Genomic DNA, 45,213 nt, shown 5'->3' on the forward strand with positions numbered 1-45,213 from the left:
AACTGTTTATTTGTTGTAGGTTTTTATTGTTGGTGGTTCATATGTATTAAATTTATCAATTAAGTCTTTAGGATTTGAATTTAATAAAGCTAATGAGCGATATTTCTCCTGCAAAAATTGTTGCTCTACCATATGGTCAAGTAGGTCAACAAGAGGATTGTAGTATCCATTAATATTAAGAAGCCCAAAAGGTTTTTGGTGTAATCCAATTTGCGCCCATGTATATATTTCAAAAAACTCTTCTAAAGTTCCCGGACCGCCGGGTAATGCAATAAATCCATCCGCTAATTCTGCCATTTTCGCTTTTCTTTCGTGCATGGTATCTACGGTATATAATTCAGTTAAATTTTGATGAGATATTTCACGCTCTTCAAGAAGTCTTGGTATAACACCTATGACATTCCCACCTTCTTCTAAGACAGTATCAGCTACCGCCCCCATAGTTCCCACACTTGCACCACCATACACTAATGTAATATTACGCCTGACTAATTCTTTTCCTAATTGAATGGCACCTTCTTTATAAATATCAGACGCTCCATTACTTGAACCACAAAAAACCGCTATACATTCCAAATTAATAACCTCCGATAAACTATAAATATATTGATTTTCCTTCTCATTATATAGTTTTTTCTGATAGGCTAAAAGGGGACTATTAAAGGAGGGGGAAATCTTGAATGTTATTGAGTTTCAGGAATGGGTTAAAGCGTATTATGAACAACGAGGATGGTCTGAATTAGACATTTTTATTCGAATTGGTTTTTTAGCTGAGGAAACAGGGGAAGTTGCAAGAGCTATAAGAGAGCTTGAAATTGGTAGAGACAGACCAGATGAAAGTACGGGAACATTAGAACAACAAAAACAAGAATTAACAGAAGAACTTGGGGATGTTCTAGGAAACCTTATTGTGATTGCCAACAACTATGATATTTCTCTCGAAGATATTTTTCAGTCTCATCGTGACAAACTAGATAAGCGATATACACCATCAAATTAAATTTTTAGAGGTTGTTTCAACCTCTAAAAATTACTTTCTACTTCCACTATCGAGACACGTTACTTTAAGATCAACACTTCCAAATATCACCAATGTTCATATTTAAATCATACCAGAAAATACCGAACGGTTAATCATTTTTTCCAAATTTACGGAAATTATTGCTGCACAGTATAGGTACGACAAAACGATCACCCTAAAAAGTGATCGTCTTTAATGAATTGTATATAGTTACTAGTATGCAAATCGCTTTATATTAGTAGTTGTTCTTGTTCGACATAAGTTGTTAAAGAAAAATTTTACTTATCTTTGTTTTTCAAAAGTTTTATAATATTCGATCCCTAAGATAATTAGACCCAAAAGTGTAACTACCACTCCTAATATGAATGGGAATCCTAAGAATAATGACTGTACAGCTTCATCCCCATATTGTTTCGCACCAAAGATTGCATGCCATAACTTTGACTTGCCAGACCATTCCGTAATATGTGGAGCATATATAGTTCCAGACAAAATAATTGTTAAGGTGGTTAATAAACCACCTAACATTATAAATCCTCCAATTATAGTTCGTTTCATATTTATTCCCCTTATTTTAATAGTTATTATTGAACTTTACTGCTCATTACTTCAACAAGGAAAGGTACGGTGATCGGTATCTATCTGTATTTTACAGACGCACCCGTGACAATAATTTGTTTTCGTACCTTTACTGTTGTTCAGACTTGTAATTTTTCAAGTACTTGTTTGAATTCATTTATGTTACTTAACATTTCGTCTGGTTGAACAGCGAACGCTAATGTTTGATAATTTGGCAACCAATTTACTCCGATCGTATGTACGTGAGCTTGTTTTCCGGCCGAAATGTCAGCGTCACTATCTCCTAAAAAAATAGCATCCGTGTTTTTTATGTTAAGCTGTGCTAATGCCTTGTTCAATCCTTCTGGGTGAGGTTTTGGTATAGTAACATCATCACCAGTGATTATCACATCAAATAAGTCATTCATATTAAGGCAATGTAAAGAGATAAGCAAACTTCTCCTAGCTTTTCCTGTTACAATTCCTAATTTATAACCTTCTCTTTTTAAAGACAGCAGTAAATCATTAATCTCCTCATTCTCAAGAACAAGTTCATTGTGCTTTTCACTATATTTTTCATAGTATAATTCAATAGCTTTATCATGATTGGAATCGATCAGATTTTCTCTAATAATTCCAGTCTCAGAGGGACCAAACATTGCCTTGATTTCATCTGGAGTAACCTCTTTGTTGTCAAAGTCCCTAAATACAGCCTGAAATGAATAAAAACAAACGGGCAAAGTATCCGCAAGTGTACCATCAAAATCAAAAATAACCGCTTTAATAACTATCACACCCTATATCAAAATAATGTATCTTTGAATTACAAACTTCAAATAAGTAATGATCTGTTTTGGTATATATTAAATCTTCTACTCCTAGGAGAAGGTAAATGCTATTTTGAGCAATACTTCTTACCTCGTATTTCTTTTAGATCAGTGGTTTATAGTTTATTTTAGCATAAAATTCCAATTATGCTTGAATTTGTTCAAAAGAAAAGGACCGCCAATAGGATATGACGATCCACTTGTTGCACTAAAGTAAAAGTTAGTGGAATAACTGATAAGGCTTAATTATTCTTTAAATCTTTCTTTAAGTAATAATGTTTAAAATCTCTACCTACGTTATCTAAACTTCCGAATACTTGATAACCATTCTTTTTATAGAAATCTAATGCTTGAAAACTCAAAGTATCTACTTTTATGAAATCACATTCTTTTTCCAAAGCTATTTTTTCAAGTTCTGATAATAATTTTGTTCCATACCCTGATTTTCTTATGTCCTCATCTATCATTAAAGTATGAATTTCCAACCAATTCCAACATATCTCAGAAAGGATTCCACCACGAACAGTACCGTTATCATCCTTAAGAAATAAACAGATTTCTTCATATCTACCTCCCAAATCTTTTGGAAAGTACTGTAAGTTAAATCTGTAAAGTTCATCATTAATATGCTGTTTATCCTTATTATTTAATTCTTTACTAATATAAAGTGTCATTTTACATTTCTCCTATTTCAACATTTATCATAATTCTGGCAATAAGTTTTTAACATCTTCTGCTTTCTAATAAAAACTCCTCTACCCAAATTTATGAACAGTTACACCAGTCGGAAATTTTCCGACTCAAGTCTATTTAACCAGTTATGGACTAATGTATTAAATACATTGGTTTGTTCGATTTGTAGGTTGTGACCAGCCATATCAAGCACTGCAAATGTTGCCCTTGGGTAATCTTCAATTAGTCGCCATGCATCGCGGTATCCAACTACATTGTCCTGACGCCCTGTGATAATTAGCGTGGGGTACTCAAGTTTAGCCGAAATATCAAAGGAAAAGCCATATCCGTTTTGACGAATGTTGTTTAAGAATTCATAATTTGATTGTTTAGAAGGATGTAAAATTTCATTTCGAAACCTCTCCCATTCAGTTTGACCTTGTACTACCCCCATGGAGCAAAATTCTTCAGCATCCTCTGGTGACAAATGTGATATCAAGTTGCCATCTCTTTTTAAAACGGTCTGCTGTGGTACTATCCTTTCATCGAATTCAGGTATAGTCATTGGTGCCATCAGCAGTAATCCACGAACTGTGCCTTGCCTTGAACGGACTATGCCTCTGGCAATGTAAGCGCCATATGAATTACCACAAATAATAAACGGTTGACCAGGGATAATCTCGTCCAAAAGACGCAATATAGCTTCTAAAATATCATCAGAATTCTGAATAGATGGTAGTGACTCGGAATGCCCCATACCTGGTAAGTCTATGTATATTCTCTTCCAACCGCTTCGTTTCTGGAATAACGGTTCCATTGCATGCAACATCACTTGATGGTCAAGTGTCCAACCATGCAACATAACGATGGGATATCCTTCTCCAATAACTTTATGATAAATTGACATGTATTTGTTTCCCCTTTCTCTGTAAACCCGATGTGTCGACATGGACATTTAATCCTCCTATACATATATTACAATTCCAGCAAACTTTCTTGTTCAACTAAACCACCTCGTCAGTTTAAGTGCAACCGTTCACAATCCTATTTTTATTTTATCATAAGTATTGAGATTACCTAGTAAAAATAACCATTTTTGAATTTGAAATTAAATTAATGTAAGACAATTTGCATACGAATTTTTAGTGTAGATATTCCTGGCTATTGTTACCTGGAAAATTGGGTGCAAATTAAACTAGATTTTCAATGTGTAGTATAAGAATACACTATTACACCAACAAAAAATGACCATCAAATTTACATACAAATGGATGGTCATTTTATATTTATGACAGGTAACAGACTTCTTCAAACATTCCCTTTTTTAAACATGCCCTAAAAAAAGTCACCCCATCTAAACACCAATTAGCCGACATGGAACGATTATAGATTTGAAACCTAAATAAAAGGAGGAAAACATATGAAATGTTGCACGATGACTGTGAAGGAAACGGCTGCTTATATGGGGGTTCATACAGATACGATTTATGAATTGGTCCGGAAAAATGCAATGCCACATTTTCGTATGGGACGAAAAATCTTGTTTACTAAAGAAAAGATAGAGGCGTGGGTTAAGGAGCAGGAAAATACAGTGAGCTAGCTTACTTTTGGGCAAGTTGAATAGAAAATAGTTGTTCTCATGGGGTGAAAATTGTGGTAATGCGTCAATTTAGTGGGCGAATGCGTCAGTCTAGTTTGCTTATACGCCAGTTAACCTAGCGTATGCGTCGGTCTGCTAACGAAATGCGTCACTTTTCCTAAGTTATGCGTCCAAACATGACCAAACCTAATTCCATCCCAAACAATCACATGAAAATCAATAGAAAGGACGAAACAACATGAACTATATTAAAGAATTAAGAGGCTTTAAAGATTGGTTGCTACTCAATGATATGTCGTCTCATGCGATTTTGCTGTGGCACACGTTAATGGTGTTGAATAATTCGGCGGGGTGGAAGGTGTGTTTTAATGCTCCGAATCGTGTTGTGGAGCAGTTATCTGGCTTATCGAAACAGGGGGTTGCCGCTGCGCGTTTGGAGCTCGTGAAGCGTGGATTAATTGAGTATGAACAAGGGGTAAAAGGGAGGTCGCCTGTATATCAGGTTATTTCATTGGTTAATGGATATTTTCAGGATGAGGTACAAGTAGATAGTAGTTTACTTGACCAAGCCGGAGACGAATCACTCGATAGATCAGTAGACCAATCTACTGACCAATTCCATGACCAATCTCAAGACCAATGCCAGGACGAATCCCTAGACCAATTCCATGACCAATCTCAAGACCAATGTCCGGACCAATCTCAAGACCAATGTCCGGACCAATCTCAAGACCGATGCCAAGACCTATCCCAGGACCAATCCCATGATCAAAGCCCGACCATACTTAAACATAAACATAAACAAGAAAGAAGAAGAGGAGGAGAAGGGGCAGCAGGGAGGAATCCATTTCAGCTCTATGAATCTAATTTTGGGATACTAAAGCCGATTTTGAGGGAGTCGTTTCTTGCTTGGTGTGAGGATCTTGGGGATGAGGTGGTGATGATGGGGATTGATCTAGCAGTGAGAAAAGGGGGGCGAACATTCAGCTATCTGGAATCGATTTTTAAAGAGTGGGCGGCAGCCAATTTACGAACAGTGGAGCAGGTTACTGTTTATGAAAACCAGAAGCGGAAGAGCAAAACCATTCCTTTTCGAAAACAAGTGCCTACTAAACAAGCCCTGTTTGAGGAGCTACGAAAGGAAGGACAGGCATGACACATGACGAAGCGGTGGATGTGTTGGAAACAATTGCGGAGGTTTATCCAAGATATGAATTGACGAAAAAGAAGGCGGCTATTTTGTTGCCGCAGTTAAAGCAAATGGATTATCAGCTTGTGCTTGCAAAATTATCTGCGTATGTAGCGGATCATCCCTTTGCCCCGACGATTGCTGAAATTGCAGCCTATCCGGCCAAACAGAACGAGCATATCCGATTAATCAATCAATGGAAACAAGAGGCAGAAAATGTCCCACAGGAGACGAAGCAGGCATTCCAACTACAGATGAAAAGGCTGGTGGATGATCATGGCTAGTGGTGTGAATTACGAAGCGGAGGCATCGGTATTGGGGTCTGTCATTCTGGAAGGGGATCTGTTTCATGGATTGGAGGTAGAAGAAGCTCACTTTTTCTATGACAATCATAGGAAAATTTTTCGGGCGATGAGAGAGCTAGCTGATCAAGGAGCGAGCATTGATCTCGTTTCGATTACGACGAATCTGTCGGAGAGGATTAAACAGGTTGGAGGCACTGTCTATTTGGTTGAGTTGGCAGAGTCAGTTGCTAGTACGGCGAGTATCGAGCATCATCAACGCTTGATCATGGAAGCGTATCAAACGAGAAAAACGAAGGAAATAGCGCTGCAATATGTGCAAAATCCAAGCGGGGCAAAGTTAGAGCAGACGATTGCCCAATTATCCTCTTTTCGTGATATTGGTTCGAATGAACAGGAGAAGACAACCTTTGATCATTTGGTTGAGATTAGCGATAGCATGTGTACCTCCAGCCCAGAAGTAGCCGGGTATCCTACTTGCTTTTATAACCTAAATAGTATGACAGGTGGCTTGCAGCGCGGGGAGTTAATCATTGTTGCAGCCAGGCCATCTGTAGGTAAAACAGCCTTTGCTTTAAATTTAGCCGCAGGCCATTGTCAGAACAAAGGCTCCACTTCGATTTTCAGCCTTGAGATGGGTAATAAGCAGCTGCTGCAACGAATGATTTCAGCTGAGGCAAAAATTTATAGCCAGAAATGGAAGAGCTTTGCTTTTAATGAGCGAGATTATAGCCGGGCGATAGACACGATTGGCGGGCTATCGAAGTGGAAGCTGTACCTGCACGATAACAAATATACGGTGAGTGATATGAGAGCCGCACTAAGAAAAATCGTACGAGCAGATCCAGATGGAAAACATATCGCGATAATTGATTATTTGCAGCTGATTTTACCGACAACGAAGCAGGAGCGTCGTGATTTAGATGTCGGGCAAATGACAAGAGAACTGAAGCTACTTGCCATGGAGTTGAACATTCCAATTGTGCTCCTTTCCCAGCTATCACGTGGCGTGGAACAACGCCAGGATAAGCGTCCATTCATGTCGGACCTAAGAGAGTCTGGAAACATCGAACAGGATGCCGATGTGATTGCCTTCCTATACCGCGATGACTACTATCGCAAGGATTCTGAGCAACCGAACAGAATAGAAATAATTCTAGCAAAACAAAGAAACGGACCTACAGGAACGATTGACTTACTTTTTCAGAAGGAGTATGGGAGGTTTATTAATCTAGAGGGAAACTAGGAGTCTGATTAACTTTAAAATTTATAGAATAAAGGGGAAATTTATACGTGGATAAAGATCAATCTCCTTCCAATCTAGTAAATGTAGAACAAGCGACAGTTACAAGAGTTTTGGATGCAGATACAATAGAAGTAGAAATGAATGGAGACATCTTAGACGTGCGCCTTTTATTAGTAGATACACCAGAGACGGTTCACCCAAACATTGCACCAGAGCCGTTTGGAGTAGAAGCATCTCTTTATGCAAAAAGAATCCTCCCGCGAGGTAAGCGCGTTCAGTTAGAATTTGATGGTCCGCTATGTGATATGTATGGTCGGATTCTAGCTTACATGTGGGTGGATGGACAGCTGTTTAATGAGATGTTATTAGAGGAGGGGATGGCGCATATTGCGTATGTGTTTGATCCGCCTTATACGTATTATGAACAGTTTGTAAGTGCGCAAGGGAGGGCGAGAAGGGGGAGGAAAGGGATTTGGGGTGTGGGGTATAGGAGGTATGAGTGAAATGAGTGAAGGACTGGATAGATAAGGGGGTTCGTTTCCATCTTTTATATAATTTATAAAGAGATATTCTGACTCTGTCTTTAAAACTATACTAATATCAGATTATATATTTAATATAATATACTGAGATAAAATGGAAAAAATGAGTAGATTTAGGTGGAATTTGTTGAAAATAAATAAAACAAACAAAGAGGGCTTGGTAAGTTATTCTTTATCCGTTTTATTTATATTCAGACAGTATTTTTGTTAAAAAGAGTTTTAGGAGAAATTATAAATCAATAATATCGGAATTGTCCTTATTATTATTTGATTCAAGAATAAATAGTTTACAAGCGACTTTTCCAATTGTATTTGTAGAAGCAGCATCTACAGTTCCACCTATCACACCACCTGCTAGAGGGACCATTTTACCCAGGTTTACGATTCCTTTCTCTCCAAACTTCGTGAGTAATCGAAACCCTACAGCTTGATTTATTTTTTTTATAAGTTCAAAAGGTATTCTTTTAATCCCAGTAACTGCAAGCTTTTTTCCAATTTGGATACCAGCATTTTAAGTATATCTTTAGCACCATTTCCTGCTAAGCATGCATAAACAAATGATTTAACCTGGTCATCCTTTACATCATATCCTCCCATATGAGCAATAGCAGCTACCATTCTCATTTGAACAAAAATGACGCTAGTGATATTTGCAGGGAGGGACACAGGTAATGTAATAATTCCACCTAATCCTGATAGGAAACCACTAGTTGCACTTTTAGTGTTTTGCCAACGTATAAGACTTTTTACTTTTTCTTCAAGTGTACCTGTTTTATTTGAATAGTTCTCAGCTAGTTCTATAGCAGTATCAGTCCCAGGTATTCCACCATTTATTGCTTTGTCATATGACCAGTCTAAAGCTTTCATTATAGCATCGTGTGTAATAGATTTTGATCTAGGCAATTGGATACACCTACTTTCTGAAATATCATACTATTATATTATAAACTGTAACAGAGTAGTGACAATATTTATTTAGCTAATCTAATGGTAGTAGATGGGAAACTTAGAAGAAGGTTTGTCCAGTATGGCCTACATCTTAATCAACCTAATAGGTATTACGAACAGTAAGTAGTAAGGTTCAAGGGAATCAGCCCCTGTCGAAAGATAAATTGGTAGGTATTGTCCATAATAGATGAACAATACCTAAACGTTCATTAGATGTCATGTCTAATTAACCCTTTACACTAAAAGAAAAGTAAAAGAATTCCCACCCTACTTCCGCCTGGGAAAATGTGATTCCGAATTTTCGTATGGGATGAAAAATCTAGTTTACTAAAGAAAAGGTAAATGCGAGGGTTTAAAGGGCAAAAAAATGCAGTAGGCTAGTTTTCTAGGTGAAGTTGATTAGAAAATGGTGGATCTCATGGAGTGAAAGTTGTGGTAATGCGTCAATTTAGTGGAGTTATCCGTCAGTCTAGGTCGTATATGCGCCAATTAATTTAGCAAATGCGTCGGTCTAGTTCGCATATGCGCCAGTTAACTTGGGAAATGCGTCGGTCAGCTTACGAAATGCGTCACTTTTCCTAAGTTATGCGTCCTAGCCAACTCACCCCAATCCAATCCACCCAATCCCAAACTAAATAATAAATACAACATAAACAAAGCCCCCTTGATTGAAGGGGGCTTTGAAAATCTATTAAAATTCTACATTATTACTTTCTGAAACATGGTCGACATTGTACCATTTATGACCGACATTGGAATAACGAGTATTTGTCATCGTAATTTCACTAGTGTTGCTATCCGTTCGGAAGATAGCCTCATCCATGTTTGTGATGACACTACCTTCAATATGAATGCTCGTTTTGAAAGTAGTACCTCCATTTTGACGAATCATTTTTCCTGCATCATTTGCAGTGAAATTAATAATTTCAAAGGTAGAAGGGGCATTTACCTGGAACATCTTATCACTTGCATGCTGTGCGGAACCGCCTCGGATGATGACGTGGCCTTCCTTCTTAATGGTAAGCGCATCTTCCCCGATATCTTCCCAGACTACATTTTGCACCGTTACATCGCCATAAGTATGAACACCATCAGCAGCAGGGTCGCCAATGACTACATTTTTAAGCGTAGCACCATCTTCTAATTGAAAAACAGCGTCTTGGTCCTCCCCTTGGCTACCGTCACCAACTGTATTGGGATTGGCTACATATCTTTTGCCTTGTCCATCGAAAGTCTCACCCTCGGCAACTACAATCGTTTCATCTACGGTAATTGTTTCAGAAGGATTAACCTCGACGATTTGCCATTGCTGACTTTCTCCGCCCCAGTCATTCCACTGTACGACATTCGCTCCATTGTCTGTAGACCAATCGTACACCTCTAAGGCCTTCCCACTAAAACGGTTAATAATCTTAACGTATCCATTGTTCAAGTCAACGATTTGCCATTGTTGGCTTTCTCCATTCCAATCTGTCCACTGCGCTACATTCGCGCCATCTTCTGTAGACCAATTATTTACTTCCATTGCTTTAGTACTAAAAGCGTTTTGGAATTTATAGTAACCTTCGCCGACGTTTATAATGCGCCATTGTTGATTTAATCCGCCTATGTCATCATATTGAACAATATTACCCCCATCCTCAGTGGACCAATCGTACACCTCTAAAGCCTTTCCACTATATCGGTTGATAATCTTATACGTATTACTGCTGTCAAAGCTCGCTGCTTGTACAGGGATCGCTGCAAAAACTAGTGTAAAGAGAAAGCTAATTGTAATTAGAGAGTATATCAATTTTTTCATAAAACTAATTCCTTTCTATTATTAGATTTTTCTACGTACTATTGCTTTGCAAATGATTCTATTGGCCAATAGATGTCAGTACCAATTGTACATGACCTGATAGGAAAGTATATATCCTATTCGGAAAATGAGTAAATAATACGGCTAAGCTGTACCAAAAATTAGTACTTAATAACCGTATTTTGGATAAAAAGGGGCAAAGATAGATATATTTAGAGTGCTTATTCGGACAACCTAAAAAAATGACAAAGGCACATTACACTAAATGCGCCTTTGTCATTATTATTTATATTTATCCCCATGAAAATTTTCGTTAATAACGTGGCCAACCGTTCGAATCCCAATATAGGTCATTTATTAATAGGCGTGGCGCTCCATTATTTTCTGCATCATAGGCATGTCGAACAATAATATTGTTATTATATACATCTTGGTGTCCAGGTCCAATCCATCGATCATTTCCTGCATCTAGAATGGTCCCACCACCATTTAGCATATTCACTCCGTTTTTATCGTAATAAGGTCCTGTGATGTTTTTAGACCTTCCATAGGCAATTTTATAATCACTATTTACACCCTGACAGCAGTGATCAAAGGAAACAAATAAGTAGTAGTAGCCATCTTTATAGGTGATATTAGGAGCCTCGATTGCATGATCTGAAACATTAGGTCTTGCTGCAATAGAGTAGATTTGTCCTGTCGGTTTCATTGTATTTCGATCAAGTTTAGTTAATTTGATCCCACTCCAGTAAGAACCAAAGGATAGCCAAGGATCTCCATTCTTATCAATTACCAGATCACCATCGATTGCATTGAAGTTATCTGAGGTGGTTGAACGTATAACTAAGCCATCATCTCTCCAGTTACCAGAGGCAATGCTATTTGTTGAAGTAAGTCCAATTAAAGAATTGTTTGAACCAAATGAGGAAACAGAGTAGTAAACCCAATAGCGCCCATTATAATAGTTTACATCCGGAGCCCATTGATTAGTTTCATGATTTGGAACATAATTTCTCCACCATGAAAGTGGTTGTGGAAAAATGACAGGTGTTGCAGACCAATTGGAACCATTATCCGATCTTAAAACTCGGATACCATTCTTATTTGTTTCACCTGTTCCAAATGCCCACCAAGTATTTCCTTCCTTTGTAATAGACGGGTCATGCAACATCGTATCCCCTGACACATTCCAAAAGTTAGCAGAAACAACTGGTACAAGCGTTAAAACTAAGAATGCAGTTAAGAATGACGTTTTCCAGAAAACACTCCTTTTTTTCTTCACAATACAAATTCCTCCTTTATTTTATAAATTTATATTACTCATATAACTTATCAATAAAATGTAAGCGTTGTCAATATAATTTGTACTTATATTTTTCGTTCATTACGACATATTTCGGAAGGTTGAACGGTTAAGTGGTTGAAAGGGTAGTGAAAGAGTTATTTAGTTAAGCATGATAGTTTGCTGGGTTACGAAGGAAAGTCTTTCAACAACATATACCAATAAGCTTTTACTTTGCCTGAGATCACATGAATAGAAAGTGGAATGATGTCATTTTATGTTAGAATGTAGGATAGGAAAGCAAAAAAAATAGGGTTATAAAGATTAACTTCAGCAATGTAAATGCTCTTTATGTTATTAATCGATTGTTAAAATCAACTATGCAAAAGTAAAAGCATCAGTGCGAGCAAACTATATAAAAGGAACACTATCAAATAGGATTACTTCTATTAAGAGGAGGTTATGATATGACAAACAAATTGGGTGAATTATCAGAGCAAGAAATGGATGAAGTACTAGAACGACTAACTGGGATGCGAAAAAGTCAGTTAGAGAAGTTGGCTAAGAGGCTTTGGAGTGACATGGAAGTTCCTTTCACGCTAGAGGAAGGATTGCGCTCCTACACAAAATCAGAATTAGACGATATTAGGAAATATCTAAGGCTAACTGGAGTTAGTAGCTTGAAAAAAGCTGACTTACTTGATGTACTTAGGGAAGCAATACCAAATAAAATAGAAGAAATTTGTGAAAAATGGGATGATGAACGGCTATCATGGCTTTTGAAAATAGCGGACAACGGTGGAAAGATAACTGTTCCTTCATCGATAGGTCTTGGCCAAGCGAGGTATTTACGGGCAACTGGTTTTGTTTTCACGGGAACCTATCAAGGTAAGAAAATACTAGCCGTTCCGAGTAAACTCGTTGATCCAATCAAAGCTTTAAAAAATAATTTTACTGTCAGGTCTAAAGTAAAGAGGAATACGGAATGGTTAACCCTTTTACGTGGCCTTTTATATTATTATGGAACGTTAAATGGCACTCAGTTAATAAAGCTGACAAATTCCTACACAAGTGAACCAGTCGATGTGATGGCGTATTTCCAAGTGATCGATGATGCAAATGCATTCATGGAGGATTACCAATATGATAGATATGGATTTTCTGATCAAGGTGTAGAGAATCCAGATTCAGTTGTTGCAGAACATAGAATGAGAAAGGATTTATCTTTTTACCCATTCAGCAAGCAGCAAGTGCTGACAGCTGGACAACCTGGGTTTATCGAAAGAAACAAAAGCTATGTTCAGCTAGTTAAATACCTTACAGATTCATTTGAAATTGACAAAGAAGAAGTCGATGAAATTGTCGATGAGTGTGTGTTTGAAATTCAAAATGATGCAACGTTCAATGATGTTTTTCAATATTTTAGTAATCTATTTGAATTTGAGGATATAAATGAGGTCCAAGCATTAATGGACCACGTCACCAATCTTATGAACAACACCCGACTGTGGGTATTGAAGGGCTATACGCCAACCGAATTAGCAGAGCAAGAAAGAAAACATTTACAACCACTACCAACCAAACCGTATAAAACACATGAACCGAAAGAAGTGGTAAAGGTAGGAAGAAATGAACCTTGTCGATGTGGAAGTGGGAAGAAGTATAAGAAGTGCTGCGGAGGATAAGGGCTGCATTCCCATTTCTAGTAAGTCTACGGGGATTTTGATTTGTGAAAATAAAAAGTGTATGAGCAGATGTTAATCTAGTGTGTTATACTGTAAATACCTTTGAAGCTTTAAATTTTTTTATATTACCTGTACCATTTCCCTACTCGAACGTTGAGTGGGGTTTTTTTATAGGAATTATTGGGAAGAACATAAAAAAACAGGCCCATATCATGAGCCTGTTTGTATAAACTATTTAAAAATTAAGCACCTTTTTGAACGTTAGCTGCTTGTGGTCCGCGGTTACCTTCTTCGATATCGAAAGTTACGCTTTGACCTTCTTCAAGTGATTTAAAGCCTTCACCTTGGATAGCAGAGAAGTGTACGAATACATCGTCTTGTCCTTCTACTTCGATAAATCCAAAACCTTTGTCTGCGTTAAACCATTTTACTGTACCTTTTTCCATGTTTGTTGCCTCCTAGTGTGTAACCACACATTGTATTACTATTCCTGCCCAAAAGTATCATCAAGATGATGAAAAAACCATAATTCATACAATTCTTTCCACCGAACAAAAATAATTCTTCTTTAGAATAACAGTAAAAGGAGGGAATTGCAAATCTGTGGAAGTTAAAAGTCTCAAAAAGGAGCAGAATCCATTGCCAAATAGTACATTCGTATAGTGAGATATACACGACATTTGGGTGCAGACCCTGTTGGTCATAAGCAAATTACTTCTTTACATCCCCATGCTTCCAAGTCACCATCATATATGAGATACTCTAGGTAAAATAGGATAATAGGAAGGTGTCTTTCACGTGGAATTGCATCAAGAATTAACTGAAAATGGTTATCCTGCGCTTGCTGAACTAGTAGTAAATCTACCCGAAAGTAACCATTTTCTTGAGGATCTATCTTTGATTATAAAAAAATATGTTTCTTCAGTAGATAATCTTCCTGACGATATTGATATCTTATGTACGCAGTTAGTGCACGTAACTAGCTTTCAGGAGAAATACAAATCTATATTATTACGTGATTTAGAATTGATATTATCCGAAATGATGAACCCCACAAATGACCCGGCGGAAATCTATATCGATGAAGAGGAAGAAGAAGAGGTTATTGCCCTGTATGTAAAAGCCTTAGAAGGTGACTCGGATTCCCAGCTCGAACTTGGTCATTTTTATAAATCGATTCAGCGTGATGAATGGGCCTTTGACTGGTTGAAAGCAGCAGCCGATGGAGGTAGTGTGGATGCGCTCTACTTACTAGGTAATGATTACTTTGTTGGAAAAGTTGTGGAGCATGATTTGGAAAAAACTTATTTCTATTATAAAGAAGCTGCGGAAAAAGGACATGCGGATGCCTTAAACAATTATGCCGATATGTATTTACGCGGAGAGTATGTGGAGAAAAATGAAGAAAGAGCGCTTGAACTTTTCAAGAAGGCTGCGGATAAAGGCGTACCAGAATCAATGTATACGCTAGGTTATATGTATGAAAATGGCGTTGGGACAGAAGTAGACATGGTAGAATCCAAACGATGGTTTACAGAGTCCGCCCTTCATGGTGATCTGTTTGCAGCAAATCGCCTAGGACATGAGGCAGTCGAAAGTGGCCTGGGGGATGAAGCGATATCCTGGTACAAACTGGCTGCTGATCAGGGTGACCCTTATGGGGATTATAATCTTGGTATGTGTTATGAGAATGGGATCGGAACTCAGGTTAATATGAAAAAGGCAAAATATTGGTATCAAAAGGCTGCTTTAAAAGGTGATGAACAGGCAAAGCAGAGGCTGAAAGAGTTATAGGGGGTAAAGCCTTTGTGTGGGCAGGTGTCCAAGTAAGGACATAACCTTACCTCACTAATAATTTATTAAATCAAAAGATATTTTATCAAGACGAACACTTCAAATATGACCTCTAAAAGTTATAAGTTTTACATATGACCTCTAAAGGTCATATTGTAATTTCTTCAAAAATTAAACTAAAAAAACTTTTACTCCCAATTATCTTTTAAGTGCTGGTTTATAGCTTCCTTACACCTTTCTATTTCATAAAAGAAAGCGCTAATTTCATTAAATCCTTTTAGAGATAATCTGTTTTTAATAGTATCTAATTAGATGTTGGAAATGGTTGAACATAGTATGGAAAACTTACTTTTACAAAAAAGAAGCTGCGGAAAAAGGACATGCGGATGCCCTAAACAATTATGCGGATATGTATTTGCGCGGGGAGTATGTGGAGAAAAATGAAGAAAGAGCACTTGAACTTTTCAAGAAAGCTGCTGATAAAGGCGTACCAGAATCAATGTATACGCTAGGCTATATGTATGAAAATGGCGTTGGGACAGAAGTAGACATGGTAGAATCCAAAGTATACCGAGTCCGCCCTTCATATCCTGATTTAGGTGATATGGTTATCCTTAAAGAGGACAAGTTAGACAGATTGCCTCAATTACTAACAATAAACAAAAGAAAAGTAAACGGGGGAGTATAATGAAGATAGAAAATCAGCCTTTACATGCAAAACCTGAACAGAAAAAAAATCAAATCCTCTCTGTTGCTATAGCTTTCTTTGTAATTAGTTTATTCATAACGATAGTTAACCTACAGTCATTCTCCATAGTACCTTTATGGCTAAATATATCCTTTGTTATCCTACTAATCGGTTCTATTGGACATTTTGGTTATGGATTATTTATTTCAAAGAAGTTGGGGAATTGGAATAAAATAGGATATTTTATTCTTGTTTACCTTATGCTTATAAGTATTCAACTGCTCTTAACATCAAATACAATGTACATCGTTGGGGTTGAGGACGGGCAAATCAATGAAGAGGTAAACTATTTAACATTGACGTTACTTCTGTATATCGCTGTTTTTATTATTTTATGCTTTTGTTCCTTTATTATTTCTTCACCACAATGGAGACAGGTGAGCAGTGGGAAAGCATATGTAATGGGTTCGATTATAGCTATCGGAATAATTGTTCTTATAATGACAGGCTTAGTTCTGTACAGAGAGTCAGCCTTTATCAATCCAGATTCTGTTAAGAGTGCCTATCAGTTCTTCTTAGGGGCAGTTTTAGCTCTCTTTCCAGCTACAGAATTAGGTGTCAGTATGACGCGTGCTAAACTAGGAGGTTCTAAGCGATGAAACAATACTTACCAATAAAGAATTATGATATATGGAAGGCAACAAAAGGAATTAAAATCAGATAAGGTTTGGGACTACATTGCATGCTTGTATCCTGAAAGAAATCTAAGTGAGGAATATATGTATTTATTTAATCATGACCAAATTGAGAAGGTCTATTTTATAGGCTTCCAAGATGATGGAGAAATAATGTTTGTGGAGGATACACTTAAGTTAAAGATGTCATAAGGAATTGAAAACAACATTCGACATTTGGATCAGACCCCATGACAAAAAGCACATAAGTTCACGAATAAGTGATTTCAGTTTCTGCGAAAAATGGAGAGGAATTACTATGACAGATTACAACATTCTTGAAGATGATGCGATTATTTACTATGTATATAATTTAAACTGGTTACTTCCGGAAGAAGTGCAAGAGGAATCCATTAGGGTTCTTTCAGAAATATCACCAGATAAGGTGGATTTATTAATTCCTAAGTATGGGAAAGAATGTTGGGCAAATGGGGTGTATATCCTAAATAAAATAGGATATCCCAAGAATAAAAAAGCACTTACAAAATTAGCACAATTATTACAAGATCGAAATTGGCCAGGGGCATTAGAAACTATCGAATTGTTTAGGGGTCTAGGTAAGGAAATAAGTACTCCGTATATTGAAATAGAATGTGAAAAGGCACTGCAATGCAATGATGCTGATTGGCTAGAACACCTTTATTTTGCATGTGATAGTTTGAATTTGACTCAGGAGAATTTTTGTAATAAAGACATCTATATTAAAATGAAACAATTAGCAGATGAACTAGATTAGATTAATAATTTATACTAGGAACAAGGGATCATACCATGTCGAAAGACAAATCGGTAGCTATTGTCTATGATACATGGACACTAGCTAAAGGCTGTTGCCACGGTTGTTTGGATTGCTACTTATATGTACCTACTAGATGGTAATCAGCTTGCTAAAACGAGGCTTTAGGCAACTAGGAAGTTTATACCATTTAGTAATTGGGCTTTCTCATAGTATAATAAAATAAACTTATTGATAAGGTGTTGTTCATTATGAGAAAAAATATGCAAGCTATTATTTGGTTGGTTATAGCAATAGTTTTAGTTGCTATTTGGTTTTTTACAACTAGATGATAATTTGTTCTTCATGATCAAGGGGTCAGATCCTGTTAAAAGATAATATTCGTATTCGTTATCATGGCTAATTTCATTAAATCCTTATAGAGATATCTGTTCTTACTATTATCTAAATAGATGTTGGAAATTGTTGAACAAGTATGGGTAGAAGAAAGAAGTGAAAATTCCTTCAATCAAACCTTAATTGATTATATCGATGAATCTGAGATAGAAAGTTTTAAATAACAAAAAACCTTTGAGAGGATTATTTACTCTCAAAGGTTTTTCTTCTTTAATGTACCATCTCAATTTACTTCTTCTGTTATTGTATCATCTTCATTTATGCTTACAGTGATTATTTCACTAGCGTCAGTTTCCTTAAACATAAAAAATGCTCGTTCCACCTTATCTCCGTTCCATATTATACTCATATCAATACCTAATTCATTCTTCTCTAATCGATCAATATCCTTAGCATTATAATCATATGTGTTGGTCGTTCCAGGCTTTTCAAAATAATTATAGATCCAAATTTCTGTTTTAGCTGTAGAGGTATTTTGGTTATAATAGATGACACCTTCACCAAAAAGTTCTCTTACTTGTTCTTTTGTCATTCCGACTTTCAGGTTCTGTTTGATGGTTTCCACTTTATCCATCACCGCATTTCGATCTATAGCAAATGCTTCTTCTGTGGATGTATGATTGTTTATTACACCCATTTCATTTAAGGTGAAAAGAGATAAGCAGATGGCAAGTGAGAAGATTACCAAGTAACCTACTGCGGCAGTAAACGGCTTTTTACGATTTTCATTTAATCCTCTTTGTTGGAATAGTATATATTCGTTACCCTTTAATAAGGGTTTATCCCCAATAGCTGAATGAACAGCCTGCTTTATTTGTTTATCTGTAGCCATTCCACATCACCCCCAATGTTATTTTCTAATAATTTTCTCGCTCTATTAAGCCTGGTCCGAACGGTTGATGAGTTTAACTTTAAAACTTCACTAATTTCCGTTACCTTTAAATCTTTGTAATAATATAAAATAATGACTTCTCGATATTTAACAGGTAGGGATAAGATCACTTCTCCTAGGTATTTGCTTGTTTCCTTTGACAAAGTAATATCTTCCATGGATTTATTACCGACCATTTGTTTAAAAGAATCAGATATTTGTACACGACGAAAATACCAACTTCTTAGGTAATCTTTACTTTTATTAACCGTAATCCGAAATAACCACGTCTTAAAGGAGGATTGTAGTTTAAATTGACTTACTTTTAAATAAACAGTTACCAATACATCTTGAAAGATATCATCTGTGATGCTGAAGTCTTTTACATAGGTAAATATGAGTCTTTTCATCTCCTCACCATAAAAATGAATAAGATCTTGAATAAGTTGGTCTTTGTCACTAGTTTGAAGCCAGTTATCACTTATGTCTTTTTCTTCTTTCATGCATTCACCTTCTTTATTCTTTAGTGATTAGACGTATCTGATTATCTAAACGTCCCAAAATATAAAAACATATGAAAATTCCTGTATTAACAAGAAAAGATGACTTTCGTTTTTTTTACAATTTTACTATACCAACAATTTGAAAATTAGGTTTGGTGCAGATAGATAATATAAGGGTTTGACCCCCCATGAAAAAAATGCTGGTCATTAGAAAAGTAGAGGCATGGTAATAAAGGATAGATACGTGTAATTCGTATCTATCCTTTTTGTTTTTTCTATTATTTAATGTGGTAAAATTATACTATTATCAAGTTAGAAAAGGAGACGTTCTCACATGCCTGTTTTCAACAAATTAGTCCGAGACCGAATTCCTGAAATAATAGATCAAACAGGGAAAACATATAAAACAAGAAAGCTAGCGCATGAAGAATACATAACAGCGTTACAAAGTAAGCTACAAGAGGAAGCACTGGAATACCTAGAAGCAGATAATGATGTTGAAAGTTTAGAAGAATTAGCAGATATATTGGAAATTTTACATGCATTAGCTAAGACACATGATGCTTCGATAGAAAAAGTGGAAGAAATCCGTAAGCAGAAAGCGGCCGAGCGTGGAGGCTTTGATGAGAAGGTGTTTCTTGTAGAAGTAGATGTCTAATTCAAATGAATAAAAAGATGGTGTATACAGCATGGATACTAAGGAACTAAAGAATAGAGTGGAAAATCTAACAATATGGAAGAAGGGGGACCAACGAGCGCCACACAAACCGTTATTAATCTTATTTGCTTTAGGTCAAATACAAGCAAAGAGTTCAAGGTTTCTTCCATATGAATTAACAAGAATTAAATTAATAGAGTTACTAAGAGAATATGGTCCAATTAGGAAATCATATCATCCGGAAGAACCATTCGTGCGCCTTAGGAATGATGGGATCTGGGAATTAGATAATATCGATATCAATTACAAGAGTCCTAATAATAAGGAACTTCTAAGTAAGCGTATCTCAGGTGGGTTTACCCCGGAAGTCTTTAGCCAACTTTCTTCAAATCCAAGGCTTATACAAGAAATTGCCCAATCTATTTTAGATAATCATTTTCCAGATACGATTCATGAAGATATTCTCGATGCAGTTGGGTTGGACTTTACCTATTACAAAAAGAGAAAACGTGACCCTTATTTTAGAGAAAAAATCTTAAGAGCATATGGATTTAGCTGTGCTATCTGTGGATTCAATGTTCGATTAGCACATGCATTAGTTGGTGTTGAAGCAGCACATATTAAATGGCATCAAGCAGGAGGTCCGGATGAGGAGGAAAATGGTTTAGCTTTATGCTCCCTTCATCATAAGTTGTTTGATAGAGGGGTATTTACTATATCGGATGAAAGAAGAATGATTGTGTCCCAAGATGCCCACGGTACGAGTGGGTTTAAAGAGATGTTACTAGATTTTCATGGTAAAGAAATCCGTCAGCCGATCGAAACATTCTATAAACCTAATCATTCTTATCTGGATTGGCATGTTCGTGAAGTGTTTAGAGGGCCAGAGAGGTATGTCTATTAGAAATATATTATTTTTAACACAGGGGTTTCCCACATTACTTATAGTCATTGGGCATCATGATACTCAAATAAAGAGGTGTAATAAACCTTGGATATAGAAAAAGAATTAATTCTTATAAAAGGTGAAGATAAAACCGAACAAATCCAAAACTGTCATTTTCACAATGGCAAATACACGATTAAATACTATAACAGTCAGAAGGAATACGGATACAATGAAAGCAATATAACTAGACTTACAAATCCAATAAATATCGATGCCAATACTAGTATTGTATATGAGCATGCTAAACCTATTTCTGGTATTAACAGAATATTAGATTTTGGATCTTACATAAAACTTACTTTTAATAACAGATATACAAAAGTCTATCCTAGTTCCACAATTAGCATGGAAAAAACAGCCTTAGCTAACAAATCAGCAAAAAATGTTTTTGATTATTTAAAAACAATAGCTAATCATATTAGCGTTAAACTTGATGGGGATGTGTCCTTTTTAAGTAAACAATATAAAGACCTAACATTAATAAGTCAGCGTAGTGTTTTATCTGCGTATTTAGGAAAAACACCTCTTAAAAAAGAGGGAAGTCAAAAACAACTAATTTTCCCTTTTGGTTTCAATGCCAGCCAAAAGTCAGCCACAGAAAAAGCGATGACAGAACAAGTTAGTATAATCGAAGGACCACCAGGAACTGGTAAAACACAAACGATTCTAAATATCATCGCCAATGCAGTGATAAACAATAAAACCGTTGCAGTCGTTTCCAACAATAACGCTGCAACTAAGAATGTTGTGGAGAAATTAGGAAAGTATGGGCTTGATTTTATAGCTGCCTATTTGGGCAATAAGGAAAACAAGGAAACCTTTTTTGCTGAGCAAAATGGGGCTTATCCAGATATGAAGCAATGGGTATTAGAAGATGAAGCGTATGACGCGATAAAAACCAACCTTAAAGAAGGTCAAAATAAACTAAATGAGATGCTTAAACTACAAAATAAACAAGCTGTTCTCAAACAAGATCTATCACAACTTAAAACGGAACAGGAATATTATGAGAACTATTACGTTGATTCTGGATTCAAACAACTAGAAGTGAAGTCGCTCTTTCGATTGAAAGCAGATAAAGTTTTAAAGATATTAATTGAGTATGAAAAACAAATTCAAAAGGGAAAGTTCAAATTAGGCAATAAAGTGTATAACATGCTTGTTCACGGAATTTATAACTTTAACATATACAAGGAAGCTCCTGAAAGCCTGATTTCCTTTTTACAAAAATATTATTTTGAACTTAAGAGAGAAGAACTGTTAAGTGAAATAGAAGAGTTAACTAAAAAGCTTGAGCACTATCATTTTGAAAGTGCTATGAAAAAATATAGTGACGATTCGATGCGCTTATTTAAAGCAAGCTTAGCCAAGGGATTTGGAAAAGGCGGAGGAAGAAATATATTTACCCCAGACGCCATTTGGAAAAATTTTGATCAGTTTATAAGTGAGTATCCAGTTATATTAAGTACAACCCATTCGTTGCGTAGTTGTGCTGCTAAACATTACTTGTTTGATTATGTATTAATAGATGAAGCATCCCAGGTAGATGTTGTCACAGGTGCTTTAGCGCTATCTTGTGCTAAGAACGCAGTAATAGTTGGAGATGGAAAGCAGCTTCCTAACGTTGTTCCGGAAGAAGTAGGGGAGAAAACGAATAAAATATTCGAGTCTTATCATCTTGATCAGGCTTACAGCTATTCAACACATAGTTTATTATCTTCCATAGAAAGTTTATTTAAGGATCTACCTAAAACCTTGCTGAAGGAACATTATCGCTGCCATCCTAAAATTATCAATTTTTGTAATCAGAAATTTTATAACGATGAGCTTATCGTTTTAACGGATGAACAGGACAATGATAAGTCCTTAATTTTATATAAAACAGCAAAAGGAAATCATGCAAGAGGGACGATTAATCAAAGACAAATAGATGTGATTATTAATGAAGTTATACCTGAACACAAGAAATTAGGTAAGACAGATTCTATTGGTATTATAGCGCCATTCCGACAACAAGCAAATGAATTACAAAAGGTTACCGGTGATACGGATATAGAAGCCGATACGGTTCATAAATACCAGGGGAGAGAGAAGGATATCATTATTCTTTCTACTGTCTCAAACGAAATGAATGCAAATGATTTTGCAGATAACCCTAATCTGATTAATGTAGCTGTTTCGCGTGCTGTGAAAAAACTAATTGTCGTTGTGGCAGATGGTAGTGAGGAATGGCGTGGAACAAACATTGGTGATTTAATCAGATATATCAAATACAATAACTTTGATGTAATAAAAAGTCGGATCTACTCTGTATTTGACCTTCTCTATAGCAGTTATTCTGAGAAATTATTAGAAGTGATGAAAAATAGTAAGCAAGTTTCTGAACATAATTCAGAAAATCTAATGAATATTGTAATGGAAAAAGTATTGAGTGAAGCGCAATTTCAAAACCTTGGCTATGTGCTTCACCAACCATTACGAATGCTGATAAAGGATCCAGATAAACTTACAGATGCTGAATCAAAATACGCGATGAATATATTAACACATACGGATTTTGTTGTTTTTAACAAAATAGATAAAATGCCTGTATTAGTAGTGGAAGTAGATGGACATGCATTCCATGCCAACAATCCGGCACAATTGAAAAGAGATGAAATGAAAGATCGTATATTACAGAAGTATGATATTCCAATTATTAGATTAAAAACAACCGGGAGTCAGGAAGAAAAAGAGTTACGAAATAAGTTAGTAGAAGTGTTAAATTTAAACAAGTGACTTTACTAGATGCGACCCATTTAATAGTTTAAAAAGGAAGTATTCTCTAATTAACAAGAGGATACTTCTATTTTTTTGGCAAATTTATACTACAATTTGTCATTAGCTATTGTTCCACTAATAATTAAGAAGTACTATATAATTAACAGAAAAATGTAAATGAGGGATAAAAGGTGAGTACAACTAGTAAATTCAAGCATATTTCGACAACGATTCTTTCCAAAGAACTTAAGATGGGTACGAAAGAAGTATTTCAAATTTTACTCGCAAACGGATTGATAAATAGAGTAGATGATAATTGGGTATTAACTGATCACGGAAAACAATTGGGTGGAATTATTAAAAAACATCCAAGAGCTGGAGAATATATCGCATGGAGTAGTGAAATAAAGGATCATAAAATGTTTCACACTTCTAATGAATCGCTTTTAAACGCAACAGCACTGAGTAGCCATTTTGGTGTTTCGAAGTTTAAGATGAATCCGATATTGTCAGAGTTAGGCTTTGTAGAGAAAGCAGTCAAAGGTTGGAAAGTAACAAAACTCGGTGAAAATATAGGCGGTAAACAGCTGGAATATGATAAAACTGGCGTTCCATATGTGAATTGGCCTGAAAGTATTTTAGAGAACAAAAGATTAGTAGAAACGATAAATGAGATACTAGGAAATGAACCGGAGCAACCTAACGAGACTGAACAAAGTAACCCAGTGGCATTTCGAGAAAAGTTTGAAGCTAAACATAGGTCAGCGGATGGTCATTACGTCCGTTCAAGAGCGGAAATGTTAATAGATAACTGGCTATACATGTCTGAGATTGTACACGCCTATGAAAGAAAGTTACCGATTGAAGAAGATGTCTATACGGATTTTTATCTACCAGTTGGGAAGGTGTACATAGAATATTGGGGATTAGAAGACGATCCTAAATATGCAGCTAGAAAACAAGAGAAACTAAGAATCTATGAAAAGTATGGGTTTAACTTAATTCAATTACAAGATGCAGACATACAGAACTTGGATGATATTTTACCGAAGAAGTTATTGAAGTTTGGGATACAGGCATATTGAAATGGGAACATACTGTACTATCGAACTTTGCTAATTAGGAGAGTTTGTGTACTTAAAGCAATAAGAGGGTGATTGAATGGATAAAGCTGTGAATCAAGAAGAAAGAGCGTACAGAGCATGGGATGTTCTCATAGAAGCTGCAAGGAACAACGATACAATTACATATGGAGAACTTGGAGATAAGTTAAACGTTCATCATAGAACATGTAGGTATTTTTTAGATCATATTCAAAACTACTGCCTGAATGAAAAATTACCGCCATTAACGATTATCGTGGTTAACCAAAGAGGGGAAGTTGGCCAAGGTTTTACTGCTTGGGATATAAATGATTTGGATGAAGGCATGGCACGAGTATTTGCTTTTAATTGGGATAATCTACACAATCCTTTCCAATATGCAAAAGATGGAAAGGATGAGAATGAACTCGTCAAAGAGCTTTTAAATAAACAAGCAATAAGTAAAGAAATCTACGCAAAAGTAAAGGTGAGAGGGGTTGCGCAATCTATATTCAGGAGGTTATTACTAGAAGCCTATGGAAGTAGATGTGCAGTATGTGGTTCTAAGATCCCTATATTACTAGAAGCAGCACATATTGTCCCATGGTCAAAGTGTAACGATCATGAAAAATTAGATGTGACAAATGGTATTTTGCTATGTAGCAACCATCACAAACTATTTGACGGTGGATTAATTACCATTGACCAAGATTACGTAATCCGGGTTAACTCAACTATTAAATTGAAATCTAATGGTAGAAAGCTTAGACTACCAATTGATAAATCGTTACGTCCTTCGAAGGAGTTCCTTTTGAGAAGAATAGAGCAAGTGTAGTATAGAACAATTGACACCAACAATATGGGTATTTAAAGCAAAAAGTTCTATACAATAATTCAAATAGGTATAATATATTGTGTTAAACTAGGTAAAAATACCTTATTAATCTGAAACGCTAAAGAAAAACAAAAGTGGTGATATCATGGAAAACTTTGTTAGGGACTTAGAAGCATCATTGCAAAAAGGATTTATTGACCATAATTATAATAAATCCAGCAGCTATACGCCGAAACTACTAGTCAATGATAGGGGCAGGAATGTAAATGTACTAGATTCCGTATTGGAGGAACTAGATAAAAGTGAATCGTTTATTTTTTCTGTTGCATTTATTACTGAAAGTGGCCTTGCAACACTTAAATCACATTTACTAGATCTTAGAAAGAAGGGTGTTAAGGGAAGGATTTTAACTTCAACATTTTTACAGTTTAACACGCCTAAGGTTTTTAGAGAGTTGTTAAAGATTAAAAATGTGGAAGTTAGGCTAACAGATTTAGAAGGTTTTCATTCAAAAGGTTACATATTTACTAATAAAGATCAACATTCCTTAATAGTTGGTAGTTCGAATTTAACTGCACAGGCACTTAAGGTTAACTATGAATGGAATGTAAAGCTAACCTCACATGAAAACGGTGAGATTGTTCATCACTTTAAGAATCAGTTTGAGGAAGTTTGGCAAGACGCTAAACCATTAAACGAGGCTTGGATTGAAAACTATGAAAAAATCTATAAAGAGGATGTAGCTAATAGAGAACTTGATAGAGTAATTGAATTACCTAATCAGTACCAAGTTAATTCCATTGAAAATGCTTTGAAGATAGAACCTAACAAAATGCAACAAGCTGCTTTACAGCAAATACAGGCTGTAAGAGAAGCTGGTCATGATAAAGGGCTAGTTATATCTGCAACTGGTACTGGTAAAACCTATTTATCTGCATTTGATGTAAGAAGGTTCCAACCTAAACGTATGTTGTTTGTTGTACATAGAGAGCAAATTTTAAATAAAGCAATGTCGGATTATCAAAGAATCCTTGGAGGTTTAGATAAGGATTTTGGTGTCCTGTCGGGAACAAATAAGGAGACGGAAGCTAAGTATCTCTTTGCAACCATTCAGACTATTTCAAAACCTGAAAATTTACATCTGTTTAATCCAGAGGAATTTGAATATATCTTAATAGATGAGGTTCATAAGGCTGGAGCAGCTTCGTACCATAGAGTGATAAATTACTTTACTCCAAAGTTCTTTATGGGGATGACAGCTACCCCAGAGCGTACGGATGATTTTAATATATATGAATTGTTTGATTATAATATTGCTTACGAGATACGACTACAAGAAGCACTCGAAGAAGACATGTTATGCCCATTTCATTATTTTGGTGTAACTGATTTCGAATATAATGGCGAAACGATAGATGATGCAACCATCCTTTCTAAATTAGTTACTGACGAACGTGTTAATCATATGATAGATAAAATAAACTATTATGGATTTTCTGGAGATACAGTTAAAGGACTTATTTTTTGTGGCAGAAAAGATGAAGCAAAACAACTATCTGTTGCACTAAATGAAAGAGGTCTAAGAACGGTTGCATTGGTTGGCGATAATTCCCAAGAAGAAAGAGCCTTACGAGTTGATGAACTTGAAAATGGTAAATTAGATTATATATTAACTGTAGATATATTTAATGAGGGGATTGATATACCAAGTGTTAATCAAGTAGTTATGCTTAGACAAACTAAATCAAGTATTATTTTTATTCAACAACTTGGACGCGGTTTGCGTAAGCATGATTCGAAAGACTTTGTGACTATTATAGATTTTATAGGCAATTATAATAATAATTATTTAATTCCAATAGCATTATCAGGTGATAAATCACAAAATAAAGATAATATACGAAGACATACCAAGGATACAAGCTATATTAAAGGTGTCTCAACCGTTAACTTTGAAGAAATTGCAAAGAAGAGAATATTTAGTGCTATAGATAAAAGTAATTTAACCACTCTAAAGTTGTTAAAGGAAGCTTATGTTGAATTGAAGAATAGGATTGGGAGAGTACCATATCTGTATGATTTTGTTATCAACAATTCTATTGATCCTGTAGTTATTACGGATAAGTATTTCAATTATTATAAGTTTTTGGTCAAGATGAACGAAGATATAGCTCCATTAACAGTTTATGAAGAAAAAGTGCTATCAATGTTGTCCCTAGAAATTTTAAATGGGAAAAGGAAAAATGAAATAGTTTTGCTAGAAATGTTATTAAACAATGATACAGTTCATTTTGACAGTTATAAAGAACAGCTAATTAAGCAGAATTGTCAAATAGATAATGATACTTTAGCGTGTGTAGAGCGGATTTTTGATTTGTCATTCTTTACTGTAACGGATAAAAAGAAATATGGAGAAGTACCAATAATTGAAAGAAATAGTGAAGATTATTTTTCATTTAATGAATCTATTCAGGAAAGGTTAAGAATATATTCATTTTTCAAGCATTTAGTGACCGATATTGTTAAAACTGCTTCTAAAAAGAATGCTTCCTTTTTTCCTGACAGGCCACTTACTTTATATGAGAAATATTCAAGGAAAGATGTCTGTAGGCTTTTAAATTGGAATGGGGATGAAAAGGGAACAATGTTCGGCTATCAAGTTAGATATGGTACTTGTCCAATATTTATCACATATCATAAGGATGATGATGTTGAATCTAGTCAAAATTATGAGGATGAGTTTCTTAACCAAGAAGTTGTAAGATGGTTTACTAGAAGTAGAAAAACGATTGATTCAGATGAAGTTGTTAAGATTGTCAATCATGATCAGTATAATATTGCGATTCACATATTTGTTAAGAAGGATGATGATGAAGGAAATGACTTCTATTACCTAGGAGAGGCCTATCCAGAGAAAGAAAGTGTAAAACAGACCAGCATAAAAATTGAAGATCAAAAAGAGCTGCCAATTGTTCAAATGAACTTGGTGCTTGAGCGTCCTATGGATTCCAAGCTATATAATTATATAAAAAATGGTACAGTTACCGAATAAAAGAAAATGAGGTTGGGACAGGAGTGCCAGCCTCATTTTCTTTTATTAAATGTTCAACTGCATAAGTGTCAGGTGAAGCCCATTATTGCATATTTTCGTCTTAATTATTTGGTACCTTTGTTAAAGAAATCAAAGAAGAACTGACAATTGAAACACTGAAACTTAATTTACACATTGTTTCTTCATTCTCGATAATATCTGCAACTACATTTTTTCGTTAATTAATTGTTCAACAGCTGGGATATCAGCTGGAGCCCATTTCAAGGAATTAAGATTTTCTCTTTTTAGCCAGATCAGTTGGGAATGTTCACTTTTAACCGGTGAACCTTCTACCACTTTTGCTTTAATTGCAATCAGGTTAATAATAAAAGTTTCATATTCATGAACATTTTCATTTAATAGTTTACCAGTTTTGATTTTGCATCCCATTTCTTCTTTTATCTCACGAACTAAGGCAGCATGGATATCTTCTCCTTCTTCCACTTTACCACCTGGGAATTCCCACATATTTGGAATAGCCATGTCAGGTGATCTAAGTGCACAAAGGATCTCATTTTTTTCATTTTCTATAATTGCGGCTACTACTTTTACTGTTTTTTTCATACTGGACCTCCTTCATCTTCTCAAATAATAATGATACCACTAAATTAATAAAGCATGGAAGTGGGTATAATAACATAATTAATGTTTGTTAAATGAGTGATTTGATAGAGCAATTGATGTGCAGCACCTAATAAGTATTAATATAAAACCTTTGTACTAATAAAAACATAATTTTGAGAATTCAAATGATATAGTTGGCACTTATTATCTATCAAAACGAAGCTGATGAAACAAATCGATCCTGCGATCCTATCAGAGTCAGGGGAGGCGCTCGATTTTGCCGAACAAGTTGCTGAGTTTATCGTCCATCAGGGGATGGAAGTTGGTGCGGTATTAACAGAAGCTCTGTTTGCGTTCAATATGGCAAAGAAATGCAAGGTGATGCTTTTAACGAGCTAGGTGAAAACCTTAGAACAGGAAAAAATTACAGAGCTACTAAAAGTGCTAGGTACACCTTATGCTAGCATCACGGAAGGTGGAAAAAGACCAGCCATTTTCAAAAACGATCTGAATCAGGCACTACTAAGTGAGTTGGATAGAAAGGACTACATCTCACAGTTTAAACCAGAAGGGAAAAGACTTAGAGTGATTAAGTATACGAGGTAAGAAGGAGAGGTAGGGCTCCTTTTTATCTGTCACATGGATATCCTTAATTAGTAGTGCTTATGCTGAACAATTATTTAAGATTGGAGCTGGTTGGAATGAATAATAAACAGGTCGAGAATCTTATATATCAATATCATTGGAGAAGTAAAGAAGTAGATTGGTTAACAAGTATTTTATTTGGTAGATATAGCCCTGTTCCATCATTTGGATTGGTTCAACAGTTAGGAATAGAAGCTAGGAAGCCAAAGAAAAACGTCTGTATAATAGATATATAGAATACCTAGATCTAGTCAACAATGTAGAAATGTCTGCTGATTATATTGAAGGAGAACAATTATTAATAGTTTTAGATTGTATGATGGAAGACATGCGCTATTGTTCAATAGCAGACCTTCTGGGAGTAAAAAGAAATAAGGTAAGAAAAGCTATGGAAAATGATTTGTTATGCCAAATATGCCAGTTCTTACTCATTTGATTGACGAAAAAGTTGATGTGTAAAATGTGGGTAGGATGGCTAGGCAGAATATCCACTAGCCAAGATACGTTACGGAAGGCACCCTTTCGGGTGTCTTTTCTGTAGTATAATGTTTTCATGGAAAGAAGGTGAAGACATGAATCAGGAGATAGCTTTATTTGAATGGTCTCAAATATGGGAGGTAGCTGGCCCATTTATTATCATGGGTATAGCAGCATTAATTATAGGTATTATTTTTTTGATAATTATATCTGCGATGCCTAAAGGTTTAATGAAAGAGTTAGTAAGGATTCTAGCTATTCTAAGTGTAATTGGAGGGTCACTTCTAGCGCTTTATATAGCATCACAGATATGGGGTCAGAAATAAAGGTGAATACTTCCTTTTTTGTCGAATGATATTATTAAAAAGGAGGCAGGCTGTATTATGAGTGAAATGACTTACGACACATTTAAAAGTAAGATTTTGCAAATTGAAATGGAAAAAGGAATAGATGAAAGATAAATTAGCAATTTTCTTGAAACCTTCAAAGGGTTGGGACTTACGGATGGTATTAAATACTTTTATCCTAAAGGCCTATTTGTAGAAAATAAACCGTTGGAATTATTCTTTTTCTACAACGATAAGGTTTTTGTAGTGAGGTTCTTTAAGGATGATAAGACGTATCAAATAAAGACGATTAGGTACAATCAGATACCTGAAATTATTTTTAATGCTAATAATTCTTCGTTTAGGGAATTGAGATTAAAAGGTGATGTATTAGAAGAAAGACCTATCATACTACAATCTTTGAATGATACAAACGATGCTTGGAAAAATGAATTTGCAAGAAAGATTGAAAATATATATTCTCTTTTAAGCTAAGCCCTGTAGGGTGTGTTTCTTTTTTGAAGGAAATTACTTCTTTTTTAATCAGGAACTAACAGAAATTACGGAGAAATTAAAAAATTGGTATGAAGAGAGTGTCCTACAACAATATCGCTTAGGAACCGCTTAAAAGCGGGTATCCTTTTGTTTTATATAAATAAAGAAATTACAATAGGTAGTTAGAATAAAAAATAAGAGTTACACGTATTTTGATAATCTAAAATAGGGTGCGAGGGCAAATGAATAAAAAATACAATCGTGAAACGGAGTTAAAACAAAGATTTAACGAGTTTATTAAAACTAAAGTAACAGGTGAAAATAAAGACTACTATTCTAAGCTATCAGTTGAAGACTTTTTAGATATAAAAACCACATTAAGTGATATCAACAACATTATTACTTATAAGACGACAATCCGTTTCATGGATTGGTTACGAGAGCACTTTTCATATGTAGATGCTAATTATCAGTTCTATATGAATGAGGTATTAGGAACAAAGCCAAGTGTTAATGGGTAGGATATCATGATAACGGGTGATGTAAATGTCTTATCGGAGATTAAATGTAACAAGCCAATTAACAATGGGTATAAGTTTGGCTCTGCACAGAGGAATGGGATTATTAAGGATATTCAGGGTTTGCTAGAAGGTAAGTCGAAGGTAAACTTTGACCCGAAAGAGGCGTATAAATTCCTAGTAATCTATGATTTTGGTGAACACACAATAAAAGCTATAGAACACTTAATCAAGAACATTCCCTCTGATTACAGGGGAAAAGTTGAGTTATATGCAGACCAAACTCAGTTGACGTTGGACAAGGTATATGTAGTGTTTATCAAGTAAAGTTTTTGGATGGGTAAATATGGATTTAAACCTCTACTATCGACCATAATTATTTCAACAGCAGCTCTGGTAGCAATAATCGGAGGATTCCTAGAAAGTCGAATAATTTCTACTTCTAGTGATCAGAACGGTATTAAACGTAAGATAAGGGAAATCAATAATGAACTAGTTGCTAAACGTGGAAAATAGTAAGAGGGAATAGCAGATTACTTATTTGAGGATGATCTAGGTGATTTCGTGGCAAAGAAGAATATTAAGTGGATATTTAATGGTCTATCTTTAGATGAAATCATTGAAGAAGCTGACTTATACGTTAAAAACAAGAACATTGTGGCTAGTTTCGGTGAGGACTTTGATGTAAATGACCATTTTTAAGTAGGAACTAAAACAGATTATAGCAAGTCGGATTTAATTCAAATGAACTAGAGATCATCAATTGAAATGGATATGAATTAAGACGTGCCTATGTTTATCGCGAGTAACGTAAAGTGATTTTTTCGAGTTTGTTCCTGTGTGTTTGTTCCACTACCAAGGTTACGCATGGTTCTGATTCAGGGGGTAACCATCCCTAATTGTGAATACATGTCATCACCCGTAGTAAACAGTGTTTGATTATTAAGATTTTATACTTTTCATAGCTAACCAAATGAAAAATTTAACCTTTCTTTCCTAACAGGGGGAGGTTTTTTTATGTTTACAATGAAAGTGAACAGAAAAATAATGCCTCTGTTCATAGAATAGTCTAGACAAGTTTTTTTGTTTACATATTATTTATAACAACAAATGATTCTGTCCTCAACTCATGTACATAATTATATATTTGTCTTTCGACAGGGTCTGACCCAATGTTCCCAAATAAAAATAAATAGACCTCCAAAAGCTCCAGAGGTCAAATAAGCAGTTATAATCTATTTTTAGTTTTTTCAGTGGAATGCAATTAATAGTTCACAGTAAATATCATTCTAAATGTCCTAAATTTGTTTTACTAGTATTAACACCCTCCTGCAAAACACCGCCATATTTCTTATCGTATGTGTAAAAATATGTTACTTCTGGTTCATCATTAAAAATAACTCTTGCTTCATATCCAGTTTTAGACCTGAATCCCTCAATTTTTTTTATTTCTTCTTTATTATAACCTTGTTCATGTAAATAGGATGAAACATCTTTTCTGATTTCGTCTTTATTATGGGAGTGGAACATTATTATAACCGTAAACATTACAATACTAAGAATTAGAATTACTAAAGATATTCGTTTCCCCATTAGAACCTCCTCTAAATATTATCCTCATAGATTACTTGTTATTATAGCCTTTGGGAACCAATAGGTTAATTAATTCTCACTATTTTTTACTATAAGATGACCCGGCTAATGCTTGCGGTGTAATATATTCCTTTGGTGGAAAAGCAGTACCTACCGTAACAACGCCACCAAGACGAACTTTAGCTCCCTTAGCATACGCATTCCAAATAAATTCCGAACAATAGCTAGTGCTGATATCTAAAAGATTTCCATCAAGTGCAAAATACTTCTTAACATCAGTATAGTGTGCCTTTGCCTATTTACCAGCTAAATACATCTGTCCACTAGCTGCATTCTTTGGTCTATAAACATAGACTTTTGCAGATCCAAATTTGTTTATAAATTTATTTAGAGCGATTCTTTGTGATGGAAGCCCCAAATTAACTTCATAAATACTATAATCCGTTCCAACTATACCCGCATGACCTACTAAACCAGTATCTTTTTTTAGATAATCTGGTGAAACTAACATATCCCCAACTAACATTTTTGTACTTGTCCCTGGATATAATGGCGCACCACTTCCATCATTAATAATCACTTTTGGTTCTAAATCAAATTCAGTTGTAGCAAATGTTTGTATTGAAAAAAATATTGACAATAAGGCAAAAAATAATCATGAAATTATTTTTTTCATCTTGTTTCCCTCCTATTAGTTTATGAATCTATGAAGCAGAGGGACGGTTCTTCTGCTTCTTTTTAATTAGGGAAGCAAGAGAACCGTCCCCTTGCTTCCTACTAAAATTTCCTATCCTCAACTCATGTACATAATTATCCATTTGTCTTTCGACAGGATCTGACCCCATGTATGTTATTCTAGTAATTGGAAAACTTAAACTACTAGATTGGGATGATCAAACATGGCCAAGCGGAAAAAGAAAAAGCCAAATACCCCTCGGCATAAAAGGATGAATCGTACGCGGAGACTAGAAGCTGCTCCGCATTGGATTCCAAAATACACCAGAAATAATTTAGTGAAAGGGTACAGCAACCATTTTGCTGTCGATCATCTATGTGCGATGTATGAGCTCGAACACCTGGGTTATCAATTTAGTGACGAATACAAGCAACAATTAAAGCGAAATCTAATCAATAAACAACGAGCTACTGAGATAAAAAAAGAAAGAAAAGCGGAGAAAAGACGAAGGGAACAAGAAGAATTATATGAAGAAAGTGATGAAAACTTTACCTTTATTGCAGGCTACACAGAGGGTGGATTTCCATTTGGCATTACATGGGAAGAAAGTGATGAAACCGAACCGAGCAAGGATAATAATGGTAGGGAGGAAAAGAAAGACTGGAATTTTACAGATGATTCTGACCTACCATTTTAAAAACATAAAGAAAGTGAACTTTATAACGAACAAAAATTATCCGTACCCGATTGTTTAATAATCGATGTGCTTGGCAGAATGAGTGATATTGTTTGAACGTTCAACATGATGATGCTTATGAATTTCTTCCATGTTAGACGCACTTCTTTGTATGTATCTAGTCTTTATTATTTTCGCAAAATAAACGTCAAATAATCTCACTAGTTTACAGATGGGGATTTATCACTGTTGGTGACAGGATACTATTTTGATTGGTGCTTAAATAGAGAATAGAGCAGGGGTAATGATGTATAGAAAATAAGGTGAGGAGGAGACTCATAGCAGGCAGTCAAAGACTACTAAGAAGAATGTTCCGAGTAAACAGGTGTTTGTTAGAGTGTGCTAGCGAAGTTGCTTTTTGAAATGAGCTAGGAATAGAATAGGTCGAGGATCACGATATCGTTTTAATATACTTTTAAGTAAAGTTACTAACCCAGTTTGGCTCCACTAATAGCTGTTCGTAATATTAAATTCCTTTCGGCTTTTTGATAGACCTCATCAGATATTATCTCTTGTAACCTTAGGTATTTTATGCAATATATGATTTGTTGAGCAGTCTTTGTATCAATAATTGGTAGTTTTCTAGTCTTATTAATATTGTCTAAGTTTGGTGCAATCTCTATGTTATATAAAGCTAACTGTTCCTCTCGCTTGAGATCATGAGCAAATTGATATATATCAGCTCTTTTAACTTGGTACATCTTTTTTTTATATTTTTTTCCTCCAAATAGCCCATTTTTTGCACCTTCACGGATTGTTGTCTTATAAGTCTGGCTATCTTGTTTTGTTAACCTAAGTATATTAGACACTATTTCACTAGCCTCCGTTATGGTAACATAGCCAGGATCTACATTATAATGTCTTTTTTTCATAATAGTGCCCTCCTTAACAATCCATATTAGATTTCATATTGGTTAATGATGTATATTCAATTAATAATAAGTTTATGCCACAAAATTACTATTTAGTTTATGACTGATGGTGATTTTTAATGTCTTATTTAAATGGATGACTGGTGATAGACAGAGAGGAAAAAGCGAGGTTCTTAAGATGGATGCAAAGATAGTTGGATAGGATTTCCATATTATGGTTATAAGTGCAAAATGTTAATTATAGAAAGTAAAATTCACTAAGAGGTGCCATCATGAACTACCGAACAATAAGGCACCAGGAAGTAAACCAAACAACAAAGCTCACGTAATAGTCTAGGAAAGACTTTTTGTTTACATAATATTTATAGCAACAAATGATCCTGTCCTCAACTTATATACATAATTATCTATTTATCTTTCAAGGTCTGATCCCGATGTTTTTGTCTTAATCATATTATTTCTTTTCATAAGAAATAATATATGAACCCAGCATACTTTCTACTTTTTTGATCTCAAGCAACACAGTATCTTCCTTTTTGACATTCGGATTTTCAGTTGATACAAAATTTAAATGTTCACCAGCCTGAATATTGTAACCAAAAGCACTGTTAGGTTCCAGTTCGCTAACTTCAACAGATACAATTTTTCCTTCCAAATTTTCTCCGTTATTTAGAGCAGCTTCAAACTCTTTTGTAGTATAGTCTGGTTCAACTTTTCCGCAGCCAACTAACACCGATGCAAGTATAAAAAGAGAACTTAATATTAAGATTGATTTTTTCATATTCATCTTCCTTTCTCTAATATTTAACAAAGTATATCATTTATACTTTGAAATACTGTTATTTAAAAATGAAGCACTGTCTAAATAAAAGGAAAAACCTTTAGTTTGTTTTCAATTTATGTATATAAATCCCTTCGGTGTAAACAATATGAATATATTTGATTGGGGGTTTATAAACAATTCGTTGACATTGTTAATGGATCATACATATACTTATATTATATATAGTGGAAGGAGGAAATCGTGTGAAAACAGCCTTCGAAAATATTGGGAATAAGATAAATCTATGGTTAAAAGAACAAAATCTGCCCCAGCATTTTTTTGCGCAAAGGATGGGTATTTCCCCTCAAGTTATGAGTAAAATAATCAATGGTAAAAAAGCAATTAATGTAAATGAGCTAAGTAAAATTGCAAGCATTATGAGTATTTCAGTTGATGAACTATTAATTCCTGATAAAGAATCTCCAATTATTCAAGATCCTATAATGTTTATGATCGGTAATTTAAAAAACGAAAATACTAAAGAAAAGCTCCAATTCTTAAATCATGTGATGGATGAAATGATTGATTTGGAAGATTTAGTTTAGCATTTTTTTCAACAGGAGGGTTTGATATTGACTAATCATCATTCATTGTCACCAAGTGAAGTAAAGGATATTGAAAATAAGGTTCGAAGTAAATTAGGAGAAAAACTTAAGACTAATAGAGTGTTAAGAGAAGAAGTATTAAACTTTATAGAGCAAGAGGCAACGCTGCTTAAATATCCAATAGAAGATGATGAACTTTGCGCCTTTGTATGCAAAAAAAAGGAAAGATTATTTGTTTATATTAATACAAATATCCCAAAAGAAAAGCAGGTATTTGCTGCAGCGCATGAATTATATCATATTTGGTATGATACAGACCGTCTTAACGAAAGTGAATTATTACGTGATAGTATTCTAGAAAATAAAACAGATGATATAAGGGAGCAGAAGGCTAATTTGTTTGCTGCAATCCTTCTTGTGCCAACTGAAGTTTTAAAGAATGAGCTGGATTCTAGAAACATTCAAAAGAACACTTTAAAGTTAGAAGACATTGTTAGATTAATGTCTTTATTTTATGCACCATATAAGACTATTATTCGTCGTCTTTTTGAGATTGGATTTCTTAGTGAAACCGAGTTAGAAAGATTTTTGGAGATACCTGACCGAGATCCACATAATGGGGTTTTATTAATGCGGAAAAGACTTCAGCTTAGTGATTCTACTCAAGATCGAACTAGGGAAGTATTCTTTGAAGGTTTAGTAGACAATGCAATAGTAGCATTTGAAAAAAAACGGATTTCTGAGAAGAAGCTTCGTTATCTACTCTCACTAGTAAATAACTCTCCGGAAAATTTACAGTTATTTCAAGGTTCTGATATTATAGATGAGGATGACTTGAAAGACTTAATGGACGATTATGGTGGAGATGAGTAGTTTGATATAGGAAGAAGCGATGTTGGATACAGACTTTGCAATTAAACTAGAGAAAATACAAAAGATTAACGCTATTGAACAATACATTCCCAAACTTGTTGGGAAATTGTCCATACACCAATACATTTATGATAATGAAATTCTTACTCCTAAGAGAATAAAAGAGCAACTAAACAACTTAATTAGTCAAAATAAAGCGGTTATTGTAAATACAGTTTTTTTAAAAGATGACCCTATTAAAACGAAAATATATAGAGATACTATTAATCACATTGAAAATGTTGATCAAGAAACCAGGATTAATGGTAAGAATTGGGGAGAGACTGTAACATTAGCTTATGCTTTTACACAAGGTATTTCAGTTGTTTTGTCAGATGAAACTGATCTTCAAGCTATGATAGATAATGAGCTTAATAGTGGGGATGAGAATGATATAAAGGTAATTCGATTAAGAGACTTTATACTAGGAATGAAACAATTAGAATTATCAAGGAAAGATGCCTACCAGATTTGGTGTTTATCCCATAAAAAAGGTCTGCTTGATTGGGCCAAAAGAACCTTTCAAGAAGATCTATGGCCGTTGAATAAAAAGAATTAATTCTAAAGAGATTTTTAAAAGTATAATGTAAGTCTATTTTTTCCTCTCACTAAATGCTATTTCTAATTTAAAACAAGCACATCTCAACTTCATTTAACCTCCCCTTCTATACTATGACCGATATCCCCAACAGCAATCAAAACAAAAATGGTACACAATATTCTAAAACTATCAATACAATCATCCACCAATCGACCAAAACTGTACCATACAAGTAGCCGTCCTTTGCATTTGTTTCTCTAATAAATAACAAGACTCCGTTACCGCAAGCTTTCTACCATCCCTGAAGGTAATGATAGATTTCATGTCTTTCTGAGCTTTGTTCGTATTCTCCTTTATGGATAAAACATGGTTATAAAAGATCCACATGCATCTATAATCACTAGGTGAATGGGTGGGGAATGCGTAAATCTGGTTGGTAGGGTCAATCGGGATTGGGACTTTCTTTTGATAGTTAGTTTGGTGCATGACAGCAGAACGTCTACCTTCGTAGGATGAAAGGACGTCTAAACAGGCTCGTTTCATGATATGTATAGGTGGGACACTAACTAGAATTTGTTTGTTTGGTTCAAAGACAATCGTTTGGTAATCGATGTGGTTGCCAGGAATGAGTGACATTGTGCGACTGTTCACATGGTAATGTGGAAGAACTTCTTCCATGGTAGATGCACTCCCTTTGTATGTACTAAAGCAAAGCTATGTTACTTGTTATTTTTTTTGTGGTTTTCTAGTCTTTCCGTAAATTCACGCCAAAAAAGATCATGACTCATATGTAATCCGTCTATTATTTTACCACCTGTGCCATAGAGCGGATGATAAATTCCTCGTTCGATCTTACCTAGATAATTTTCACTAATCCCTGCATTTTCTGCTAGCTGAGCTTGTGTCAGTTTATTTGCTTTTCTTTTTTCTCGTAATAGTTCGCCAAATACTTCCCTTGTAATTTCTTTATCCTCCAATGGTAATCTCCCTTTTTAAATCCAATTATCAAGTCGTTGAAAAGGAAATCCCACGGCGTACTCTACCTATTTAGAAGAAAAATAAAAACCAGGCACATGAGGAGTCCGATGTGACTGGTTTTTATTTTCTAAGTCTATTTAAGCGTTCATATTTAGCGGACCTAGAGATAAGAGGAACTAGACAACGTAATAATTAATCCCTATTCTAATAATTAGAAACCAAACTAGAGTACATACTTTCAATTGCTTACGGTTCAGGGGGAATGACAAATGCCAAGAAAAGAAGAGTTAGAGCATAAACTGGATGAATGGATGCAAAGAGAAGATGATTATGAGGAACCAGATTTTCGGCAGGAATGGGTCGAAGAGGGAATTAATTTACATAAAGAACTGCTGAGGGGAAAGCTGAGCCAGCAGGATGCTGCGATGTATAAGTATACGCTTGCAAATTTGTATTTGGAATATGGTCGTTCGGAAAAAATAATAAGTGGAAATAAACGGACAGCTTTTCGCTATTTACGTCAGGCTGCTAGGGCGCAAACAGACATAGGGGATGCGTTTTACCATTTGGCATTTTTAGCAGAAGACATGACCAAAGGAACAGAAAAATGGGAGTCTGTCGCTTTCTATGCGAAAGAGGCATTAGAGGATGGACGTCGGATGGATGTGGATAAACAAATTAAAATATGGAGTTTACTTGGGAAAGCGTACCATGAATTAGGATTCAAGGACAAAGCTGCTACATGCTTTAGTGAATCGAAACAATTAGATCGAGAGGATGAGTTTATTCGTTTTCGTGATAACTATAGTAAAAAGGACGCTCATCCATCGACTTTTGTTCGATTAAGTAATGGCTCTTCCGCAAAAGTCAGCAGTAGAAGAGCATGGCGGGATGAACTGATTGAAAAGAGTCAGCAAGGAAAGTGTTATGTAATGGATATAGGTAGAAGAGGGACAACCCTTCATGGAAATGGTAGTTACGTAGAATTAAATGTAAAATATGCTGAAATCTTAAAATTATTATTTACCTCTGACTATGGACTAACAAAGGAAGAGATTTTTAACAGCACAACGGGTCTTGGTAACCGAAGTAGAAAGCCAGAAGCAATTAAGACGGATATGAATCGTCTTCGTTTAATCCTGAAACAGGGCTTAGAGGTGGATGGACATGACCTGATCCAAACAACTGGCGAGCGTGGAAATATGCGGTGTTGTTGGAATGCCTCTTATGAAAAACATCTGATTGAATTTCCTAGTTAACAGACGGTTACAAGCTTTGTAACCGTTCCTTGGTATATTTATATCAACAAAGATAACCAAGGAGGAATTGGAAATGAAAAAATCAATTTATGTATCAATGGAAATGCAAAGTGGAACGAAGAAATTGGCAGAGGCGCTGGAATTAAGAGGCTTCCCGGTTAAAGTGAAAGATGACTTTATCTCGTTAAGGAATGGTAGTGAGAAAGACTGTAAGGAGCTAAAACAATTTTTAGACGAGTTACAAATTCCTGTCTTTTGGCAAGGTGAGAAATTCCAGCTGTTAACGAATCGTTTCCCAGTATCTAAAATGAAGGAAATCATTCATGCAAAAGGACGTAATCACGGGGTGCATATGGAGGGGTATCATATGAAGTGGAGATCCTTCGCCAACCGTCGTTATGGAATTCGTACTTATACTACGATCCTATGTCCTTACACAGCTATTATGGTAAAAGCGCTAAATGAAGCAGGAATAGTTGCGCTAACCGGCTGTAATGGACATGGTCAACATAGCCCGAATTTTCAATTGTCAGGTGTGTACTTTGGTGTATGGTTTTCGATCATTCAACAAAAATACCTTAAGGATCTAAACCTACATTATAAATGGAAAGTGTATTACCGAGGTCAAATGACTTCTGGCATAATGGCACATAAAGCTTCTGAACAGTCATGGAATATGATGAAGGTTCTAGCTGATTGTGAACAAATGGCTAATGTATTGGTAAAGCATGCAGCAGAAATCCGCGAGTTAAAGAAGAACAGTTTTAAACGAGGCATGAAGGATATTGCGGATAGCTTACGAGAAAATGGAGCAATAAATGACTTGTCTAACTGGATGAATGGTGAAGTGGAAAAGTAGAAGTAGAGGGAAGCAGAGCGACGGTTCTTCTGCTTCTTTTTTTAGTTAGGGGAAGCAAGGGGACGGTTCTCTTGCTTCCTATATAATAAATTGTAATTAACTAAATTTATCATATACAATTAAAGTGTTGAAATATAATAGACTACTACATATTTAAAATATATACATTTGGAAGGGAGGAAACTCCATTGAAGAGACAACGAGATTTAAGAGGTAATTATGAATTTTCCAGAAGCTATCATTCTCTCATTGTTCCTAAACAAAACATTTCGGACGCAATTTTTCAAGTGATGCAGCAGAGAAATTTATCACTTGAGGAGCTAACAGAGAATATTGACGGAATGAATGTGGAACAGGTCAATCAGGTAACCGCTGGTGAAGACTACAGTATGGAAGCTTTGCTTAAAGTTCTAGACGCGGTAGACCTGGAAATTGAGATAAAGCCAAGAAAATAGAAGAATACGTCTTCTTATGTCGAAACCCCCAAATCGAATCTAGTTAGTGCTATAATTTTCCCTGTATTGCTTCATCTTTTAATAAGGGGGAGATAGGCATGATCCATCGATCAGCTATGGAAAAATTCCCTAAATTATATCCAACTGAGGAGGTGCTAACTACATTAGAGTCTACAACTCTATCGGAGAAAGGGGAAAATGAGCTAAATGATTTTCTCACTCGTTTGAATCGATACGGCATTAATAAGGCCATGCTTGGAAGTCGTCATGTTACTACATATCCAAATGGTGTTGCTAAATTAAGATTCAGTGAATTTGTTTTAACAGTGAGTGAATACGACGGTGAGATGATTTACATTGTGGATATATTCAAAACTCATTTAGTTCTAGTAGAAGCATAATTGTTTCGGGCTAGGTCATTCTAGCCCGGACAATATCAACCCTTATTAGATAAAAAGAAGCAAAAGATGTACGGTGTACTAGTTAAAAAATTATAGCAAGGACTTAGGAAGAATATCATAAACTTTTAAGAAACTCTGAATTTTATATATCAATGAATATTCAAATTTAAAACTATCTTTTTATAGTGTTCTCTAACTTTGCCTAAAATGACGAATTATTAACGATAGTTTAACGAAAAAATATATTTTTTGATATAAAATCAGACTTTCAAAATGAATAACTCCTAAACTCAAAAGTCTAATCGATTTGATCGGTTAGACTTTTTTCTTATCATTTTGAATAGTTACAAACATGAGAAGTTTCTTGCTTTCAAACAAAGTAAACAATCTGAGACTTTGTTCTGGTACAATTTAAGAAACGAATATGTGATACAGAGGTGTAAGAAGTGGAGACTAAACAGCTAGAGGAAATGGTTCAAACGTTATTAAAGGAACAACAAAGTCTGAAACAAGAGATGGAAGAATTAAAACAAAACGCTGCTGAACAGGGGAAACCAGCAACGGACCATCAAGAAAAAGAAGCAGATCGTCAAGATAACGGAGTAGTAAATGAGAAGCAATTAGAATCGAGAATTACAGCACTAATTCATGATGTGGGTGTCCCGGCGCATATTAAGGGATTTAAATATATGAAGGAAGCAGTCAAAATTATCTACTATGATAACGAGGTATTAGGAGAAATGACGAAGGGGCTTTATCCTTTTTTAGCCAATAAATTTGATACGACAGCAAGTCGAGTGGAGCGCGCAATCCGTCATTCGATCGAAGTGGCATGGAGCAGAGGGAATATGGAGCACTTATCGAATTTATTCGGTTACCCGATTAGCATTTCAAGAGCGAAGCCTACTAATTCAGAATTCCTTGGGCTACTAGTAAACTACTTAGAATTGGAATTTCCAAATATAGAAGAAGCCAATCAGAAAAGGGAAGAAATCAGACAACAGATCGACTATGTAAAAGGTCAAAAGAAGCAAAAGCAGGCAGCTAAAAATGTGACCAAAGTGGAAAAGATTCAGGTAGCATCCGTACCCGAAATGGATCAATCAGAGTTGTCGCAAGAAGCCCAACGAGTTATAGGTGTCTGTCAACGAAACGTAGAAAAGTTTCAAAACCATGTGTCGTTCGCCGAGAAGAATAAGGCGCAAGCTGCTATAGGCTTTATGGATGAAAATATTAAATCATTACAGGCAATGATAAAACGTGTGAATCAAAGTGCAATGGGGCGTACCAAAAATGTTTGGAAAAGAGAGTTGAAGAAATGGGAAAAGACACTCATCAATTTGCGAGCTTTATACCGACCATATACCCTTGAAGAGGTCTGGGACCCAGGCTTGTATAAGCAACAAGTGAATTGCTATCGAGATTATGTGACTCTAGTTTTAAAGGATCCTACGTATAATCAACAGGAAAACCAAGCTTTCTTATTTGAGGAATTAAAGATTTTCATCGATAGTCATAACAGTGACTTTTGGCTAAAGCTAAATCAACAAGACATACCAGGTGTACAAAAAAAGTTTCTACTCATCTTATCTGAGTTTAAAAGATTACATAGGTCAGTGGAGGGATAGAAAGCAAACAATTTTGTATGAGGCTTTTCTTCTGCGTTAACTACTGTAACATTAATAGTAGTACAAATGGGGGGGAAGGTGTAGTAACGCGACTCTGAAGCACTAAGCCTAGTAGTTCAAGTTGTTTTACACCACTAGCTATGCTTACACTTGTAGTGAAAGTCGTCGTCTACTTAAACTAAAAGAAATGGCGTTGACAAAGAGAACAGAGGGAAGCAGAGGGAGGTTCTTCTGCTTCTTTTTTAGTTATGGAAGCAAGAGAACCGTCCCCTTGCTTCCTACATCCTACCTAGATAAAACGGTTCATCTAAACCTATAAGCCTATTCGCTGTTTGGATAAAACAGGAAATATGTAATATACCAATAGTTTCAGTGATTCGCTACCATAGTAATAGAAATATTTGGAAGGGGATAGGCAGATGTTAGTGAGTGCGGAAGAGGCGGAGCGGAGAAGGATACGTATGAGGTATCTGCGCAAAGCAGCCGAACTAGAGGAATTCTTGTCACGGCTTAATCATGTAATCCAAGATTTTCATCATGCCCATCAAACGTTTACGAGCGGTAGAAGTAAGTACTCGGCACATTGGCAAGGGGATGTGAGACATGCGTTTGATCGAGTTGCAACGGACGTGAATCAATCGAGGAGTCGAGTGGAACAAACATACAGCGAGCTACGGCAGGAAACGAGGAATAAGATTCACTATTATAGGCAGAAAGCGGCTAATCTGTTATGAGTAAAATAAATGTGAATCTGGGCGAATTGAAGCATCTAGCTAGTATGATTGGGAAGGCTGAACATCAATCTGATGATGCAGTTCAGACCCTTCGTCGGCAATTTCGGTCACTTCAAGCAAGTTATCCTGGTGTTGTACCAGGCTCTATTGATAGTTATACAGATAGACTGGAGAGGGAGTTAAAACGGTATAAAAGAGAGCTAAATGATGCGCGGTACATTGTCCATTTAACTGTCGACCGTATGTTGGAGGATGAACAATCGTTAAAGCGAAAAGCGTCAAAAATAAAACCATCTCCTAATTTAGATGTATGGAATAATATTCAGCGGAATTTCCATCATAGTAATTTTGAATGGAACGGCAAGAAGGTAATGACTAAGGATTTACTTGCTTTAATCGGGAGACT

At 35.4% G+C, this 45,213-nt stretch carries 57 protein-coding genes and 1 pseudogene; 38 read left to right on the plus strand and 20 right to left on the minus strand.

Features of this window, described 5'->3' with window-relative positions; translation table 11 throughout:
• Window positions 1–6: 6 nt before the first annotated feature.
• Window positions 7–576 (minus strand): LOG family protein, encoded by a 570-nt coding sequence (locus H7K77_RS17505; RefSeq protein WP_186579711.1) that lies wholly within the window; start codon window positions 574–576, stop codon window positions 7–9.
• A gap of 100 nt (window positions 577–676) precedes the next feature.
• Between H7K77_RS17505 and H7K77_RS17510 the strand changes: the two genes are divergently transcribed.
• Window positions 677–1,000: a MazG nucleotide pyrophosphohydrolase domain-containing protein gene (locus H7K77_RS17510; RefSeq protein ID WP_186579713.1), complete on the plus strand. Its 324-nt coding sequence runs from the start codon at window positions 677–679 to the stop codon at window positions 998–1,000.
• A gap of 303 nt (window positions 1,001–1,303) precedes the next feature.
• Here H7K77_RS17510 and H7K77_RS17515 read toward each other — a convergent pair whose 3' ends face one another.
• From H7K77_RS17515 to H7K77_RS17530, 4 genes are all read right to left on the minus strand, one after another.
• A complete protein-coding gene (locus H7K77_RS17515) occupies window positions 1,304–1,579 on the minus strand; it encodes a hypothetical protein (RefSeq protein ID WP_186579715.1) in 276 nt (91 codons plus the stop codon).
• Between the two features lie 140 nt (window positions 1,580–1,719).
• Window positions 1,720–2,364 carry an HAD family hydrolase gene (locus H7K77_RS17520; RefSeq protein ID WP_186579809.1) on the minus strand — a complete coding sequence of 215 codons (645 nt, stop codon included), beginning with the start codon at window positions 2,362–2,364 and terminating at the stop codon, window positions 1,720–1,722.
• Window positions 2,365–2,648: 284 nt separating this feature from the next.
• Window positions 2,649–3,080 (minus strand): GNAT family N-acetyltransferase, encoded by a 432-nt coding sequence (locus H7K77_RS17525; RefSeq protein ID WP_186579717.1) that lies wholly within the window; start codon window positions 3,078–3,080, stop codon window positions 2,649–2,651.
• A gap of 101 nt (window positions 3,081–3,181) precedes the next feature.
• The gene (locus tag H7K77_RS17530) at window positions 3,182–3,985 is read right to left on the minus strand and encodes an alpha/beta fold hydrolase (protein ID WP_186579719.1); all 804 of its coding nucleotides are present in this window, start codon (window positions 3,983–3,985) and stop codon (window positions 3,182–3,184) included.
• Between the two features lie 513 nt (window positions 3,986–4,498).
• Between H7K77_RS17530 and H7K77_RS17535 the strand changes: the two genes are divergently transcribed.
• The 5 genes from H7K77_RS17535 (at window position 4,499) to H7K77_RS17555 (ending at window position 7,918) form a co-directional block, all read left to right on the plus strand.
• Entirely contained in the window at window positions 4,499–4,678 is a 180-nt protein-coding gene (locus H7K77_RS17535) for a helix-turn-helix domain-containing protein (protein WP_186579721.1), read from the plus strand.
• A 238-nt stretch (window positions 4,679–4,916) separates the two neighbouring features.
• Window positions 4,917–5,834 carry a DnaD domain-containing protein gene (locus H7K77_RS17540; protein ID WP_186579723.1) on the plus strand — a complete coding sequence of 306 codons (918 nt, stop codon included), beginning with the start codon at window positions 4,917–4,919 and terminating at the stop codon, window positions 5,832–5,834.
• Window positions 5,831–6,151: a replicative helicase loader/inhibitor gene (locus H7K77_RS17545; protein ID WP_186579725.1), complete on the plus strand. Its 321-nt coding sequence runs from the start codon at window positions 5,831–5,833 to the stop codon at window positions 6,149–6,151. The genes H7K77_RS17540 and H7K77_RS17545 overlap by 4 nt, the downstream gene beginning before the upstream one ends.
• Complete coding sequence (gene dnaB / locus H7K77_RS17550) at window positions 6,144–7,415, plus strand: replicative DNA helicase (protein ID WP_186579727.1); 1,272 nt, start codon at window positions 6,144–6,146, stop codon at window positions 7,413–7,415. The genes H7K77_RS17545 and dnaB overlap by 8 nt, the downstream gene beginning before the upstream one ends.
• A gap of 47 nt (window positions 7,416–7,462) precedes the next feature.
• Window positions 7,463–7,918, plus strand: a complete 456-nt coding sequence (locus H7K77_RS17555) for a thermonuclease family protein (protein WP_186579729.1) — start codon at window positions 7,463–7,465, stop codon at window positions 7,916–7,918.
• Window positions 7,919–8,186: 268 nt separating this feature from the next.
• Here H7K77_RS17555 and H7K77_RS21355 read toward each other — a convergent pair whose 3' ends face one another.
• The 5 genes and pseudogenes from H7K77_RS21355 to H7K77_RS17570 form a co-directional block, all read right to left on the minus strand.
• Window positions 8,187–8,324: a hypothetical protein gene (locus tag H7K77_RS21355; protein ID WP_235988984.1), complete on the minus strand. Its 138-nt coding sequence runs from the start codon at window positions 8,322–8,324 to the stop codon at window positions 8,187–8,189.
• 74 nt (window positions 8,325–8,398) lie between these two features.
• Window positions 8,399–8,860, minus strand: coding sequence for an EcsC family protein (locus H7K77_RS17560; protein WP_235988985.1), 462 nt, complete (start codon window positions 8,858–8,860; stop codon window positions 8,399–8,401).
• 736 nt (window positions 8,861–9,596) lie between these two features.
• The gene (locus H7K77_RS21360) at window positions 9,597–10,205 is read right to left on the minus strand and encodes a pectate lyase (RefSeq protein WP_328701158.1); all 609 of its coding nucleotides are present in this window, start codon (window positions 10,203–10,205) and stop codon (window positions 9,597–9,599) included.
• Window positions 10,197–10,706, minus strand: a pseudogene (locus tag H7K77_RS21365) (RICIN domain-containing protein); the annotation flags it as partial. The gene H7K77_RS21360 and the pseudogene H7K77_RS21365, both read right to left, overlap by 9 nt.
• Before the next feature lie 313 nt (window positions 10,707–11,019).
• Window positions 11,020–11,988, minus strand: coding sequence for a glycoside hydrolase family 43 protein (locus H7K77_RS17570; protein WP_328701156.1), 969 nt, complete (start codon window positions 11,986–11,988; stop codon window positions 11,020–11,022).
• A gap of 467 nt (window positions 11,989–12,455) precedes the next feature.
• Here H7K77_RS17570 and H7K77_RS21755 point away from each other — a divergent pair, with 467 nt between their 5' ends.
• On the plus strand, window positions 12,456–13,673 hold the full coding sequence (locus tag H7K77_RS21755) for an SEC-C metal-binding domain-containing protein (RefSeq protein WP_186579733.1): 1,218 nt from the start codon (window positions 12,456–12,458) through the stop codon (window positions 13,671–13,673).
• 242 nt (window positions 13,674–13,915) lie between these two features.
• On the opposite strand, the gene H7K77_RS17580 is transcribed toward H7K77_RS21755, so the two are convergent.
• On the minus strand, window positions 13,916–14,119 hold the full coding sequence (locus H7K77_RS17580) for a cold-shock protein (protein ID WP_186579735.1): 204 nt from the start codon (window positions 14,117–14,119) through the stop codon (window positions 13,916–13,918).
• Between the two features lie 352 nt (window positions 14,120–14,471).
• Between H7K77_RS17580 and H7K77_RS17585 the strand changes: the two genes are divergently transcribed.
• The 5 genes from H7K77_RS17585 to H7K77_RS17605 all read left to right on the plus strand — a co-directional run bounded on the left by H7K77_RS17585 (window position 14,472) and on the right by H7K77_RS17605 (window position 17,625).
• Window positions 14,472–15,467, plus strand: a complete 996-nt coding sequence (locus H7K77_RS17585; RefSeq protein ID WP_186579737.1) for a tetratricopeptide repeat protein — start codon at window positions 14,472–14,474, stop codon at window positions 15,465–15,467.
• 325 nt (window positions 15,468–15,792) lie between these two features.
• The gene (locus H7K77_RS17590; RefSeq protein ID WP_235988986.1) at window positions 15,793–16,155 is read left to right on the plus strand and encodes a tetratricopeptide repeat protein; all 363 of its coding nucleotides are present in this window, start codon (window positions 15,793–15,795) and stop codon (window positions 16,153–16,155) included.
• On the plus strand, window positions 16,155–16,814 hold the full coding sequence (locus tag H7K77_RS17595) for a hypothetical protein (protein ID WP_186579739.1): 660 nt from the start codon (window positions 16,155–16,157) through the stop codon (window positions 16,812–16,814). The genes H7K77_RS17590 and H7K77_RS17595 overlap by 1 nt, the downstream gene beginning before the upstream one ends.
• Before the next feature lie 24 nt (window positions 16,815–16,838).
• Window positions 16,839–17,042 carry a DUF4176 domain-containing protein gene (locus tag H7K77_RS17600; RefSeq protein WP_186579741.1) on the plus strand — a complete coding sequence of 68 codons (204 nt, stop codon included), beginning with the start codon at window positions 16,839–16,841 and terminating at the stop codon, window positions 17,040–17,042.
• 106 nt (window positions 17,043–17,148) lie between these two features.
• A complete protein-coding gene (locus H7K77_RS17605) occupies window positions 17,149–17,625 on the plus strand; it encodes a hypothetical protein (protein WP_186579743.1) in 477 nt (158 codons plus the stop codon).
• A gap of 619 nt (window positions 17,626–18,244) precedes the next feature.
• Here H7K77_RS17605 and H7K77_RS17610 read toward each other — a convergent pair.
• Both H7K77_RS17610 and H7K77_RS17615 read right to left on the minus strand, forming a co-directional pair.
• Window positions 18,245–18,853 carry a hypothetical protein gene (locus H7K77_RS17610; RefSeq protein WP_186579745.1) on the minus strand — a complete coding sequence of 203 codons (609 nt, stop codon included), beginning with the start codon at window positions 18,851–18,853 and terminating at the stop codon, window positions 18,245–18,247.
• Window positions 18,832–19,395: a sigma-70 family RNA polymerase sigma factor gene (locus H7K77_RS17615; protein ID WP_186579747.1), complete on the minus strand. Its 564-nt coding sequence runs from the start codon at window positions 19,393–19,395 to the stop codon at window positions 18,832–18,834. Before H7K77_RS17615 ends, H7K77_RS17610 begins: the two co-directional genes overlap by 22 nt.
• A 334-nt stretch (window positions 19,396–19,729) precedes the next feature.
• On the opposite strand from H7K77_RS17615, the gene H7K77_RS17620 reads away from it, so the two are divergent.
• From H7K77_RS17620 to H7K77_RS17645, 6 genes are all read left to right on the plus strand, one after another.
• Window positions 19,730–20,053 (plus strand): nucleoside triphosphate pyrophosphohydrolase, encoded by a 324-nt coding sequence (locus H7K77_RS17620; RefSeq protein WP_186579749.1) that lies wholly within the window; start codon window positions 19,730–19,732, stop codon window positions 20,051–20,053.
• A gap of 31 nt (window positions 20,054–20,084) precedes the next feature.
• Window positions 20,085–20,957 (plus strand): phosphorothioated DNA-binding restriction endonuclease, encoded by an 873-nt coding sequence (locus tag H7K77_RS17625; protein WP_186579751.1) that lies wholly within the window; start codon window positions 20,085–20,087, stop codon window positions 20,955–20,957.
• Window positions 20,958–21,044: 87 nt separating this feature from the next.
• Window positions 21,045–23,780, plus strand: a complete 2,736-nt coding sequence (locus H7K77_RS17630; RefSeq protein WP_186579753.1) for an AAA domain-containing protein — start codon at window positions 21,045–21,047, stop codon at window positions 23,778–23,780.
• A gap of 173 nt (window positions 23,781–23,953) precedes the next feature.
• Window positions 23,954–24,847, plus strand: a complete 894-nt coding sequence (locus H7K77_RS17635) for a glycerol kinase (protein ID WP_328701157.1) — start codon at window positions 23,954–23,956, stop codon at window positions 24,845–24,847.
• Between the two features lie 76 nt (window positions 24,848–24,923).
• Window positions 24,924–25,679, plus strand: a complete 756-nt coding sequence (locus tag H7K77_RS17640; RefSeq protein ID WP_186579755.1) for an HNH endonuclease — start codon at window positions 24,924–24,926, stop codon at window positions 25,677–25,679.
• Between the two features lie 145 nt (window positions 25,680–25,824).
• Window positions 25,825–28,731: a DUF3427 domain-containing protein gene (locus H7K77_RS17645; protein ID WP_186579757.1), complete on the plus strand. Its 2,907-nt coding sequence runs from the start codon at window positions 25,825–25,827 to the stop codon at window positions 28,729–28,731.
• Between the two features lie 204 nt (window positions 28,732–28,935).
• Here H7K77_RS17645 and H7K77_RS17650 read toward each other — a convergent pair whose 3' ends face one another.
• Window positions 28,936–29,334: a (deoxy)nucleoside triphosphate pyrophosphohydrolase gene (locus H7K77_RS17650; RefSeq protein WP_186579759.1), complete on the minus strand. Its 399-nt coding sequence runs from the start codon at window positions 29,332–29,334 to the stop codon at window positions 28,936–28,938.
• Between the two features lie 225 nt (window positions 29,335–29,559).
• On the opposite strand from H7K77_RS17650, the gene H7K77_RS17655 reads away from it, so the two are divergent.
• From H7K77_RS17655 to H7K77_RS17690, 9 genes are all read left to right on the plus strand, one after another.
• Window positions 29,560–29,733: a hypothetical protein gene (locus H7K77_RS17655; protein WP_186579761.1), complete on the plus strand. Its 174-nt coding sequence runs from the start codon at window positions 29,560–29,562 to the stop codon at window positions 29,731–29,733.
• On the plus strand, window positions 29,734–29,940 hold the full coding sequence (locus H7K77_RS21080; protein ID WP_222599435.1) for a hypothetical protein: 207 nt from the start codon (window positions 29,734–29,736) through the stop codon (window positions 29,938–29,940). It begins immediately after the preceding gene.
• 95 nt (window positions 29,941–30,035) lie between these two features.
• Window positions 30,036–30,215, plus strand: coding sequence for a hypothetical protein (locus tag H7K77_RS17660; RefSeq protein WP_186579763.1), 180 nt, complete (start codon window positions 30,036–30,038; stop codon window positions 30,213–30,215).
• A gap of 336 nt (window positions 30,216–30,551) precedes the next feature.
• The gene (locus tag H7K77_RS17665; protein WP_186579765.1) at window positions 30,552–30,782 is read left to right on the plus strand and encodes a hypothetical protein; all 231 of its coding nucleotides are present in this window, start codon (window positions 30,552–30,554) and stop codon (window positions 30,780–30,782) included.
• 165 nt (window positions 30,783–30,947) lie between these two features.
• A complete protein-coding gene (locus H7K77_RS17670) occupies window positions 30,948–31,277 on the plus strand; it encodes a DUF3908 family protein (protein ID WP_186579767.1) in 330 nt (109 codons plus the stop codon).
• 242 nt (window positions 31,278–31,519) lie between these two features.
• Entirely contained in the window at window positions 31,520–31,798 is a 279-nt protein-coding gene (locus tag H7K77_RS17675; RefSeq protein ID WP_186579769.1) for a hypothetical protein, read from the plus strand.
• A gap of 6 nt (window positions 31,799–31,804) precedes the next feature.
• Entirely contained in the window at window positions 31,805–32,122 is a 318-nt protein-coding gene (locus H7K77_RS17680; protein WP_186579771.1) for a hypothetical protein, read from the plus strand.
• A gap of 9 nt (window positions 32,123–32,131) precedes the next feature.
• Window positions 32,132–32,311 (plus strand): hypothetical protein, encoded by a 180-nt coding sequence (locus tag H7K77_RS17685; protein ID WP_186579773.1) that lies wholly within the window; start codon window positions 32,132–32,134, stop codon window positions 32,309–32,311.
• A gap of 48 nt (window positions 32,312–32,359) precedes the next feature.
• Complete coding sequence (locus H7K77_RS17690) at window positions 32,360–32,497, plus strand: hypothetical protein (RefSeq protein WP_186579775.1); 138 nt, start codon at window positions 32,360–32,362, stop codon at window positions 32,495–32,497.
• 582 nt (window positions 32,498–33,079) lie between these two features.
• Here the strand turns inward: H7K77_RS17690 and H7K77_RS17695 are convergent.
• The gene (locus tag H7K77_RS17695) at window positions 33,080–33,388 is read right to left on the minus strand and encodes a DUF3139 domain-containing protein (protein ID WP_186579777.1); all 309 of its coding nucleotides are present in this window, start codon (window positions 33,386–33,388) and stop codon (window positions 33,080–33,082) included.
• Window positions 33,389–33,683: 295 nt separating this feature from the next.
• Entirely contained in the window at window positions 33,684–34,028 is a 345-nt protein-coding gene (locus H7K77_RS17700) for a hypothetical protein (protein ID WP_186579779.1), read from the minus strand.
• A 259-nt stretch (window positions 34,029–34,287) separates the two neighbouring features.
• Here H7K77_RS17700 and H7K77_RS17705 point away from each other — a divergent pair, with 259 nt between their 5' ends.
• Window positions 34,288–34,761 (plus strand): hypothetical protein, encoded by a 474-nt coding sequence (locus H7K77_RS17705; protein WP_186579781.1) that lies wholly within the window; start codon window positions 34,288–34,290, stop codon window positions 34,759–34,761.
• 467 nt (window positions 34,762–35,228) lie between these two features.
• Here H7K77_RS17705 and H7K77_RS17710 read toward each other — a convergent pair whose 3' ends face one another.
• Together H7K77_RS17710 and H7K77_RS17715 are read right to left on the minus strand one after the other, a co-directional pair.
• Window positions 35,229–35,672, minus strand: coding sequence for a hypothetical protein (locus H7K77_RS17710; RefSeq protein ID WP_186579783.1), 444 nt, complete (start codon window positions 35,670–35,672; stop codon window positions 35,229–35,231).
• Between the two features lie 454 nt (window positions 35,673–36,126).
• Window positions 36,127–36,453 (minus strand): hypothetical protein, encoded by a 327-nt coding sequence (locus H7K77_RS17715; protein ID WP_186579785.1) that lies wholly within the window; start codon window positions 36,451–36,453, stop codon window positions 36,127–36,129.
• A 245-nt stretch (window positions 36,454–36,698) separates the two neighbouring features.
• Between H7K77_RS17715 and H7K77_RS17720 the strand changes: the two genes are divergently transcribed.
• Genes H7K77_RS17720 through H7K77_RS17730 form a run of 3 tightly spaced genes read left to right on the plus strand, consistent with a single transcriptional unit; the run spans window position 36,699 to window position 38,511 of the window.
• Window positions 36,699–37,040, plus strand: coding sequence for a helix-turn-helix domain-containing protein (locus tag H7K77_RS17720; protein ID WP_186579787.1), 342 nt, complete (start codon window positions 36,699–36,701; stop codon window positions 37,038–37,040).
• Between the two features lie 27 nt (window positions 37,041–37,067).
• Complete coding sequence (locus H7K77_RS17725; protein WP_186579789.1) at window positions 37,068–37,913, plus strand: ImmA/IrrE family metallo-endopeptidase; 846 nt, start codon at window positions 37,068–37,070, stop codon at window positions 37,911–37,913.
• Window positions 37,914–37,932: 19 nt separating this feature from the next.
• Complete coding sequence (locus H7K77_RS17730; protein WP_186579791.1) at window positions 37,933–38,511, plus strand: hypothetical protein; 579 nt, start codon at window positions 37,933–37,935, stop codon at window positions 38,509–38,511.
• Window positions 38,512–38,691: 180 nt separating this feature from the next.
• Here H7K77_RS17730 and H7K77_RS17735 read toward each other — a convergent pair whose 3' ends face one another.
• Together H7K77_RS17735 and H7K77_RS17740 are read right to left on the minus strand one after the other, a co-directional pair.
• Window positions 38,692–39,171 carry a competence protein ComK gene (locus H7K77_RS17735; RefSeq protein ID WP_186579793.1) on the minus strand — a complete coding sequence of 160 codons (480 nt, stop codon included), beginning with the start codon at window positions 39,169–39,171 and terminating at the stop codon, window positions 38,692–38,694.
• 41 nt (window positions 39,172–39,212) lie between these two features.
• Window positions 39,213–39,470 carry a helix-turn-helix domain-containing protein gene (locus tag H7K77_RS17740; RefSeq protein WP_186579795.1) on the minus strand — a complete coding sequence of 86 codons (258 nt, stop codon included), beginning with the start codon at window positions 39,468–39,470 and terminating at the stop codon, window positions 39,213–39,215.
• 270 nt (window positions 39,471–39,740) lie between these two features.
• On the opposite strand from H7K77_RS17740, the gene H7K77_RS17745 reads away from it, so the two are divergent.
• The 7 genes from H7K77_RS17745 to H7K77_RS17775 all read left to right on the plus strand — a co-directional run.
• Window positions 39,741–40,730: a tetratricopeptide repeat protein gene (locus H7K77_RS17745; protein WP_186579797.1), complete on the plus strand. Its 990-nt coding sequence runs from the start codon at window positions 39,741–39,743 to the stop codon at window positions 40,728–40,730.
• A gap of 73 nt (window positions 40,731–40,803) precedes the next feature.
• Window positions 40,804–41,589 (plus strand): hypothetical protein, encoded by a 786-nt coding sequence (locus tag H7K77_RS17750; RefSeq protein WP_186579799.1) that lies wholly within the window; start codon window positions 40,804–40,806, stop codon window positions 41,587–41,589.
• Between the two features lie 188 nt (window positions 41,590–41,777).
• Window positions 41,778–42,044 (plus strand): hypothetical protein, encoded by a 267-nt coding sequence (locus tag H7K77_RS17755; RefSeq protein WP_186579801.1) that lies wholly within the window; start codon window positions 41,778–41,780, stop codon window positions 42,042–42,044.
• Between the two features lie 98 nt (window positions 42,045–42,142).
• Window positions 42,143–42,445 carry a hypothetical protein gene (locus tag H7K77_RS17760; RefSeq protein ID WP_186579803.1) on the plus strand — a complete coding sequence of 101 codons (303 nt, stop codon included), beginning with the start codon at window positions 42,143–42,145 and terminating at the stop codon, window positions 42,443–42,445.
• Window positions 42,446–42,891: 446 nt separating this feature from the next.
• Entirely contained in the window at window positions 42,892–44,073 is a 1,182-nt protein-coding gene (locus H7K77_RS21840; protein WP_407926445.1) for a sporulation initiation factor Spo0A C-terminal domain-containing protein, read from the plus strand.
• Between the two features lie 419 nt (window positions 44,074–44,492).
• Window positions 44,493–44,807, plus strand: coding sequence for a hypothetical protein (locus H7K77_RS17770; protein WP_186579805.1), 315 nt, complete (start codon window positions 44,493–44,495; stop codon window positions 44,805–44,807).
• On the plus strand, window positions 44,804–45,213 hold a 410-nt coding region (locus H7K77_RS17775), incomplete at its 3' end, for a hypothetical protein (protein WP_186579807.1). The genes H7K77_RS17770 and H7K77_RS17775, both read left to right, overlap by 4 nt.

This window comes from Aquibacillus kalidii, assembly GCF_014280935.1.
In the GTDB taxonomy this organism is placed as follows: domain Bacteria; phylum Bacillota; class Bacilli; order Bacillales; family Amphibacillaceae; genus Aquibacillus_D; species Aquibacillus_D kalidii.

Bases quoted from the DNA above. Each gene is read 5' to 3' on its own strand.
- H7K77_RS17515 (WP_186579715.1), bottom strand. From the start codon at position 1,579: ATGAAACGAACTATAATTGGAGGATTTATAATGTTAGGTGGTTTATTA.
- H7K77_RS17525 (WP_186579717.1), bottom strand. From the start codon at position 3,080: ATGACACTTTATATTAGTAAAGAATTAAATAATAAGGATAAACAGCAT.
- H7K77_RS17530 (WP_186579719.1), bottom strand. From the start codon at position 3,985: ATGTCAATTTATCATAAAGTTATTGGAGAAGGATATCCCATCGTTATG.
- H7K77_RS17535 (WP_186579721.1), top strand. From the start codon at position 4,499: ATGAAATGTTGCACGATGACTGTGAAGGAAACGGCTGCTTATATGGGG.
- H7K77_RS17540 (WP_186579723.1), top strand. From the start codon at position 4,917: ATGAACTATATTAAAGAATTAAGAGGCTTTAAAGATTGGTTGCTACTC.
- H7K77_RS17545 (WP_186579725.1), top strand. From the start codon at position 5,831: ATGACACATGACGAAGCGGTGGATGTGTTGGAAACAATTGCGGAGGTT.
- dnaB (WP_186579727.1), top strand. From the start codon at position 6,144: ATGGCTAGTGGTGTGAATTACGAAGCGGAGGCATCGGTATTGGGGTCT.
- H7K77_RS21355 (WP_235988984.1), bottom strand. From the start codon at position 8,324: ATGGTCCCTCTAGCAGGTGGTGTGATAGGTGGAACTGTAGATGCTGCT.
- H7K77_RS21755 (WP_186579733.1), top strand. From the start codon at position 12,456: ATGACAAACAAATTGGGTGAATTATCAGAGCAAGAAATGGATGAAGTA.
- H7K77_RS17580 (WP_186579735.1), bottom strand. From the start codon at position 14,119: ATGGAAAAAGGTACAGTAAAATGGTTTAACGCAGACAAAGGTTTTGGA.
- H7K77_RS17595 (WP_186579739.1), top strand. From the start codon at position 16,155: ATGAAGATAGAAAATCAGCCTTTACATGCAAAACCTGAACAGAAAAAA.
- H7K77_RS17600 (WP_186579741.1), top strand. From the start codon at position 16,839: ATGATATATGGAAGGCAACAAAAGGAATTAAAATCAGATAAGGTTTGG.
- H7K77_RS17605 (WP_186579743.1), top strand. From the start codon at position 17,149: ATGACAGATTACAACATTCTTGAAGATGATGCGATTATTTACTATGTA.
- H7K77_RS17610 (WP_186579745.1), bottom strand. From the start codon at position 18,853: ATGGCTACAGATAAACAAATAAAGCAGGCTGTTCATTCAGCTATTGGG.
- H7K77_RS17615 (WP_186579747.1), bottom strand. From the start codon at position 19,395: ATGAAAGAAGAAAAAGACATAAGTGATAACTGGCTTCAAACTAGTGAC.
- H7K77_RS17620 (WP_186579749.1), top strand. From the start codon at position 19,730: ATGCCTGTTTTCAACAAATTAGTCCGAGACCGAATTCCTGAAATAATA.
- H7K77_RS17625 (WP_186579751.1), top strand. From the start codon at position 20,085: ATGGATACTAAGGAACTAAAGAATAGAGTGGAAAATCTAACAATATGG.
- H7K77_RS17640 (WP_186579755.1), top strand. From the start codon at position 24,924: ATGGATAAAGCTGTGAATCAAGAAGAAAGAGCGTACAGAGCATGGGAT.
- H7K77_RS17645 (WP_186579757.1), top strand. From the start codon at position 25,825: ATGGAAAACTTTGTTAGGGACTTAGAAGCATCATTGCAAAAAGGATTT.
- H7K77_RS17650 (WP_186579759.1), bottom strand. From the start codon at position 29,334: ATGAAAAAAACAGTAAAAGTAGTAGCCGCAATTATAGAAAATGAAAAA.
- H7K77_RS17655 (WP_186579761.1), top strand. From the start codon at position 29,560: ATGAAACAAATCGATCCTGCGATCCTATCAGAGTCAGGGGAGGCGCTC.
- H7K77_RS17660 (WP_186579763.1), top strand. From the start codon at position 30,036: ATGAATAATAAACAGGTCGAGAATCTTATATATCAATATCATTGGAGA.
- H7K77_RS17665 (WP_186579765.1), top strand. From the start codon at position 30,552: ATGAATCAGGAGATAGCTTTATTTGAATGGTCTCAAATATGGGAGGTA.
- H7K77_RS17675 (WP_186579769.1), top strand. From the start codon at position 31,520: ATGAATAAAAAATACAATCGTGAAACGGAGTTAAAACAAAGATTTAAC.
- H7K77_RS17680 (WP_186579771.1), top strand. From the start codon at position 31,805: ATGATAACGGGTGATGTAAATGTCTTATCGGAGATTAAATGTAACAAG.
- H7K77_RS17685 (WP_186579773.1), top strand. From the start codon at position 32,132: ATGGGTAAATATGGATTTAAACCTCTACTATCGACCATAATTATTTCA.
- H7K77_RS17695 (WP_186579777.1), bottom strand. From the start codon at position 33,388: ATGGGGAAACGAATATCTTTAGTAATTCTAATTCTTAGTATTGTAATG.
- H7K77_RS17705 (WP_186579781.1), top strand. From the start codon at position 34,288: ATGGCCAAGCGGAAAAAGAAAAAGCCAAATACCCCTCGGCATAAAAGG.
- H7K77_RS17710 (WP_186579783.1), bottom strand. From the start codon at position 35,672: ATGAAAAAAAGACATTATAATGTAGATCCTGGCTATGTTACCATAACG.
- H7K77_RS17715 (WP_186579785.1), bottom strand. From the start codon at position 36,453: ATGAAAAAATCAATCTTAATATTAAGTTCTCTTTTTATACTTGCATCG.
- H7K77_RS17730 (WP_186579791.1), top strand. From the start codon at position 37,933: ATGTTGGATACAGACTTTGCAATTAAACTAGAGAAAATACAAAAGATT.
- H7K77_RS17735 (WP_186579793.1), bottom strand. From the start codon at position 39,171: ATGGAAGAAGTTCTTCCACATTACCATGTGAACAGTCGCACAATGTCA.
- H7K77_RS17745 (WP_186579797.1), top strand. From the start codon at position 39,741: ATGCCAAGAAAAGAAGAGTTAGAGCATAAACTGGATGAATGGATGCAA.
- H7K77_RS17750 (WP_186579799.1), top strand. From the start codon at position 40,804: ATGAAAAAATCAATTTATGTATCAATGGAAATGCAAAGTGGAACGAAG.
- H7K77_RS17760 (WP_186579803.1), top strand. From the start codon at position 42,143: ATGATCCATCGATCAGCTATGGAAAAATTCCCTAAATTATATCCAACT.
- H7K77_RS17770 (WP_186579805.1), top strand. From the start codon at position 44,493: ATGTTAGTGAGTGCGGAAGAGGCGGAGCGGAGAAGGATACGTATGAGG.